Origin of the sequence: Palleronia sediminis (assembly GCF_004358695.1) — a bacterium.
In the GTDB taxonomy this organism is placed as follows: Bacteria; Pseudomonadota; Alphaproteobacteria; order Rhodobacterales; family Rhodobacteraceae; genus Palleronia; species Palleronia sediminis.
Window position 1 is genome coordinate 1 of the sequence record NZ_SNAA01000021.1, and the last position, 51,166, is coordinate 51,166.

The 51,166-nt window shown below is 69.4% G+C and carries 54 protein-coding genes and 1 tRNA gene; 23 read left to right on the forward strand and 32 right to left on the reverse strand.

Annotated features, from left to right (window positions below):
• Positions 1 to 394: 394 nt before the first annotated feature.
• Genes E2L08_RS14935 through msrP form a run of 3 tightly spaced genes read right to left on the reverse strand, consistent with a single transcriptional unit; the run spans position 395 to position 2,723 of the window.
• Positions 395 to 1,207, reverse strand: a complete 813-nt coding sequence (locus E2L08_RS14935; RefSeq protein WP_133397899.1) for a SixA phosphatase family protein — start codon at positions 1,205 to 1,207, stop codon at positions 395 to 397.
• Positions 1,208 to 1,215: 8 nt separating this feature from the next.
• Positions 1,216 to 1,824 (reverse strand): protein-methionine-sulfoxide reductase heme-binding subunit MsrQ, encoded by a 609-nt coding sequence (gene msrQ / locus E2L08_RS14940; RefSeq protein WP_133397900.1) that lies wholly within the window; start codon positions 1,822 to 1,824, stop codon positions 1,216 to 1,218.
• Positions 1,824 to 2,723: a protein-methionine-sulfoxide reductase catalytic subunit MsrP gene (gene msrP, locus E2L08_RS14945; protein WP_133397901.1), complete on the reverse strand. Its 900-nt coding sequence runs from the start codon at positions 2,721 to 2,723 to the stop codon at positions 1,824 to 1,826. The genes msrQ and msrP overlap by 1 nt, the downstream gene beginning before the upstream one ends.
• Before the next feature lie 144 nt (positions 2,724 to 2,867).
• Between msrP and plsY the strand changes: the two genes are divergently transcribed.
• Together plsY and E2L08_RS14955 are read left to right on the forward strand one after the other, a co-directional pair.
• Entirely contained in the window at positions 2,868 to 3,449 is a 582-nt protein-coding gene (gene plsY, locus E2L08_RS14950) for a glycerol-3-phosphate 1-O-acyltransferase PlsY (RefSeq protein ID WP_133397902.1), read from the forward strand.
• A 29-nt stretch (positions 3,450 to 3,478) separates the two neighbouring features.
• A complete protein-coding gene (locus tag E2L08_RS14955) occupies positions 3,479 to 3,718 on the forward strand; it encodes a hypothetical protein (RefSeq protein WP_133397903.1) in 240 nt (79 codons plus the stop codon).
• A gap of 17 nt (positions 3,719 to 3,735) precedes the next feature.
• Here the strand turns inward: E2L08_RS14955 and E2L08_RS14960 are convergent, their stop codons facing one another.
• The 5 genes from E2L08_RS14960 to E2L08_RS14980 form a co-directional block, all read right to left on the reverse strand.
• Complete coding sequence (locus E2L08_RS14960) at positions 3,736 to 3,996, reverse strand: YMGG-like glycine zipper-containing protein (RefSeq protein ID WP_133397904.1); 261 nt, start codon at positions 3,994 to 3,996, stop codon at positions 3,736 to 3,738.
• A gap of 103 nt (positions 3,997 to 4,099) precedes the next feature.
• Positions 4,100 to 5,470 (reverse strand): glutamate--cysteine ligase, encoded by a 1,371-nt coding sequence (locus E2L08_RS14965; RefSeq protein WP_133397905.1) that lies wholly within the window; start codon positions 5,468 to 5,470, stop codon positions 4,100 to 4,102.
• 53 nt (positions 5,471 to 5,523) lie between these two features.
• On the reverse strand, positions 5,524 to 6,033 hold the full coding sequence (locus E2L08_RS14970; protein ID WP_133397906.1) for a hypothetical protein: 510 nt from the start codon (positions 6,031 to 6,033) through the stop codon (positions 5,524 to 5,526).
• Positions 6,030 to 6,842 carry a GNAT family N-acetyltransferase gene (locus E2L08_RS14975; protein ID WP_168771169.1) on the reverse strand — a complete coding sequence of 271 codons (813 nt, stop codon included), beginning with the start codon at positions 6,840 to 6,842 and terminating at the stop codon, positions 6,030 to 6,032. Before E2L08_RS14975 ends, E2L08_RS14970 begins: the two co-directional genes overlap by 4 nt.
• Complete coding sequence (locus E2L08_RS14980) at positions 6,839 to 7,570, reverse strand: 16S rRNA (uracil(1498)-N(3))-methyltransferase (RefSeq protein ID WP_133397908.1); 732 nt, start codon at positions 7,568 to 7,570, stop codon at positions 6,839 to 6,841. Before E2L08_RS14980 ends, E2L08_RS14975 begins: the two co-directional genes overlap by 4 nt.
• 12 nt (positions 7,571 to 7,582) lie before the next feature.
• Here E2L08_RS14980 and ubiA point away from each other — a divergent pair, with 12 nt between their 5' ends.
• Genes ubiA through E2L08_RS14995 form a run of 3 tightly spaced genes read left to right on the forward strand, consistent with a single transcriptional unit; the run spans position 7,583 to position 10,820 of the window.
• The gene (gene ubiA / locus E2L08_RS14985; RefSeq protein ID WP_133397909.1) at positions 7,583 to 8,542 is read left to right on the forward strand and encodes a 4-hydroxybenzoate octaprenyltransferase; all 960 of its coding nucleotides are present in this window, start codon (positions 7,583 to 7,585) and stop codon (positions 8,540 to 8,542) included.
• A gap of 59 nt (positions 8,543 to 8,601) precedes the next feature.
• The gene (locus tag E2L08_RS14990) at positions 8,602 to 10,494 is read left to right on the forward strand and encodes an OmpA family protein (RefSeq protein ID WP_133397910.1); all 1,893 of its coding nucleotides are present in this window, start codon (positions 8,602 to 8,604) and stop codon (positions 10,492 to 10,494) included.
• Positions 10,491 to 10,820, forward strand: coding sequence for an MreC domain-containing protein (locus tag E2L08_RS14995; RefSeq protein WP_133397911.1), 330 nt, complete (start codon positions 10,491 to 10,493; stop codon positions 10,818 to 10,820). The genes E2L08_RS14990 and E2L08_RS14995 overlap by 4 nt, the downstream gene beginning before the upstream one ends.
• 1 nt (position 10,821) lies before the next feature.
• On the opposite strand, the gene E2L08_RS15000 is transcribed toward E2L08_RS14995, so the two are convergent.
• From E2L08_RS15000 to E2L08_RS15030, 8 genes are all read right to left on the reverse strand, one after another.
• Positions 10,822 to 11,262 carry a molybdenum cofactor biosynthesis protein MoaE gene (locus E2L08_RS15000; protein WP_133397912.1) on the reverse strand — a complete coding sequence of 147 codons (441 nt, stop codon included), beginning with the start codon at positions 11,260 to 11,262 and terminating at the stop codon, positions 10,822 to 10,824.
• A 3-nt stretch (positions 11,263 to 11,265) separates the two neighbouring features.
• Positions 11,266 to 11,517, reverse strand: coding sequence for a molybdopterin converting factor subunit 1 (gene moaD / locus E2L08_RS15005; protein WP_133397913.1), 252 nt, complete (start codon positions 11,515 to 11,517; stop codon positions 11,266 to 11,268).
• Entirely contained in the window at positions 11,514 to 12,179 is a 666-nt protein-coding gene (gene pgsA, locus E2L08_RS15010; RefSeq protein ID WP_133397914.1) for a CDP-diacylglycerol--glycerol-3-phosphate 3-phosphatidyltransferase, read from the reverse strand. The genes moaD and pgsA overlap by 4 nt, the downstream gene beginning before the upstream one ends.
• A gap of 43 nt (positions 12,180 to 12,222) precedes the next feature.
• Positions 12,223 to 14,082, reverse strand: a complete 1,860-nt coding sequence (gene uvrC, locus E2L08_RS15015; protein ID WP_133397915.1) for an excinuclease ABC subunit UvrC — start codon at positions 14,080 to 14,082, stop codon at positions 12,223 to 12,225.
• A gap of 291 nt (positions 14,083 to 14,373) precedes the next feature.
• Positions 14,374 to 15,156: an SDR family oxidoreductase gene (locus E2L08_RS15020; RefSeq protein WP_133397916.1), complete on the reverse strand. Its 783-nt coding sequence runs from the start codon at positions 15,154 to 15,156 to the stop codon at positions 14,374 to 14,376.
• Positions 15,156 to 16,121 carry a calcium/sodium antiporter gene (locus E2L08_RS15025; protein WP_133397917.1) on the reverse strand — a complete coding sequence of 322 codons (966 nt, stop codon included), beginning with the start codon at positions 16,119 to 16,121 and terminating at the stop codon, positions 15,156 to 15,158. Before E2L08_RS15025 ends, E2L08_RS15020 begins: the two co-directional genes overlap by 1 nt.
• A 1-nt stretch (position 16,122) precedes the next feature.
• The gene (locus E2L08_RS17050) at positions 16,123 to 16,287 is read right to left on the reverse strand and encodes a hypothetical protein (protein ID WP_168771170.1); all 165 of its coding nucleotides are present in this window, start codon (positions 16,285 to 16,287) and stop codon (positions 16,123 to 16,125) included.
• Positions 16,288 to 17,088 (reverse strand): S49 family peptidase, encoded by an 801-nt coding sequence (locus E2L08_RS15030; protein ID WP_133397918.1) that lies wholly within the window; start codon positions 17,086 to 17,088, stop codon positions 16,288 to 16,290.
• 137 nt (positions 17,089 to 17,225) lie between these two features.
• Here E2L08_RS15030 and E2L08_RS15035 point away from each other — a divergent pair, with 137 nt between their 5' ends.
• The gene (locus tag E2L08_RS15035; protein ID WP_133397919.1) at positions 17,226 to 18,140 is read left to right on the forward strand and encodes an AEC family transporter; all 915 of its coding nucleotides are present in this window, start codon (positions 17,226 to 17,228) and stop codon (positions 18,138 to 18,140) included.
• Here E2L08_RS15035 and E2L08_RS15040 read toward each other — a convergent pair.
• Entirely contained in the window at positions 18,130 to 18,891 is a 762-nt protein-coding gene (locus tag E2L08_RS15040) for an ABC transporter permease (RefSeq protein ID WP_133397920.1), read from the reverse strand. The genes E2L08_RS15035 and E2L08_RS15040 overlap by 11 nt on opposite strands.
• A complete protein-coding gene (locus E2L08_RS15045) occupies positions 18,888 to 19,820 on the reverse strand; it encodes an ABC transporter ATP-binding protein (protein ID WP_133397921.1) in 933 nt (310 codons plus the stop codon). Before E2L08_RS15045 ends, E2L08_RS15040 begins: the two co-directional genes overlap by 4 nt.
• A 99-nt stretch (positions 19,821 to 19,919) precedes the next feature.
• Here E2L08_RS15045 and E2L08_RS15050 point away from each other — a divergent pair, with 99 nt between their 5' ends.
• Complete coding sequence (locus E2L08_RS15050; protein WP_370450692.1) at positions 19,920 to 21,107, forward strand: TIGR03862 family flavoprotein; 1,188 nt, start codon at positions 19,920 to 19,922, stop codon at positions 21,105 to 21,107.
• Here the strand turns inward: E2L08_RS15050 and E2L08_RS15055 are convergent.
• Positions 21,104 to 21,517 carry an EVE domain-containing protein gene (locus E2L08_RS15055; protein ID WP_133397923.1) on the reverse strand — a complete coding sequence of 138 codons (414 nt, stop codon included), beginning with the start codon at positions 21,515 to 21,517 and terminating at the stop codon, positions 21,104 to 21,106. The genes E2L08_RS15050 and E2L08_RS15055 overlap by 4 nt on opposite strands.
• Positions 21,514 to 22,638, reverse strand: a complete 1,125-nt coding sequence (gene tsaD / locus E2L08_RS15060) for a tRNA (adenosine(37)-N6)-threonylcarbamoyltransferase complex transferase subunit TsaD (protein ID WP_370450693.1) — start codon at positions 22,636 to 22,638, stop codon at positions 21,514 to 21,516. Before tsaD ends, E2L08_RS15055 begins: the two co-directional genes overlap by 4 nt.
• On the opposite strand from tsaD, the gene E2L08_RS15065 reads away from it, so the two are divergent.
• From E2L08_RS15065 to E2L08_RS15080, 4 genes are all read left to right on the forward strand, one after another.
• Entirely contained in the window at positions 22,637 to 23,350 is a 714-nt protein-coding gene (locus tag E2L08_RS15065) for a uroporphyrinogen-III synthase (RefSeq protein WP_168771171.1), read from the forward strand. The two genes, tsaD and E2L08_RS15065, sit on opposite strands and share 2 nt — an antisense overlap.
• A gap of 53 nt (positions 23,351 to 23,403) precedes the next feature.
• Entirely contained in the window at positions 23,404 to 24,675 is a 1,272-nt protein-coding gene (locus E2L08_RS15070; RefSeq protein ID WP_133397926.1) for a COG4223 family protein, read from the forward strand.
• A gap of 10 nt (positions 24,676 to 24,685) precedes the next feature.
• On the forward strand, positions 24,686 to 26,332 hold the full coding sequence (locus E2L08_RS15075) for a heme biosynthesis protein HemY (RefSeq protein WP_133397927.1): 1,647 nt from the start codon (positions 24,686 to 24,688) through the stop codon (positions 26,330 to 26,332).
• A 42-nt stretch (positions 26,333 to 26,374) separates the two neighbouring features.
• A tRNA-Thr gene (locus E2L08_RS15080) sits at positions 26,375 to 26,450 on the forward strand.
• A gap of 30 nt (positions 26,451 to 26,480) precedes the next feature.
• Here E2L08_RS15080 and ubiG read toward each other — a convergent pair.
• A complete protein-coding gene (gene ubiG, locus E2L08_RS15085; protein WP_133397928.1) occupies positions 26,481 to 27,191 on the reverse strand; it encodes a bifunctional 2-polyprenyl-6-hydroxyphenol methylase/3-demethylubiquinol 3-O-methyltransferase UbiG in 711 nt (236 codons plus the stop codon).
• 117 nt (positions 27,192 to 27,308) lie between these two features.
• Here ubiG and E2L08_RS15090 point away from each other — a divergent pair, with 117 nt between their 5' ends.
• From E2L08_RS15090 to E2L08_RS15110, 5 genes are all read left to right on the forward strand, one after another.
• Positions 27,309 to 28,088: a flagellar motor protein MotB gene (locus E2L08_RS15090; protein ID WP_133397929.1), complete on the forward strand. Its 780-nt coding sequence runs from the start codon at positions 27,309 to 27,311 to the stop codon at positions 28,086 to 28,088.
• A gap of 78 nt (positions 28,089 to 28,166) precedes the next feature.
• Entirely contained in the window at positions 28,167 to 29,456 is a 1,290-nt protein-coding gene (locus E2L08_RS15095; protein ID WP_133397930.1) for a flagellar hook protein FlgE, read from the forward strand.
• Positions 29,457 to 29,468: 12 nt separating this feature from the next.
• On the forward strand, positions 29,469 to 30,878 hold the full coding sequence (locus E2L08_RS15100; RefSeq protein ID WP_133397931.1) for a FlgK family flagellar hook-associated protein: 1,410 nt from the start codon (positions 29,469 to 29,471) through the stop codon (positions 30,876 to 30,878).
• A 2-nt stretch (positions 30,879 to 30,880) separates the two neighbouring features.
• On the forward strand, positions 30,881 to 31,867 hold the full coding sequence (locus tag E2L08_RS15105; RefSeq protein ID WP_133397932.1) for a flagellin: 987 nt from the start codon (positions 30,881 to 30,883) through the stop codon (positions 31,865 to 31,867).
• Positions 31,868 to 31,905: 38 nt separating this feature from the next.
• Positions 31,906 to 32,964, forward strand: a complete 1,059-nt coding sequence (locus E2L08_RS15110) for a flagellar basal body P-ring protein FlgI (protein WP_240758264.1) — start codon at positions 31,906 to 31,908, stop codon at positions 32,962 to 32,964.
• Here E2L08_RS15110 and bchO read toward each other — a convergent pair.
• From bchO to crtA, 4 genes are read right to left on the reverse strand one after another with little or no spacing between them, the layout of a single operon-like run.
• Positions 32,951 to 33,847: an alpha/beta fold hydrolase BchO gene (gene bchO, locus E2L08_RS15115; protein ID WP_133397934.1), complete on the reverse strand. Its 897-nt coding sequence runs from the start codon at positions 33,845 to 33,847 to the stop codon at positions 32,951 to 32,953. The genes E2L08_RS15110 and bchO overlap by 14 nt on opposite strands.
• Before the next feature lie 18 nt (positions 33,848 to 33,865).
• On the reverse strand, positions 33,866 to 35,515 hold the full coding sequence (locus tag E2L08_RS15120) for a VWA domain-containing protein (RefSeq protein ID WP_133397935.1): 1,650 nt from the start codon (positions 35,513 to 35,515) through the stop codon (positions 33,866 to 33,868).
• Positions 35,512 to 36,540 (reverse strand): magnesium chelatase ATPase subunit I, encoded by a 1,029-nt coding sequence (gene bchI, locus E2L08_RS15125; RefSeq protein ID WP_133397936.1) that lies wholly within the window; start codon positions 36,538 to 36,540, stop codon positions 35,512 to 35,514. The genes E2L08_RS15120 and bchI overlap by 4 nt, the downstream gene beginning before the upstream one ends.
• The gene (crtA, locus tag E2L08_RS15130) at positions 36,537 to 37,238 is read right to left on the reverse strand and encodes a spheroidene monooxygenase (protein WP_240758262.1); all 702 of its coding nucleotides are present in this window, start codon (positions 37,236 to 37,238) and stop codon (positions 36,537 to 36,539) included. Before crtA ends, bchI begins: the two co-directional genes overlap by 4 nt.
• A 106-nt stretch (positions 37,239 to 37,344) precedes the next feature.
• Between crtA and E2L08_RS15135 the strand changes: the two genes are divergently transcribed.
• The 5 genes from E2L08_RS15135 to E2L08_RS17405 all read left to right on the forward strand — a co-directional run bounded on the left by E2L08_RS15135 (position 37,345) and on the right by E2L08_RS17405 (position 42,621).
• Positions 37,345 to 38,898 carry a phytoene desaturase gene (locus E2L08_RS15135; protein WP_133397938.1) on the forward strand — a complete coding sequence of 518 codons (1,554 nt, stop codon included), beginning with the start codon at positions 37,345 to 37,347 and terminating at the stop codon, positions 38,896 to 38,898.
• Positions 38,895 to 39,938 (forward strand): phytoene/squalene synthase family protein, encoded by a 1,044-nt coding sequence (locus E2L08_RS15140; protein ID WP_133397939.1) that lies wholly within the window; start codon positions 38,895 to 38,897, stop codon positions 39,936 to 39,938. Before E2L08_RS15135 ends, E2L08_RS15140 begins: the two co-directional genes overlap by 4 nt.
• Positions 39,939 to 39,987: 49 nt before the next feature.
• Positions 39,988 to 40,662, forward strand: coding sequence for an FAD-binding oxidoreductase (locus E2L08_RS15145; RefSeq protein WP_133397940.1), 675 nt, complete (start codon positions 39,988 to 39,990; stop codon positions 40,660 to 40,662).
• Between the two features lie 64 nt (positions 40,663 to 40,726).
• A complete protein-coding gene (zapE, locus tag E2L08_RS15150) occupies positions 40,727 to 41,797 on the forward strand; it encodes a cell division protein ZapE (protein WP_133397941.1) in 1,071 nt (356 codons plus the stop codon).
• Between the two features lie 35 nt (positions 41,798 to 41,832).
• Positions 41,833 to 42,621 (forward strand): CatB-related O-acetyltransferase, encoded by a 789-nt coding sequence (locus E2L08_RS17405; RefSeq protein WP_133397942.1) that lies wholly within the window; start codon positions 41,833 to 41,835, stop codon positions 42,619 to 42,621.
• A gap of 9 nt (positions 42,622 to 42,630) precedes the next feature.
• Here E2L08_RS17405 and E2L08_RS15160 read toward each other — a convergent pair whose 3' ends face one another.
• From E2L08_RS15160 to E2L08_RS15170, 3 genes are read right to left on the reverse strand one after another with little or no spacing between them, the layout of a single operon-like run.
• A complete protein-coding gene (locus E2L08_RS15160; protein WP_133397943.1) occupies positions 42,631 to 43,134 on the reverse strand; it encodes a c-type cytochrome in 504 nt (167 codons plus the stop codon).
• 17 nt (positions 43,135 to 43,151) lie between these two features.
• Entirely contained in the window at positions 43,152 to 44,753 is a 1,602-nt protein-coding gene (locus E2L08_RS15165) for a flavin monoamine oxidase family protein (RefSeq protein WP_133397944.1), read from the reverse strand.
• On the reverse strand, positions 44,750 to 46,174 hold the full coding sequence (locus E2L08_RS15170) for a cytochrome c (protein WP_168771172.1): 1,425 nt from the start codon (positions 46,172 to 46,174) through the stop codon (positions 44,750 to 44,752). The genes E2L08_RS15165 and E2L08_RS15170 overlap by 4 nt, the downstream gene beginning before the upstream one ends.
• Positions 46,175 to 46,436: 262 nt before the next feature.
• Between E2L08_RS15170 and E2L08_RS15175 the strand changes: the two genes are divergently transcribed.
• The gene (locus E2L08_RS15175; RefSeq protein ID WP_133397946.1) at positions 46,437 to 46,730 is read left to right on the forward strand and encodes a GNAT family N-acetyltransferase; all 294 of its coding nucleotides are present in this window, start codon (positions 46,437 to 46,439) and stop codon (positions 46,728 to 46,730) included.
• A gap of 30 nt (positions 46,731 to 46,760) precedes the next feature.
• On the opposite strand, the gene cls is transcribed toward E2L08_RS15175, so the two are convergent.
• From cls to E2L08_RS15190, 3 genes are all read right to left on the reverse strand, one after another.
• Positions 46,761 to 48,209, reverse strand: coding sequence for a cardiolipin synthase (cls, locus tag E2L08_RS15180; RefSeq protein WP_133397947.1), 1,449 nt, complete (start codon positions 48,207 to 48,209; stop codon positions 46,761 to 46,763).
• A gap of 121 nt (positions 48,210 to 48,330) precedes the next feature.
• Positions 48,331 to 49,617: a magnesium transporter gene (mgtE, locus tag E2L08_RS15185; protein WP_133397948.1), complete on the reverse strand. Its 1,287-nt coding sequence runs from the start codon at positions 49,615 to 49,617 to the stop codon at positions 48,331 to 48,333.
• 114 nt (positions 49,618 to 49,731) lie between these two features.
• Positions 49,732 to 49,950, reverse strand: coding sequence for a hypothetical protein (locus tag E2L08_RS15190; protein WP_133397949.1), 219 nt, complete (start codon positions 49,948 to 49,950; stop codon positions 49,732 to 49,734).
• Between the two features lie 108 nt (positions 49,951 to 50,058).
• Here E2L08_RS15190 and E2L08_RS15195 point away from each other — a divergent pair, with 108 nt between their 5' ends.
• Positions 50,059 to 50,892, forward strand: coding sequence for an NmrA family NAD(P)-binding protein (locus E2L08_RS15195; RefSeq protein ID WP_133397950.1), 834 nt, complete (start codon positions 50,059 to 50,061; stop codon positions 50,890 to 50,892).
• A 17-nt stretch (positions 50,893 to 50,909) separates the two neighbouring features.
• Here the strand turns inward: E2L08_RS15195 and E2L08_RS15200 are convergent, their stop codons facing one another.
• A complete protein-coding gene (locus E2L08_RS15200) occupies positions 50,910 to 51,098 on the reverse strand; it encodes a hypothetical protein (RefSeq protein ID WP_133397951.1) in 189 nt (62 codons plus the stop codon).
• Positions 51,099 to 51,166: the final 68 nt, after the last annotated feature.

Sequence of the window (51,166 nt, forward strand, 5' to 3'; positions counted from 1 at the left end):
ACCGAACAACGAGCCAGATCAACCAACCCGCCGCCAGCCCCGGAAGACCGCCCCAACCGCGCCTCAGCGCCGCCGGTGAAGCGCTATCTACGGACCACCAACCAAACCCGCAAGAGGGAAATGCAGGGATCCGGCAAATTTCTTTGGTTCGAAAGGATCGACCTTTCGACGCAGCGTCATGGCGAACTTATACATGGTTTGGCGCCCGCCCCAAAGAACTTTTCGCAAAGCCGCTCGGACAGGCGTGGATGCGCCTTGCCTTGGCGCGGGCCGGGACGTGTGAATCACCCCGATCATGGGGAATCAGGCGGCGCCGACGCGGCTCGATTCCGGCCGCTCCGCCCTCGCCCCCCCGCCCGTGATCCGCCCCGAACGTTCGGCCGGGGCGGGATCGTCAGTTCGGGCGGGGCGTCTCGCCCGCCTCGGTCTCGCGGTTCAAAAGGGGATCCGCGGCGTCGATGTCGAAATGCCCGACATCCGGCCCGGCCGTCTTGAGGCGCATGTATCCCAGCACCCGGTTGTTGCGGTCGGGGTCCAGCACAATGATCTCGCCCTCGTAGACGGCGAACTCGGTCAGCTCCTGGATGTTGGTGAAATGCGAGATGATGAGCAGCGGCCCATCGGCATCCTCGCCGTCCCACTCCGACACCAGCCGGCGCAGCTCGGTCGTGCTTTCCGCGCCTTGAAGCGACAGCAGCAGGTTGAGCTCGGGGTCCGTCTCGACGGGGGTGTTCGACCAAATGCCGGGCTTCACCGCGTCGTATCCTTCGAGCAGCGCGTCATAGGTCTGCTGGTTGCGGCACCACTGGCTGACGACGATCCGGCCAAAACGGATCTCGTTATAGGCCAGCAGCGTGCCGAGATCGCGCATGTCCTTTTCACCCTGCGGCGACAGGATCCGCTGATCGGCGCATTCGTCGGGCGCCACGTTCGGCACGTCCAGCTTATCCCAGTCGGTGGGACCGTGGCGCATGAGGTAGACCACGTCGTCGCGCAGGAACATGTCTTCGAAGTTCTGCACCGGCTCGAACCGGATGGTATTGTCGACCTGCGGCCGCGGAAGATCGCTGCCCGGCATCGGAGCCGCCATCTCGCCCTGAAACCTGGTGACCGGCTCGACCATGTCGATCGAGGGGTCGGCGCTTGCCGCCCCGGCAAGGCAGACCAGCGCGGCGGCCATCGCCAAGCGCCCATTGAAAACCGTCATGTGACCTCTCACGCTGCCGCCCGACGGCGCAGCCTTGGTAAACGTGTTGCGACCAGGGCCAGAACGAGCGCCAGATAGACGAGCGGCTCGATCTCCCAGACTTTCTGGACCATCACGTAGTGCACCGCACCCAGCACACAAATTACATAAGTGAGCGTGTGAACCCTGCGCCAGCGCACAGGTCCGAGCTTGCGCAACGCCCGATCGTTCGAGGTCGCCGCGAGAGGAAGAAGCAGGACGAAACCAGCCATGCCGATGGTGATATAGGGTCGCTTGACGATATCGGCCCAGGCCCGGCCGGGATCCTGAACGTCGAGCAACAGCCAGACCGCCAGATGACAGCAGACATAAAAGAACGCGAGCAGCCCCAGCGCCCGCCGATGCGACACGAGGCTGATCCCTGTCCACCTGCGAAGCGGCGTGACCGCCAGGACGACGACCAGCGTCTGCATGGCGAGCAGGCCCAGCGCGCGTTCGAGCGCGTTGATCGGCTCGACCCCCATCTGCCCGCTGACCGCCAGCCAGAAATACCACACGGGGATCATCGCCCCGAGGATGTAGACGGCCCAGGACGGAACCTTCCTGACCCAGACATTCACCCGCTGGGCAGCGGTCATCAGAAGTTCTGCTCCAGGTCCATCCCGTCATACAGCCCGGCGACCTCGTCGTAGCCGTTGAACATCAACGTATCGATCCGGCTCGAGAACAGGCCTCCGCCCACGCGCCGCTCGGTGTCCTGCCGCCAGCGGGGATGGCTGACATTGGGGTTCACGTTCGCATAGAACCCGTATTCCGCCGCCGCGGCCTTGTTCCAAGTCGTCCGGGGCTGGGTGTCGGTGAGGGTGATCCGCACGATCGACTTGATCGACTTGAAGCCGTATTTCCACGGCACCACCAGCCGCATCGGCGCCCCGTTCTGCTTGGGCATCGGCTCGTCATAGATGCCGGTCGCCATGATGGTCAGCGGATGCATCGCCTCGTCAATCCGCAGTCCCTCGATATAGGGCCAGTCGAGGATGGGGAATTTCTGGCCCGGCATCTCCTCGGGGCGCAGAAGGGTCTGGAACTCCACGAACCGCGCTTCGGGCTTGGGACCGGCCAGCGCGAGCAGGTCGGCCAGTTCGAACCCCTGCCAGGGGATGACCATCGACCAGGCCTCGACGCAGCGCAGGCGATAGATGCGCTCCTCGATATCCATCTGCGCGATGATGTCGTCGGCGGCGTAATCGCCGGGCGTATCGACCAGCCCGTCGATGCGGATCGACCAGGGCGCGATCGTAAGCTGATGCGCGTGATCGGCCGGATCGGTCTTGCCGGTGCCGAACTCGTAGAAATTGTTGTAGCTCGTGATCTCCTCGAACGTATTGGGTTCGAGCGTTTCGTCCGTCGCGGCGGCCGCGGCCCCGCCGATCAGCGACATTGCCCCCGCGGCGCCGATCAACTGGCGCCTGTTGAGGTAGGCCTGTTTCGGGGTGACGTCGGACAGTGTCAGGTCGTTCGTCCAGCGGCGCGCCATGCGGATCTCCCTTGATTGCAGCCTCAATGGTAGTGGCGCCGCGACTGAACGCAACGCCCCGGCGTATACATCCCCTCGCGCGGCTTTACCGCCGGGGCCGCGATGGGCATGATCGGGCGTCCTCGAACCGGGTGCCGACCGTCCATGCTGATCCTCACCGCGATCCTCGCCTATCTCCTCGGCTCCGTCCCGTTCGGGCTCGTGATCACCCGCGCGCTCGGGCTGGGCGATCTGCGGCAGATCGGGTCGGGCAATATCGGCGCCACGAACGTTTTGCGCACCGGGCACAAGGGGGCCGCGCTGGCCACGCTGGTCTGCGATGTGGGCAAGGGCGCGGCGGCGGTGCTGCTGGCACGGCTGCTGATCTCGGAGGACGCGGCCTGGGTCGCGGGTTTTGCCGCGTTCCTCGGCCATTGCTACCCGCTCTACCTCGGCTTCAAGGGCGGGAAAGGCGTCGCGACCTTCCTCGGCACAGTTCTTGCGCTGGCCTGGCCCGTCGGGCTGGCGGTCTGCGGCACGTGGCTCGTCGTGGCGGCCGTGTCGCGGATCTCGTCGCTGGCCGCGCTGGTCGCCGCGGCACTCGCGCCGCTTTACGCGTGGTATGCGGGGCTGTCGTGGTTCGCCCTGGCGCTCGTCGCGATGGCGGCGCTGATCTTCCTGCGTCACCGCGCCAATATCGAACGGCTGCTCAGCGGGCAGGAACCGCGGATCGGGAAAAAGCCCTGAGCGTCGCCGACGCTTTCGACGCCTTGCCGATGGGCACGTTCCGGGCGCGGTTCGCGGGGTCGGACTGGATCGTGTCGAAAACGACGTTCGCCGGGGGCGGATCGGGCAAGCTCGTCGCCGAAGAGCTCGGCGGGCGCGGCTATGTCAGCCTCAACCTCTACCGTCTGCCGGATGGCCGTGCATTGCTCAGACCCTGCGAGATGTCCGAGGCGTGGGTGACGGCATTCGTGCTCGGCGCGGTGCCGATAGCGAACGGGCCGGCGGGATGACCGCCGGCCCGGAGGGATCAGCAGGCGGCGGTGTACTGACGGCCCGTGGTCGGGTCCTGGTACACGCACATGCCGGGCGACGAGGCGCGGCCGATGTAGTTGCCGGCCGCGGCACCCAGCGCACCGCCGATCAGCGCGCCCGCGGCGCGGTCGTCGCTGCCCGAAACGGCGGCGCCGGTGGCGGCGCCCAGCGCGGCGCCCGTCAGCGCGCCCTGGTTGTTGCCGACGCAGCCCGCGGTGGCGAGGATCAGCGGGAGAACGAGGAGAGACTTCTTCATGGGACATTCCCTTCTTTGAGACTGTGCTGAAATTAGTCGAACGCCCGGCAACGTCCATCGTTATCGCATATCAGCCCCCGATCCGGCGGCAGACCGCCCTGATTCAGTACGAGAATTCGCCGAACACGCGCGAAGCGTCGCCGTTCCACTCGCCCTCGTAGCGGTCGAGCAGTTCGTCGGCCGGGACACGGCCCGACTCGATGCTCTCGTGCAGCGCGTTCAGGAAATGCGTCTCGTCGGGAATCATGCCCCCCGCGCCGACGCGGCCGCGTGCCTTGAGCCCCGACTCGGCGATCTCGACCGCGATCCGCGCCGCGTCGTGCAGGCGCACGCCGCCGGCCTCGCCCTGCAGCCCCGAGACCGAGGCCGCGACGCGCAGACCCTCGCGGGTTTCGGCGTCCCAGTGCCGGCAAAGATCCCAGGCCGCATCCAGCGCGGTGGAATCGTAGAGCAGCCCGACCCAGAACGCCGGCAGCGCACACAGGCGCCGCCAAGGCCCGCCATCGGCACCGCGCATCTCGATGAACTTTTTCACGCGCGCTTCGGGAAAGAGCGTGGTCAGGTGGTCCGCCCAATCCGACATCTGCGGCTTTTCCCCCGGCAAGGCCGGAAGCTCGCCCCTCAGGAAATCGCGGAACGACTGGCCGAGCGCGTCGATATAGCGCCCGTCGCGATAGACGAAATACATCGGCACATCGAGCGCATACTCCACCCACCGCTCGAACCCGAACCCGTCCTCGAAGACGAAGGGGATCATGCCGGTCCTGTCGGCATCGAGGTCGCGCCAGATCCGGCTGCGCCATGACTTGTGTCCGTTGGGCTTGCCCTCGAGCAGCGGAGAATTGGCGAAAAGAGCCGTGGCGATGGGCTGCAGGGCAACCGCGACGCGCATCTTGCGCACCATGTCGTCCTCGGACGCGAAATCGAGATTGACCTGCACGGTGCAGGTGCGCCGCATCATCTGCGTGCCCAGATCGCCCACCTTGCGCATGTAGCCGTCCATCAGCTTGTAACGGCCCTTGGGCATGAGCGGCATCTCGTCATGCGTCCATGTGGGTGCCGCCCCCAGCCCGATAAAGCCGACGCCGATCTCGTCGGCCACTGCCTTGACCTGCGCGAGGTGGTCGTTCACCTCGTCGCAGGTCGCGTGGATCGTCTCGAGCGGCGCGCCCGACAGCTCGAGCTGGCCGCCCGGTTCGAGCGAGATGTTGGCCCCATCCTTTTCCAGCCCGATCAGCTTGTCGCCCTCGGTCACGGGCGACCAGCCGAACCGGTCGCGCAGCCCTGACAGCATGGCATGGATCGAGCGGTCGCCCTCGTAGGGCAGCGGCTTCAGCGTGTCGCGGCAATAGCCGAATTTCTCGTGCTCGGTCCCGATGCGCCAGGCGTCGCGCGGCTTGCAGCCATCCTCGAGATAGCCGGCGAGCTGGGCGAAATCCTCGATGGGGCCCCCGCCCTGTTGCGGTATCGACATGGTTCGTGCCCTCGCTCTCTGTCGCGCTCAACTGGCGCGCGGACCCGATGAAGTCAACCGAGCCGCTCGGGCGCGCGCCGCCACAGTACGGCCGCCCCCGGCGAGGGGTCGCGCAGCGCCCCCAACAGCGCGGCATGGGTCAACCCCGGAAGGGCGGCCAGCGCATCGGCGACCTGGTCGGCCCCCGTCGCATCCGACGGCACCGAGATGCGCCGCCCGTCCATGTCGGCCAGCGTCCAGAGCGGCGCGGCCCCGGCCCGCCGCTCGATGGCCACGACGGCGAGCGTGTCCAGCGACACCGCCCCGCCACCCTGCGCCGACATGTAGGTGATCTGGCGCTCGGTCACGTCCACCACACCCGCGCCGCCGCCATCCGCGGGCCGCAACGCGCGGGCCGTCCCCTCCCACGCAACAGCGCTGCCGACGAGCACGAGCACCGCGCCGACCCAGGGCAGCAAGCCGCCCGCGGCGACGATCCACCACAGCCCCAAAAGCGCGGCCGCCCCGCCGACGATCGTCTCGCGCCAACGGATCAGCCCGGCCCGCAACTCGGGGCGGATCACAGCACGATCGGTTCGGCAAGGACGACCGAAGCCATGCGGCCGATCGGGCGCGGCTCGAGCGCGCGATAGGCGCGCGTCGCCGCCTCGGACGCGGCATAGAGGATCGCGCGGCGCAGGTCCGGCCGTTCGGCCAGATGCGCGCGGATGGCGCGCGCCGCGATGCCACGCCCCCGCCATTCCGGCCGGACGAAGACCCCACCGATCTGCGCGACGCCCTCCCACTCGGCATTGAACCCGGTCATTGCGACGATATCCCCGTCCAGCTCGACCAGCCGGTGCGATCCGGCCGCGACATAGCGCTTGCAATCCTGCGCGGCACGGTCCCGCGCCGCATCGCGCCCCATATCCATTGCCTCGATCAGGAAATCCGCCCGCATATCGCGCAACACCGACGGCATATCGCCGGGCGGGCGCAGGCGGATGCCCTCGGGCGGCACGTCCGGCAGCGCGATCTCGAACCCCGGCTCGTCGCCGTCATGTTCGCGCGGCGCTTCGGGCGCGAGCTGCTTCAGCACCGGGCGCATCACATCGGGCGGCCCCATGCCCCCGCCGAGCCGCGCGCCCCGGAACACCGCGCGCAGCCCCGGCGCATCGACCGTGCCCGCAACCATCAGTACGCCCGCGCCGGTCAGCCCGGCGAACCCGGTCAGCCGCCCCGCGTCTTCGGCGACCGCTGCCCGCATTGCGCGCGGCCCCGTGCCCTCGAGCCCGTGATCGCGCAGGTTGCACAGCGGGATGATCGCGTGGTCGACCCGTTCAGCCAAAAAGGCTCGGATCGCGTCCAGCTCGTCGGGGCGGGCAAGCCTCATCGCCAATCCCCCAGCGCCTGTTGCCATACGGTGATCGCCGCCACCGCGGCCGTATCGGCACGAAGGATCCGCGGACCCAGCGCAACCGGAACGGCGGCCTCCATCCCCCGCAGCCTCTTGCGCTCGGCCTCGGAGAACCCGCCCTCGGGGCCGATGACGATGGCCCAGGGGCCGGGGCCCGCTTGGCCGAGATCCTCGGCGGCGGTCGAGCGCCCGGCGGCGGTCTCGTCGCAGAACATCAATTGCCGCCCGTCCGGCCAGTCGTCGAGGATCGCCGAAAGCGGCGCCATCTCGGCCACCTCGGGGACATAGGTGCCGCCGCATTGCTCGGCCGCCTCGACGGCATGGGCCTGCAACCGGTCGCGTCGCACCCGTTCCGAGTTGGTATGATCGGTCTGCACCGGCACGATCCGCGCCGCGCCCAGCTCGGCCGCCTTTTCGACGATGAAATCGGTGCGTGCCTTCTTGATCGGCGCGAAGAACAGCCACAGGTCCGGCGGCATCCGCTGCGGCGCCACCTGCCGCAGCGCCCGCAGCGTCACCGCCTTCTTGCGGGCCTCGACGATCTCGGCCGCCCAGGCGCCGTCGCGCCCGTTGAAAACCTCGACGGGGGCGCCTGCGCCCCGTCGCATGACATTCGCGACGTAATGCGACTGCGCGGGATCGAGCGCGAGGGTTTGCCCCTCGGCAAGCGGTTGGTCTAGGTACAGGCGGATCAGGGATGGCATGAGGGTCTGCGTGTGACTGGAACGGAGGCGACGAAAGGCCAGGTGGCCGATGCCGTCAAGGGCAACTGGGTCGACGAACGGGCGCCCGCGCGGCTGCGTCCCTATTTGCGCCTGTCCCGCGCCGACCGGCCCATCGGGACATGGCTGCTGCTTTTGCCGTGCTGGTGGGGGCTCGCGCTGGCCGCGGCCGAGATCGGTGCGCTGGGGTGGCGGGGTCTCTGGATCGCCATCGGCTGTGCCATCGGGGCCGCCTTGATGCGGGGCGCGGGCTGCACCTGGAACGACATCACCGACCGCCATATCGACGGCGGCGTGACCCGCACCCGGTCGCGCCCGATCCCGTCGGGGCAGGTCACCGTGGCCCAGGCGGCCGCCTGGATGGTGGCGCAATGCCTTCTCGCGCTGGCCATCCTGCTGACCTTTCCGCTGCCCGCGATCCTGCTGGGGGTCGCGGCGCTGGTGCCGGTGGCGATCTACCCCTTTGCCAAGCGGTTCACATGGTGGCCGCAGGTCTTTCTCGGGCTCGCCTTCAACTGGGGGGCGCTGCTGGCCTACACGGCGCAAAAGGGCGCGTTCGACTGGCCGGCGCTGGCGCTGTATCTTGGCGGGATCGCATGGACGCTGTTCTACGACACGATCTATGCCTACCAGGACATCGAGGACGACGCGCTCATCGGCGTGAAATCGACCGCGCGCCTGTTCGGCGACCGCCCCCGCCCGTGGCTCAGGGCCTTCATGGTGCTGGCCTGCCTGTTCATGGCGCTGGCGGTGGTTCTCGCGCTGGGCACGGCGGATCACTTTCTCGCGCTGGCCATCGCGCTGGGCGCCCCCTGGGCGCTGGGCTGGCACATGGCGTGGCAGCTGGGAAAGCTCGATACCGGCGATTCCGCCGTATGTTTGCGGCTGTTTCGCGCCAATCGGGACGCGGGATTGCTGGCTACGCTGTTTCTTGCCGCCGCCGTGATGGCCTGATTGCAAGGCCGGGGCGCGGGCGATAGTCCTGCCGCGTTCCGTCCCGGACCGAGTGCATCATGAAACACAAGCGTTCCTGGCTCCCCGTTGCGATCACCTTTACCGTTGCCGCCAGCGCCGCGGCCGGTGCGGCGACCGTCGCCGTCACCCAGATCGAGACCCGCTCGGTCGCGGCTGTCCGCGAGGCGCTGTCGCAGGCCGAGATCGTCTGGGCCGCGGTCGAGGCCAACGGGCTGCAGCTTGCCATGACGGGCACCGCCCCCGACGAGGCCGCGCGGTTCCGCGCATTGTCGGCTGCCGGGTCGGTCGTCGACGGCACCCGGGTCATCGACGGTATGGACGTGCGGCAGCGCACCCCGATCACCGCGCCCCATTTCTCGGTCGAGGTGCTGCGCACTGGCGACAGCGTCACGCTGATCGGGCTGGTGCCGGCCTCCACCGACCGCGAGGAACTCGTCGCCACCATCGCCGAGCGTACCGATTCCGAGGTGGCCGACCTGCTCGAGGCCGCCGATTTCGAGGCGCCCGAGACCTGGGGCGCGGCGCTCGACTATGGGATCGACGCGCTCGAGGATCTCGAAAAGGCCAAGATCTCGATCTCGGCCGAGACCGTGTCGATCACCACCCTATCGACGGATGCCGGAACGATCGACCGGGTCCGGCGCGACCTCGCGCGGCGCGTCCCCGAGGGCGTGGCGCTGTCGCTCGATATCTCGGCGCCGCGCCCCGTGATCTCGCCCTTTGTCCTGCGGCTGGTGCGCAATGCCGAGACGACGCGGTTCGACGCCTGCGCGGCCGGCACCGAGGACGGGGCCGAGCGGATCCTCGAGGCCGCGCGCGAGATCGGGCTGACCGGGCCGGACCGCTGCAAGGTCGGCCTTGGCGTGCCGACGCCCGACTGGCCGCGTGTCGCGGCCGCCGGGATCGCGGCACTGGGCAAGCTCGACGGCGGGACGCTGACGCTCTCCGACCTGGAAATGCGGCTCGAGGGATCGGCCGAAACGCCGCCCGAGACCTTTTCACAGGCCGCCGCGACGCTGCGCCGGGCGCTGCCCGCCGAGGTGTCCCTGACCGCCGTGCAAGCCGATACCGAGGCGCTGGCCGATGGCCCGGTCGAGTTCGTCACCACCCGCAGCCCCGAAGGGGTCGTGCAGCTTCGCGGCCCGGCGGGCACGCAGCTTGGCGCGACCGCCATCGAGAGTTTCGCCCGCGCCCGGTTCGGCCTCAGCGAGATGGATGCCAGCATCGAGATCATCGCCGACGCCCCCGAAGGCTGGGCGCCGCGGGTGCTGGCCTCGCTCGACGCGCTGTCGGTCCTCGACAGCGGCGCGGCCGTGGTGCGGGCCGAGTCGATCCGCATCAGCGGCGTGAGCGGCCAGATGGACGCCTCGGCCGAGATCACCCGGCTGATCTCGGAACGGCTCGGCGACAAGGCGGGCTTCGAGATCGACGTGAGCTATGACGAACGCCTCGATCCGCGCCGCGGCATGCCGACGCCGCAGGAATGCGTGGCCCAGATCAACCGCGTGCTTGCCGCGCGCCAGATCACCTTCGACCCCGGATCGGCGATCATCGACGCGGCCTCGCGCGACAGCATGGATGCCATCGCCGAGATCATCCGCACCTGCCCCGACGTCCCGATGGAGGTTGCGGGCTTTACCGACAGCCAGGGCCGCGAAGAGATGAACCGCGAGCTCAGCCAGAGCCGGGCCGACGCGGTGATCGAGGCGCTTTTGAACCGCCGCGTCCTGACCGATGCGCTGGTCGCCTCGGGCTATGGCGAGGAAAACCCCATCGCCGACAACGACACCCCCGAGGGGCGCGAGGCGAACCGGCGTATCGAGTTTACTTTGCTGACCGACGAGGCCAAGACCGAGGCCGCGGACGACGATACGCCCGAGGGCGATGCGGCCGAGACCGAAACCGACGCGGACCAAGCGGACGACGAATGAACAGAACAGAATTCGTCATCGTGACGGCGATCATCCTTTTCATCGCCTTCAGCCTCGGCTGGTTCGCGAACTGGTTGGTGCACCGCCTGACCCGCGTCAGCCAGTCCGACCTCGGCGAGCTCGACAACATGGCGCAATCCATGCACGACGCCGAAGAGGCCCGCGACCAGGCGCTCGCCTATCTGCAAGAGCGCGAGGCCGAGATGATGAGCCAGCTTCACCAGACCGAAGCCGAATATCGCGCCACCATGGACGCCCTGCGCGACGTGCGGGCCGAGAACGACGAGCTGCGCGAATACATCGAGCGGATGAACGCGCAGGACTGACCTACCAGCGGCGCAGCGCGTCCTCGTCGGCCTCGCGCGCCTCGACCCATGACGCGCCCTCGGCGGTGGTCTCTTTCTTCCAGAAGGGCGCGCGGGATTTCAGGTAATCCATCAGGAACTCTGCCGCGGCGAAAGCATCGGCCCGGTGCGGCGCGGCGGTGGCGACCATCATGATCTGTTCGCCGGGCGCGAGCGCGCCGAAACGGTGGATCACCAGCACATCGCCCAGGGACCAGCGCCGCTGCGCCTCTTCGGCGATCCCGGTCAGCGCCTTTTCGGTCATGCCGGGATAATGTTCGATCTCCATGGCGCGCAGCCCGTCATCCGTATCGCGCACCAGCCCCGAGAACGTGACGATGGCGCCCATATCGGTGCGCCCCGCGGCGAAACGCCCGATCTCGGCGCCCATGTCGAACGGCGCCTCCTGAACGCGGATCTCCACGGCTCAGCCCCCGGTCATGGGCGGAAAGAACGCCACCTCGCGCGCGCCCGACAGCGGTGCGTCGAAATCGGTCAAGACCTGGTCGACGGCCACGCGCAATCCGGTCGTGTCGCCAAAGACGAAGGCATAGCGTTCCTCGCGCGCGACCAGTTGCGCGACCAGGTCGGCGACGGTGGCGGCCTCGGTCTCGACAGTTTCGCGGGGCAGGCCGAGCCGCTCGCGCAGCCAGGCGAAATACAGGATATCGAGGGTCATTTTGCCTCCTTCAGAAAGGGAAGCGCCTTACGGAAATAGTCCCACCCAGTCAGTAGCGTCAGGGCGGCGGCCAGCCATAACAGCGCAAGCCCGGCAAGCCCGGCGATGTCGCGCCCCTGCGCGAGCCAGCCCAGCCCCACCTCGTCGCTCAGGGTGCCGGCAAGGACACCCTCGACCGTGGCGGGGTCCATGCCGGCGGTCCGCTCGAGCAGATGGTAGACAAAGATATCGCGCGAGAACAGGACGGCGATGGCCACCATCTGAACCGTGGTCTTCCACTTGGCGATCCGGGTGACGGCAAGGCGCCGCGCGTCATTGCCCAGGAACTCGCGCAAGCCGCTGACGAAAACCTCGCGGAAAACGATGACCGTCGCGGGCAGCACCAGCCACGGCGACATCGACGAATAGCCGACGATGACCAGCAGCGCGATCACCACCATCGCCTTGTCGGCGATCGGGTCGAGCATCGCGCCGAACCGGCTTTCCTGCTTCCACGACCGGGCGAGGTAGCCGTCGAACCAGTCGGTGATTGCCGCCCCGAGAAACAGGATCAGCGCGAACCAATCGGCACCGGGGCGGTAGAAATACAGGAAGGCGATGGCCACGCCGGGGGCCGCGAGAAGGCGGCCGACGGTCAGGATGTTGGGCAGGGTCCATTGCATGACCCGTATCTAGCCCGCCCCGCCCCCCGTTGAAAGCGCCGCGCTAGCCGCGTTCGTGGAAATGGCCGTAAATCTTCTCGGCCAGCCCGGCGCTGATCCCGTCCACGGCCTTGAGATCGTCGAGCCCGGCCCGGCCCACGGCCTTGGCCGAGCCGAAATGCGCCAGCAGCGCCCGCTTGCGCGTGGCGCCGATACCCGCGATCTCGTCGAGCGGGGTGGCGCCGACGGCCTTGGCGCGTTTCTGGCGGTGGGCGCCGATGGCGAACCGGTGCGCCTCGTCGCGCAGGCGCTGCACGAAATAGAGCACCGGGTCATTGTGGCGCAGCGCGAACGGCCGCTGGCCGGGGCGGTGGAACTCTTCCTTGCCGGCGTCGCGATCGACGCCCTTGGCCACTCCGACGATGGCGATATCGTCGACCCCGATCTCGCCCATGATGCCGGCCACCGCCGACACCTGCCCCGCGCCGCCGTCGATCAGCAGAAGGTCGGGCCATGTGCCGCCCTCGCGGTCGGGATCTTCCTTGAGCAGGCGCTGGAACCGCCGGGTCAACATCTCGCGCATCATGCCGAAATCGTCGCCGGGGGTCAGCGTCTCGTCCTTGATGTTGAACTTGCGGTACTGGCTTTTCAGGAACCCCTCGGGGCCCGCGACGATCATGGCGCCGACGGCATTCGTGCCCATGATGTGGCTGTTGTCATAGACCTCGACCCGCGCAGGCGGCGCGTCGAGATCGAAGGCCTCGGCCAGCCCGTCCAGCAGCTTTGCCTGGGTCGCGCTTTCCGACATCTTCCGTGCGAGGCTTTCGCGCGCATTGCGCAGCGCCTCGGCGACGAGGTCCTTTTTCTCGCCGCGCTGGGGCACGAGGATCTGGACCTTGCGGCCCAGCTTTTGCCCCAGCGCCTCGGCCATCAGGTCGAGATCCTCGATCTCGTCGGACAAGAGCACTTGCCGCGGCGGCTCCTTGTTGTCGTAGAACTGCCCCAGGAAACCGCGCAGCACCTCGGACGCGTCGGCACCCGACCCCGTCCTTGGATAGTAGTCGCGGTTGCCCCAGTTCTGGTTGGCCCGGATAAAGAACACCTGCACGCAGGCCTGCCCGCCCTCCATGTGCAGCGCGATCACGTCCGCTTCGGCGACGCCCTGGGGGTTGATCCCCTGCCCCGCCTGCACATGGGTCAGGGCGCGGATGCGGTCGCGCAGCGCCGCGGCGCGCTCGAACTCCATCGCCTCGCTCGCCCGCTCCATCTCGGCGGCAAGCTCGGCCTGCACCCGGGTCGATTTCCCCTGAAGGAACAGCTCGGCATCGGCGACCGAGCGCGCGTAATCCTCCTGGCTGATCCGGCCGACGCAGGGGCCGCTGCACCGCTTGATCTGGTGCAGCAGGCAGGGCCGCGTGCGGCTTTCGAACATCGAGTCGGTACAGTTCCGCAGCAGGAACACCCGCTGCAACTGCGTCAGCGTCCGGTTCACCGCCCCGGCGCTGGCAAAGGGGCCGTAGTAATCGCCCTTTTCCGTCTTGGCGCCGCGGTGCTTCTTGATCTGCGGAAAGGCGTGGTTCCCGGTCACGAGGATGTTCGGAAAGCTCTTGTCGTCGCGCAACAGCACGTTGAACTTGGGCTTGAGCTGCTTGATGAGGTTCTGCTCTAGCAGCAGCGCCTCGGTCTCGGTGCGCGTCGTGAGGAACATCATCGACGCCGTTTCCGAAATCATCCGCGCGATGCGCGGGCTGTGACCGCTCGGCTTGGCGTAGTTCGATACGCGTTTTTTCAGGTTCCGCGCCTTGCCGACATAGAGAACCGCCTGCCGGTCATCGAGCATCCGGTAGACCCCCGGCGAATTGTCGAGGGTCTTGAGATAGGACTGGATGCAGGCATGGCCCCTGGGGGCGGGTTCTTGGCTCATCGGGCGGTCGCTCGTTCGGCGCGGTATGATTCTCGGCGGGCTGCTAGATATGGCCGGCGTGCACAAGAGTTAAGAGGCCCACATCGGCTGTGGATAACTCGGTGCATATCGCGGCGGCCAAGGGCTGTTGCCCCTTGTCCCAAAGGGTTTGGCACGGAATGCCCGTTTTTTGGGCAGGACGCCAAGGTATTGAATTAACTCGGCAAAAAGAAACCCACCCATAAGGCCATGATTTCGCGGCATCTTTCATGACACTATCATGAAGGTCCCCATGCGCGGGGATAAAGCGCGCTATTCGACCCCGAGAACGTCCGGCGTCTGCCACGCTAGATGTTGCCCGCCATCGACGCACAATAGTTGCCCGGTGACGCCCGGCGCATCCAGAAAGTAACCCAGCGCCGCGCATATCTCGTCGGGATTGGCCCCGCGCCCCAGCACGGTCGCGGCGCGTTGGGCGGCGAAATGCCCCTCGCTCTGCCGCCCGCCTTTCAGCGTCGGACCGGGCCCGATCGCGTTGACCCGGATCGCGGGCGCCAGCGCCTGCGCCGCCGTGCGGGTAAAGGCCCAAAGCCCCATCTTGGCGAGGGTATAGGTCATGAATTCGGGCGTCAGCTTGTGCACGCGCTGGTCGATCATGTTCAGCACCATGCCCCGCGCCAGCGGCTCGCCATTCTCGTCCTGCCCCGCCTCGGGGGCCTGCGCCGCGAATTGCTGCGTCAGAAAGACCGGCGCGCGCAGGTTCGATCCGATGTGGCGGTCCCAGCTTTCGGCCGTGGCGCTGGCCAGCGTGTCATGCTCGAAGATCGAGGCGTTATTGATCAGCAGGCTCAGCGGCCCGCCGACCGCTTCGGCCGCGCGCGCCACCAGCGATTGCGTCGCCTCCTGCGACAGCAGGTCGGCCTGCACCGCGGACGCGCGCCGCCCCATGCCCTGCAACGCCTCGACGACCTCGCGCGCCTCTGTGTCCGACGCGTTGTAATGGATCGCGACATCCCAGCCCCGTTCGCCGAGATAAAGCGCCATGGCACGCCCCAGCCGCGTGCCGCCACCCGTCACCAAGGCTCGGTTCTGCATCAGACGATCATCCAGACATAAGTGATATAAAGAAGACAGAACACCGCGCCGAACAGGCGCCCCAGCTTCCAGTCGCGGAACACGAAGGGCGTCAGTGCCACCGAGGCGGCCAGCATGACCCATAGATCGACGCGCAGGAACTCGCGCTCGACCGGGACGGGGCCGACCAGCAGCGCGATCCCGAAGATCGCGAGCAGGTTGAAGGTGTTGGAGCCGATGACATTGCCGATGGCGACATCGGCCTGACGCCGGAACGCGGCGGCCACGGTCGTCGCGAGCTCGGGCAGCGACGTGCCGATGGCCACCAGCGTCAGGCCGATCACCTCGTCCGACACGCCGAAGGTCTCGGCGATGGTGCGCGCGCCCGTTATCAGCATCTGTGCCCCGATGGGCAGGCTGACGATACCGGCGATCAGGAAGAACGCGATCTTGCCGCCGCCGATATTCGGATCGGCGCCCTCGACCTCGTCATCCGAGACGGGCAGCGCGGCCTTGGCGGCCCGCGCCGAACGGCGATGCGCAAGCGAGGTTCGGATCTGCCCGCCGAGGATCAGCCCGAACACCGCAAGCAGGATCAGCCCGTGCCACCACTTCATCGGTCCGACAAAGGCCAGCGCGATGAACACGACGCTCGCTACCAGCATCAGGACGAAACTGCGCCGGGTCTCGGGGTCGTCCATGCCGATGGTCGCGATCAGCGCCGGCACGCCCAGCACCAGCAGGACGTTCGCCGTGTTCGAGCCGACGACATTGCCCAGCGCGATACCCGGCGCCCCGTCGAGGATGGCCCCGATCGAGATCACCAGTTCCGGCGCCGAGGTGCCGAAGGCCACGACCGTCAGGCTGACGATCATCGCGGGCACGCCCAGCCTCAGCGACAGGTTCACCGCGCCCCGCACCAGCAGGTCGCCCGCGACGATGAGGATCACCAGCCCCACGACGGTCAGCAGAAACGCGAGTAACATCCTACCCCTTGCCGCAGGAACAGGGACCGCGGCCGATCTTCGGACGCCCGCAGGCACGGCACTTGCCGGGCTTGCCCTTCGACAACGGACCGGGGAGGCGCAAGCGCCCGAACATGGCCAGAACCGCCATGCCGACAAGGAAAAGGACGACGACCTTGACGATCATTCAAAGACCGAACCGGGCGAAGGCCGCGCGATCCTCGATACCGCCCAGCGCCGCCCCGGCCAGCGATGCGCCGAAACGCGACAGGAACGGGCGCCGCTGCTTGTAGACGGCGAACCGGGTCTTTTCGCCGAACCGCTGCTTCATCACCGGGACGAGATGCCCGATGCCGTCGATCAGCCCAAGCCCGCGGGCCGATTCGCCGATCCAGAAGGCCCCGGTGAACAGATCCTCGTCCTGCACCAGCCTGTCGCCGCGCCGTGTGCGCACCTGCGTCTTGAACGCCTCGTGCACCTGCGCCTGCAGATCCTTGAGGCGGGCGATGTCGTCCTCGTTCTCGGGCTGGAACGGATCGAGCATGCTTTTCGACTCGCCCGCGGTATAGACCCGGCGGTCGATCCCGTAGCGCGAGATGAACTTGTTGAACCCGAAGCCCGAAGAGATCACACCGATGGACCCCACGATCGAGTTCGCGTCGGCATAGATCTCGTCCGCCGCCGTGGCGAGCCAGTATCCGCCGCTCGCCGCCACGTCCTCGACAAAGGCAAAGACCGGCACGCCCTTTTCGTCCGCCAGGCGACGGATGCGCGCCGCGATCAGCGACGACTGCACCGGCGAGCCGCCGGGCGAATTGAGCAACAGCGCCACCGCGCGCGGCTTGCCGCGCCGGAACGCCTTTTCGATCAGACCCGCAAGGCTGGCGTCGCTGAGCCGGGCGGGCCCGCCGCCCGATGCGATCACACCCTGAAGCCGGATCACGGCGACAAGCGGGGTCTCTTTCAGGAACGGAATGAAGGCTCTCATATCCGCCGATGTAGGCGTCCGGCCGCGCGCCAGCAAGGCTCGGGGGAAAAGGCGCGGCCGATTGCGGCGCGACGGCCCGCTTGCGACCGGGCGATTGCCGGCCGAAAAGGGGCCTTTCCGCGACAAGGGCGCGCGCCATGCTCATCCTCGCCATCTGGCCGCTTTTCGCGTTGATCTGCCTTGGCTTTGCGCTGGCACGCACCGGACGCCCCGCACCCGAGTTCTGGCCCGCGGCCGAGCGGATCAACTATGTGCTCCTGTTCCCCGCGCTGCTGATCTCGAACCTTGCCGAGGCGCCCCTGGACGATCCCGAGATCGTGCGGCTGGGCGGGGCGGCGGTGACGATGATCTGCGTCGCGGCCGCCGCGCTCTGGGGGGCGCGGCGCCTGCGCCCGTCGCCCGCCGCCCGGTTCGGGGCGGTCATGCAGGGGGCGATCCGGTTCAACACCTATCTCGGCCTCGCCGTCACGGCGAGCCTGCTGGGCGAGCCGGGATTGCGCCGCGCGGCGCTGGTGCTGGCCGTCGCGGTGCCGCTGGTCAACGTGCTGTCGGTGCTGGCCCTGACCGCGCGGGGCAGCGCGCCGGGGGCCGGGGCGCTGATCCGGCCCATCGTCACCAACCCGTTGATCCTTGCCTGCGCCATCGGGATCGCGCTGGCCCTGACCGGGATCGGCCTGCCGCTGGGGGTGGATCGGCTGTTCGAATTGCTGGCGCAGGCCAGCCTGCCGCTCGGGCTGCTTTGCGTGGGCGCCGCGCTCAGGCCCGAGGCGCTGCGCCGGGAGGTCGCGACCCTCGCCGCCGTCTCGGGTCTGAGATTGCTGGCCATGCCGCTGGTGGCCGTCGCCTGCGCGGCGCTGTTCGGTCTGGCCCCGACCGAGGCGCTGGTCCTGCTCGTCTTTGCCGCGATCCCGACCGCGCCGACGGCCTATGTCCTGACCCGCCAGATGCACGGCGACGGAGAGTTGATGGCGGGGCTCGTCACGGCCCAGACCGTCGCCGCGGTGCTGACCATCCCGGCGATGATCTGGCTTCTGTCGGGGCTCATGCCCTGATGCGCCACCCGGTGCGAAAGATCACGCCGATGATCGCGATGCACAGCCCGGTGAATCCGAGGATGGCCAGCACGCTCCACCCGATGGCGACATCGGCCATGCCGAAGAACGACCAGCGGAACCCGGAGACAAGATAGACCACCGGGTTGAACAGCGTGATGGTCTGCCAGACGGGCGGCAGCATCGAGACCGAGTAGAACGCCCCGCCCAGAAAGATCAGCGGCGTCACCAGCAACAGCGGGACAAGCTGCAACTGCTCGAAGTTGCGCGCCCAGATGCCCACGATGAACCCCAGCAGGGAAAAGCTGAAACAGGTCAGCACGAGGAAGGTCAGCATCCAGAACGGGTGCAGGATGGTCAGGTCGACGAAAAAGAACGCCGTGACCAGGATGATGATCCCGATGGCAAGCGATTTGGTCGCCGCGGCCAGAACGTAACCGGCGGTGATCTCGAGAAACGAGGCGGGGGCCGAGAGCAGTTCGTAGATCGTGCCGATGAACTTGGGGAAATAGATCCCGAAGGCCGCGTTCGACACCGATTGCACGACCACCGACAGCATGATGAGACCGGGCACGATGAAGGCGCCGTAGCTCACGCCCTCGACCTCGTCGATGCGGCTGCCGATGGCCGCCCCGAAGACCACGAAATAGAGCGAGGTCGACAGCACCGGCGACACCACCGATTGCAGCAGCGTGCGAAAGGTCCGCGCCATCTCGAACTTGTAGATCGCCCATGTCGCGCGCAGGTTCATGCCGCATCCTTCCGAACGAGGTCGACGAAGATTTCCTCGAGCGTGCTTTCCTCGGTCCGCACGTCCGACAGCGCGATGTCCTGCGCCTCGAGATCGACCATGAGCCGGCGGATGCCGGTGCGCCCGGCCGTCTTGTCGTAGGTATACACCAATGCGTGCCCGCCTTCGGCCAGCCGCAGGCCATGCGGGGCGAGCGGCTCGGGAATGGTGTCGAGCGGCTCCGACAGCTCGATCACGAGGCGCTTCTGCCCCATCCGGTGCATCAGGGCGCGCTTGTCCTCGACCAGCTTGATCTCGCCGTCGGCAATGATGCCGATGCGGTCGGCCAGTTCCTCGGCCTCTTCGATATAGTGGGTGGTGAGGATGATCGTGACGCCGAGCGCCTTGAGCTCGCGCACGGTGTCCCACATGTCGCGGCGCAGCTCCACGTCGACGCCGGCGGTCGGCTCGTCGAGAAACAGCACGCGCGGCTCGTGGGACAGGGCCTTGGCGATCAGCACGCGCCGTTTCATGCCCCCCGACAGTTCCTTGGTCTGGGTGTCGCGCTTGTCCCAGAGCGAAAGCTGGCGCAGCACCCGCTCGACATGGTCGTCGTTCTGCGGCTTGCCGAACAGCCCGCGCGAAAAGCGCACCGTGGTGATAACCTTTTCAAAAGGTTCGAGGTTGATCTCCTGCGGGACGAGGCCCACCAGCGACCGCGCCGCGCGATAGTCGCGCAGGATGTCATGCCCGCCGATGGTGACGGTGCCCGAGCTGGGCGTGACCAGCCCGCAGATGGCCGAGATCAGCGTCGTCTTGCCGGCGCCGTTCGGGCCCAGCAGCGCGAGGATCTCGCCCTGCCGGATATCGAGCGACACGGATCGCAACGCGGTCAGACCGCCGGCGTAGGTCTTGGTCAGGTCCGACACGCGGACGATGGCATCGCTCATGTGGCCTCGCTTTCGCGGCGAACGGTAGGGCGTGGGTGCCGCGCGGGAAAGGGGCAACACGCCCCGCGATGCTTGCATGGGCGCACAGGGGCGGGGCAGATGGCGCGCATGGAACAGGCACGGGCATGGGTGATCGGCGGCGGGCCGGCCGGGTTGATGGCGGCCGAGACGCTGGCGCGTCGCGGTCATTGCGTGACCGTGGCCGAGGCGATGCCGACGCTCGGGCGCAAGTTCCTGATGGCCGGAAAATCGGGCCTGAACCTGACCAAGAACGAGCCGCCCGACCTGTTCGCCTCGCGCTACGGCGACGGGTCGGGGCCGCTTCCCGAACTGCTCGGCCGCTTTGGCCCGGCCGAGATGCGCGCCTGGGCCGAAGACCTGGGCCAGCCGCTTTTTACGGGCAGCACGGGCCGGGTCTTTCCGGTGGCGATGAAAGCCTCGCCGCTGCTCAGGGCATGGCGCGCGCGGCTCGAGGCCGACGGCGTCCGCATCGCGACCCGCTGGCGGTGGTGCGGATGGGATGGCGGCGCGCTGGCCTTCGACACGCCCGAGGGGCGGCAGGGCATCACGCCCGCCGCGACGGTCCTCGCCCTCGGCGGGGCAAGCTGGCGCAGGCTCGGCTCGGACGGGGCATGGGTGCCTTGGCTTGCAGCCCGCGGGGTCGAGATCGTGCCCTGGGCGCCCGCCAACGCGGGGCTAAAGGTCCGCTGGTCGAACCATGTCGCACCCCATTTCGGCGCGCCCATCAAGGGCGCGGCGCTCTTGGCGGGCGACACGGTCCACCGCGGCGAGTTCGTGATCTCGCGCCGCGGGCTCGAGGGGGGCGGCATCTATGCCGTCCTGCGCGCGGTGCGCGAGGGCGCGGCGCTGACGCTCGACCTTGCGCCCGACCGCACGGCGGCAGAGCTTGCCGCGCGGATCGGGTCCGCACGGGGTTCGATCGGCAACCGCCTGCGCAAGGCGGCAAAGCTGGCACCGCCCGCGCTTGCCCTGTTGATGGAGTTCGGCCGCCCCCTGCCCGCGGATCCGCACGCGCTGGCGGCCCTGACCAAGGCGGTGCCGCTCCGCCATGACGGCCCACGCCCCCTTGACGAGGCGATCAGCAGCGCGGGCGGCATCGCGTGGTCCGCGGTCGATGACGGGCTGATGCTGCGCGCCGTTCCGGGCGTGTTCGCCGCGGGCGAGATGCTGGATTGGGAGGCCCCTACAGGCGGCTACCTGCTGACCGCCTGCTTTGCGACCGGCCTGCGCGCAGGCGAGGCCGCGGCGCGCTGGATCGCGTGCTAGAGGCCGGCCATCGCGCAGATCGCGGCCCATTGCGCGGCCGTGACCGGCTGCACCGACAGGCGTGGGGATTTCACCAGTGCCATATCCGCCAGCTCCGGGTCCGCCTTGATCTCGGCCAGGGTGACGGGGCGCGGCAGGGGACGCTCGGCCGCGACGGTCATGCAGTCCCATTTGCCGCTGTCATCCGTCGGATCGGGGGCGGCGGGCGCGATGACCCGGACGATCCCGACGCAGGCCTTTTCGGATTGCGAGTGGTAGAAAAACCCCAGGTCGCCCACCGACATCTCGCGCATGACGTTGCGCGCCTGGTAGTTGCGCACCCCGTCCCACGGCTCTCCGACATCGCCGCGCGCGACCTGATCTGCCCACGACCATTCCGAGGGTTCGGATTTGAACAGCCAGTATCTCATGCCTTTGCCCCTTTCCGCCCCGACCCGATCAGGGGCGCGGCCTCGGAATCGAGCGGCCATCGCGGCCGCGCGCCCAGATCCATCCCGTCGCGATGGCCGAGATCCCATCGCTCGATCCCCGCCCATGCGATCATGGCGGCATTGTCGGTGCATAGCGCAAGCGGCGGCGCCAGCATCGGCACCGCACCCGCCACGTCCCCGAGGGCCTCGCGCAATTCCGTATTGGCGGCGACCCCGCCGGCGACGGCAAAACAGCTCGGCGAAAGATGCGCGACCTCGGCCAGTGCGCGCCGCGATTTTTCGGCGAGCGTTTCGGACACGGCGCGCTGGAACGACGCGCAGAGATCGTCGCGCGCTTGGGCGGGCAATGCGCCGTCCACCAGCGCGCCGTCCCGGGCCCGCAGCACCGCCGTCTTGAGCCCCGAGAAAGACAGATCGCATCCCGGCCTGTCGAGCAGCGGGCGCGGCAGCGCGAACCGCGCGGGATCGCCGCGGCGGGCGGCCTCTTCGACCGGGGGGCCGCCGGGCTGGCCCAGGCCCAGCAGCTTGGCCACCTTGTCGAACGCCTCTCCCGGCGCGTCGTCGATGGTGCCGCCCAGGCGGCGGAACCGGTCCGCAGCCTCGACCAGCAGGAACTGGCAATGCCCGCCCGAGGCCAGCAGCATGAGATAGGGAAACCCGACACCATCGGTCAGGCGCGGCGTCAGCGCATGGCCCGCCAGGTGGTTCACCCCGATCAGCGGGCGCAGGGTCGCGGCCGCCAGCCCCTTGGCGAACATCACGCCCGCCATGACCCCGCCGATCAGCCCCGGCCCGGCGGTGACGGCGATGGCGTCGATCCCGCCCAGCGTCACGTCCGCCCGGCTCAACGCCGCCTCGGCGCAGTGATCCAGCCGCTCGGCATGGGCGCGGGCGGCGATCTCGGGGACGACGCCGCCGAACCCCGCATGCAGATCGGCCTGGCCGAAGACGACATTGGACAGGATGGCGCCCCGCCCGTCGGACCCGCGCCGCACCACGGCGGCCGACGTGTCGTCGCAACTGCTTTCGATGCCGAGAACGGTGAGTGTCATGTCGCAGGCGTTGCCGTTGGGATGCGCGCGGCCTACCACTCGGGGCATGTCGCGTCCACGCACACCGCCGCCGCAGCGCCACCTGGTTCTGACGCGCCCCGCCGATCAATCGGCCGAGTTCGCGACGCTCGCGCGTGCGCGGGGCTGGGATGGCGCGATCCTGTTCTCGCCGGTCACGCGAATCGTGCCCCTCGACCCCGGCCCCCTGCCCGAGGGCGAGCTTGTGTTCACCTCGGCCAACGGCGTGCGCGCCGCGGCCCGGCTCGTGCCGCTGGCCGGGCGCCGGGCTTGGGCCGTAGGCGAACGGACCGCGCAGGCCGCGCGGGCGGTAGGCATGACCTGCCGGGTCGCCGGGGGCGATGCCAAATCGCTTTTTGCCCTTTTGCGGGCCGAGCCGGGGCCGTTCCTGCATCTGCACGGACGGCATGTGACCGGCGATCTGCCGGGCTGGCTGAACGATGCCGGCATCCCGGCGCAGGCCCGCGTCGTCTATGACCAGCAGGCCCTCGGGCTGAGCGATGCCGCGCGGCAGGCGCTGATGACGCGGCCCTGCGTTCTGCCGCTCATGTCGCTGCGCACGGCCCGCCTCATCGCCGAGGATCTCGGGGATCGCCCCGTCGATACGTTGTTGCTGGCGATTGCCGAGGGTGTTCTGCATAATTGGCCTTGGCCCGACCGTGCTCTAGTTGCAGGACAACCCGATATTGCCGGTCTTCTCGACCGGCTCGCCGGGATGGCAGGGACAACAAGACCGGGCTGATCCGCGGCGGCGCGTCTGGCGCAGGACCGCAGAAACGCGAAAGGGACGGAAACGTGGCGACGAGCGAAGAAACGGCGACCGACGACAACAAGACGCGCGACAGCCTCGGGGCCGAAGGCGACGCCCCCGACCGGGGTCCGACCTCCGAGACGCCCGAGGACGACCGGGCGCGCCCCGCTCCCGCCACGGTGGGCACGGGCGGGTTCGCCGCGATCCTGCTGGGCGGGTTCCTTGCCGGGGCGATCGGTTATCTCGTCGCCTATTACACCGAGTTCGGGCTGTTCGAGGTCGCCGAGGATGACAGCGCCACCGCCGCGCTCGACGAGATCTCGGGGCAGATCGGCACGCAGGCCGACCGCATCGCCGCGCTCGAGACCAGCCTCGAAGAAGCGGCCCGCGCCGCCGAGGCCGATGCCGCCCAGCGCGAGGCCGACAGCACCGCCGCCATCGAACCTGTCCCCGAGACGCCCGATTATACCGACGCCATCGCGGCCATCGAATCCGCGCTTGGCGGGGTCGGCGGCGAACTCGAGGATCTGGCCGACCGCGTGGCCGGGCTCGAGACGACCGCGACGCTCTCGACCGGCACGGACGCGCCCGCGACCGAAGGCGGCGACACCCAGGCCGCCGACGCCTTGCGGGCTCAGATCGACGAGCTTGCGGGGAGTCTTTCGACGCTGAACGCCCGGATCGACAGCCTGCCCGAGCCGGCCGATTACGACGACGAGATCGCCGAGATCGAGGATCGCATCGCCGCGCTGGACACCCGCGTAAGCGAGCAATCCGACGCCATCTCGCAGGCGCGCGCCGATGCCAAGGCCGAAACCGCGCGGATCGCCACACAGGGCGCGCTGGCCGAGATCAACGCCGCCCTCGGAACGGGCGAGCCCTATGCGAGCGCGGTCTCGTCGCTCGATGCGGCCAGCGATGTCGGGTTGCCGGACGGGCTGACCGCGCCCGCGGATGCGGGCGTCGCGACGCTGCGCGAGTTGCAGGCCGCGTTCCCCGATGCCGCGCGCGATGCGCTGCCCGCGGCGATCGGGGCCACGGCGGGCGACGGGGCCATCGACCGCTTCGGCGCGTTCCTGCGCGCCCAGACCAATGCGCGCTCCACCTCGGAGCGTGAGGGCGACGGCCCCGACGCCATCCTCAGCCGGGCCGAGGCCCGCGTGAACGACGGCGACCTTGCTGCCGCGCTTGACGAGATCGACGCCCTACCCCCCGAGGGCCAGGAGGCGATGTCGGACTGGGTCGACCGCGCGCGCACCCGCCTCGATGCGGTCTCGGCCTTCGAGTCGCTGTCGCAATCCCTGAACACAAACTGAGGACGCATTGATGCTCTGGTCCCTGCTCAAAGTCGTTCTGTTCTTCGCGCTGGTCGGCGCCCTGGCGCTGGGGGCCGAATGGCTTCTCGAGGCCGAGGGCACGCTACGCATCGCGGTCGCCGGGTTCGAGGTGACGCTCGGCCCGCTCCAGATGGCGATCGCCGCCGTCCTGCTGGTCGCGGCGGTCTGGCTGGCGCTCAAGCTGCTGGGTTTCCTGGTCGCACTGGTTCGTTTCCTCAACGGCGACGAGACGGCCGTGACGCGGTATTTCTCGCGCAATCGCGAGAAAAAGGGGCTGAACGCCCTCTCCGACGCCCTGCTCGCGCTGGCATCCGGCGAAGGGCGCGAGGCCCAGACCCGCGCCGAAAAGGCCGAACGCTATCTCGACCGGCCCGATCTCACGCGGCTGATCGTGGCGCAGGGGGCCGAACTGACCGGCGACCGCACCAAGGCCGCTGACGTCTACAAGCAACTCCTCAAGGACGACCGCACCCGCTTTGTCGGGGTGCGCGGGTTGATGAAGCAAAAGCTCGAGGACGGCGACACCGATACCGCGCTTGCCCTGGCGCAAAAGGCCTTCGCGCTCAAGCCGCGCCATGTCGAGACGCAGGACACGCTGTTGCGGCTTCAGGCGGCGCGGCAGGATTGGTCCGGCGCCCGCCAGACCCTCGGGGCCAAGCTGAAATCGGGGGCCCTGCCCCGCGACGTGCACAAGCGGCGCGATGCGGTGCTCGCGCTGGGCGAAGCCAAGGGCATCGTCGACGAAGGCGCGTCGATCCAGGCGCGCGAATCGGCCATCGAGGCGAACCGCCTGTCGCCCGACCTGGTGCCCGCCGCGGTCATGGCCGCGCGGCATTACATCGACAATCGGCAGGAACGCTATGCCACCCGCGTCATAAAAAAGGCGTGGACGGCGCAGCCCCACCCCGATCTCGCCGCGGCCTTCGCCGCCATCTCTCCCGAGGAAAGCCCGACCCAGCGGATCCGGCGTTTCAACACCCTGACCCGCATCCATCCCGATCACCCCGAAACCCGGATGCTGCTGGCCGAACTGAACATCGCCGCCGAGGATTTTCCCGCCGCGCGCCGCGCGCTGGGCGATCTGGCGACCGAGAACCCGACCTCGCGCTCCGTCACCATCATGGCGGCCATCGAACGCGGCGAGGGGGCCGACGAGGCCGTGGTCCGCGGCTGGCTGACCCGCGCGCTGAGCGTGCCGCGCGGCCCGCAATGGGTCTGCGAGAACTGCCATGGCGTCCATGGCGACTGGGCGCCGATCTGCGGAAATTGCGGCGCCTTCGACACGCTGACCTGGACCGAACCGCGCGAGGGGGTCGTCGCGATGCCCACGCAGACGGCGATGCTGCCCCTGATCGTGGGCCAGATCGACGCGCCCAAGCCCGAGGTGCCGGAAACCGACCCCGCCGAGACCGCCCCGGCAGCGGACGAGACCGCGACACCGGCGCAACCGGAGGCGACAGCCCCCACCACCGCGCCGGCGACCCCCGCGCCCGCCCCCGCGCCCGAGCAGCCCGCGCCCACCGTGCCGCCGGTCAGCGAGGACGACCGCTCCATCCCCACGACGGTCCCCGAGGCCGAGGTCATCGTTCCCCAGGAACAGCGCGACGAGGAAAACGCACGCAAAGGGGCCAACTAGGCCCTTTCGCGCCCCGGCGAAGCCTGCTATGCGCCACGCCGTGCCCCAATAGCTCAGCTGGTAGAGCAACTGTTTCGTAAATAGTAGGTCGGCGGTTCGAGTCCGTCTTGGGGCACCACTTCTCTCAAAACGCACCGCGCCGAGACCGTTATTTCAACGGCTTCTCGGCATATCCCATGTAGATGAGCCATGTGAACGGCAGCGGTCCGAAGGTCGGATCGCCGCGGCGATTCACGCCGCGCGGGCCCAGCCCGGTCCGGTTCAGCGGCCTCAACCCCGCCTTTCGCGCCGCGCGATCCAGCTCGGCCGGGGTGATGAACATTTCGGGGTCATGCGTGCCCCTGGGCAAGAGCCGCATAACGTCCTCGGCCATCGTCACCACGGCAAAGCGCGACAGGGCATTGCGGTTGATCGTGTCGAACAGGAACCGCCCGCCGGGCACCAGCACGCGCGCGACCTCGGCCATGACGCGATCGAGATCGCGGACATGTTCAAGGACGTCGACACACACCACCGCGTCGAAAGACCCGGCCTCATAGGGCAGATCCTCGCCCGCGCCGACATCGTAGGCGATCGACAGCCCCTCGGTCTCGGCATGGGCGCGGGCGGCCTCGACGGCCTTGCGCGCGGGGTCGATCCCCGTGACCTGCGCGCCCCGCCGGGCCAGCGCCTCGGCCATGAACCCGCCGGCGCAACCGAGATCCAGCACCCGCCGCCCCGTCCAGTCGACATGCCGGTCGAACCACGCCAGCCGCCCCGGCACCATGTTCCTGAGCACCCGCACCCAGCGGATATCGTCGGACCACCAGGCCGCGGCGGTGTCGTCATAGATCGTCAGGTCGTTGCGGGCCTTGCCCATGGGCGGTCTCCTCCTGAAATCGGGCGAAAACGCGAAGTTCGCCGCCAAGTTTACACGTTAGCCTCGTCGTCACCTCGGCCCGCTATCGTCCTCCACGGGGATGAAGGAGGGTAAGACATGGGTAAACCGCAAGGTGCCCCGATAATCGTCAGGCGCGTCAAAAAGATCGAGGGCGGCCACCACGGCGGCGCGTGGAAGGTCGCCTATGCCGATTTCGTGACCGCGATGATGGCGTTCTTTCTCATGATGTGGCTGCTCAGCTCGACCTCCGAGGACATGCGCAGCGGCATCGCCGACTATTTCAGCCCGACGGTCCCGGTCAGCCCCGAATCGGGCGGCGGGGACGGGGCGCTGATGGGCATCACCGCCGTCGCGCAAAAGACCGATCCCGGTGCGGGCGACGGCACGGATTCGCGCCAGCGGGCCGAGGACGGCGCCGCGACCGAGGCCGATCTGGAATCGCTGGCCCAGACGCTTTCGGGCGAGGACTCTCCGCTGCCCGACGAGCTGCGGCGCCACATCGCCACCCGGATCACCGACGAGGGGCTCATCGTCGAGCTGTCGGATTTGCCCGACCGGCCGCTCTTCGACCCCGACGAGGTGACGCCGACCCCGATCATGTCGCGCCTGCTCGACGTCATCGGCGAGGCGTTCGCGCCCTTCGTCAACGACGTGGCCATTGGCGGGCATGTGAAATCGGCGCCCGTGGTACTGCGCGATCCGCCGGATTGGCGCCTGTCGACAGGGCGGGCCGATACCGTGCGCCGCCTCCTGACCGAGGGCGAGCTTGCCGCCCACCGGGTCCGGCGCGTCGTGGGCCATGCCGACCGCAACCCCGCCCGCGAAGACCGGATGGACCCGCGCAACAACCGCATCGAGCTGACGCTGCTGCGGTGAGACGCGGCGTTCAGGGATCGTTAAGGCCGGGCTGTTAGGACGGGGTCAACGATCTTGGATCACGGGAAAGGCCAGTTCATGTCGATGTCATCGTCCCTTGCCGCGGGTGTCAGCGGGCTCAACGGCAATTCGCAGAAACTTGCGAGCATTTCGGACAATATCGCGAACTCCTCGACATTCGGCTACAAGCGCAGCGTCACCGATTTCCACGCCATGGTGCTGAACGGGGCATCGTCGCAGGGGCTCTACGCCGCCGGGGGCGTGCGCACCACGACCGAACGCCAGGTGGATGAACAGGGCCAGATCCGCGCGTCTTCGAACGCGATGGATATCGCGATCAACGGTGGCGGTTTCCTGCCCGTGGCGCGCAACACCGCCGCGATGTTGGCCGGCAGCACCGAGATCGCGCTGGCCACCACCGGATCCTTCACCGCCAATGCCGACGGGACGCTCGTCAATGCATCCGGTTTCGCGCTGATGGGCTGGCCGGCCCAGCTCGACGGCACGTTCCCCAGCTTTCCGCGCGATACGGCCGCCGGGCTCCAGCCGGTCAACATCTTTCACAACCAGTTCGCCGCCAACCCCACGACCGAGATGACGCTGGGGCTGAACCTGCCCTACAGCTCTTCGGTGCCCGGCAATCTCGGGGCGCCCGAGGACATGACGCTCGAATATTTCGGGAATCTGGGGCAGACCGAGACGCTGAAGTTCACTTTCACCCCCTCGGGGACCGAGAACGAATGGGTCGTCGATGTCGTCGACAGCGCCAACGGCGGCTCGGTCGGCAACTATACCATGACCTTTGCCGATGCGGCCGTCGGCGGCGGCAAGCTTGCCTCTGTCACGACCAATGCCGGCGGGGCCTACGACCCGGCCACGGGGACCTTCGACCTTGCCGTGGGGGGCGGCACGATCACCGTGAATATCGGCGAGATCGGGGGGGCCACCGGCATCACCCAGCTCGATACGACCTTCGCGCCCTCGACCCTGACCAAGAACGGCTCGGCAGTGGGCAATCTCAAGGGGGTCGAGATCGACACCGGCGGCACCGTCCGCGCCATCTATGACGGCGGTTTCACCCGACCGATCTATCGCGTGCCGGTCGTCGACGTGCCGAACCCGAACGGCCTGATCGCGGGTGAGGCGCAGACATTCGGCGTGTCGCGCGACAGCGGCAGCATGTTCCTGTGGGACGCGGGCACGGGCCCTGTGGGGCAGACGCTGGGCTATGCCCAGGAGGCAAGCACCACCGACGTCGCGCATGAATTGACCGAGCTCATCCAGACCCAGCGCGCCTATTCCACGAATGCCAAGGTCATCCAGACCGTGGACGAGATGTTGCAGGAAACCACCAACCTCAAGCGGTAAGGACCCAACGCCATGAGCATCGCGGCCGCCTTCGGCAACGCCCTGTCCGGCCTGACATCGTCCGGCCGCCAGGCGCAAACGGTGTCGTCGAACATCGCCAATGCCCTGACCCCCGGATACGGTGCGCGCGAAACCCGGCTGTCGCCCGGTGTTCTCGGCGGGGTCGAGATCGTCGCCATCGACCGACGCGTCGATGCAGCACTGCTCGACGAACGCCGCGGCGCCGATGCCGAGCTGGGCGGCCGCACCGCGCGGGCCGCGGGGCTGGAACGCGCCGGGCGGATCGTGGGCGCGGCCGACGACCCCGCCGCGCTTCCGGGCCTGATCGCCCGGTTCGAGGGCGCGCTGGTCGCCGCCGCCGCCGACCCGGCCTCGGATCTGCGGCTCGATTCCGTTGCCGCGCGCGCGGGCGACATCGCGGCCGGGCTCAACCGCGCGGGACAGGGAATACAGGCGGAACGGTTGCGCGCCGATTCCGAGATCGCCGCGACGCTCGACCGGCTCAGCGGGGCGCTGACCCGCGTCGACGACCTGAACGCCCGCATCGCCGTTCTCAAGGCCACGGGCGAGGATACGTCGACACTCAAGGATCTGCGCCAGCGCGAACTCGACGGCATCGCCGATATCGTCCCCATCCGCCTGTTCCAGCGCGAAAACGACCGAATCGCGGTGATGAGCACGAATGGCCAGATCCTGCTCGACGATCGCATCGCGCGGTTCGAGTTCACGCCGTCGAACGCCATGTCCCCCGGCGCCATGCCCTCTGGCCTCGTGATCGACGGCACCCCCGTCGCCACCGGCGAGGATGGAAAGCTCGGCGGCGGGCGGCTTGCCGCGCTGTTTGCCTTGCGCGACACCGATCTGCCCACCGCACAGGCCCGGCTCGACGGGTTCGCCGCCGAACTGGTCGCGCGCTATGCCGATCCCGGCCTCGACCCGACCCTGCCCCCCGGCGCGCAGGGTCTGTTCACCGCCAGCCCCGGCGGGCCGGGCCTGTCGCTGCGCATCGCGGTCAACCCCGTCATCGCGGCATCCGGCACGGGCGAGACATGGCGCCTGCGCGACGGGATCGCCGCCGCGGCCCCCGGTGCCGCGGGCGATGCACGCCTGTTGGAGGCGATGCGCGAACGGGCCGCCACGGCCCGCGTTCCGGCCGACCCGGTGCTCGGGGCCGCCCGCCAGACGCTGGGCAGCTTGGCCGATGCCACGGTCGCGACCGCCGCGCGCGACGCCTTTGCCGCGCGCGAGGCCGAAACCTATTCGGCCGCGCGCCATTCCGCCCTGCGCGAGGCCGAACTGGCCGGCGGGGTCGATACCGACGCCGAGCTCCAGACGCTCATGCTGATCGAGAAATCCTATGCCGCGAACGCCCGCGTCATCGAAGCCGCGGACGCCATGCTGCGCCGCCTCATGGAGATCTGACGATGCAATCCATCGGCGACCTCGCCCAATCCTTCCTGCTCAGACGCGGGGCCGCGCGGCTCGAAGCGGAAACCACGCGGCTCGGCCAGGCGCTGACCACCGGGCTCGCCCCCGACATCGCCGCCGCGACCGGGGGCGATACCCGCGCCATCGCGGCCCTGTCCCGCGACCTGACACTGGCCGACACCTACGACCGGGCCGCGGTCGAGATGGGGCTGCGCGCGGCAGGGGCGCAAGCGGCCCTTGGTGCGATCTCGGGGCGCCTGTCGACCCTGACCGGCCAGACCGCCACGCTGACCGGCGCGGCTTCGCCCCAGGCGTTGGATGCGCTCTCCTCCGAGGGGCGCAACGCCTTTCTGGGCGCGATCGGCGACCTGAACACCGCGGTCGCGGGCCATAGCGTCTTTGCCGGGACGCGGGTCGACGCCCCCGCCGTCATCTCGGGGGATGCGATTCTCGGCAAGTTGCGCGCGCTGACGGCCGGGATGACCACGGCCGGGGATATCGGCGCGGCCATCGACGGCTATTTCGGGCCGGGTGGCGAGTTTTCGACCGCCGACTACCGCGGCTCGCCCGCCCCCGCGCCGGCCATCGCCATCGCCCAGGGCCAGCGCGCCGCCATCGGGCTGACCGCGGACGATCCCGCCCTGCGATCCGGTCTTGCCGCGGCGGCCAAGCTCGCCTTGCTGGACGATGCGTCGCAAGCGGCCCGCGCGGCCCTTGCCATCGACGCACGGGCCGATCTCATGCCGGCCGAACGCGCGATCACCGGGTTGCGCGGCCGCCTCGGCGCGACCGAGGCGCAGATCGACGCGGCCCGCGCCTCCACCGCCGCCCGGCGCCATGCGCTCGAATCCGAGCGGAACGCCCGCATCGGCGTCGATCCCTACGAGACGGCCACGCGCCTGCAACAGGCGATGGCGCAGCTCGACACGCTGCATGCCGTCACGGCGCGCCTGTCGCGGCTCAGCCTCGTGAACCACCTGTGATCGGGCGCGTACTGATCCTCGCCCTGGCGGTCTGGGGCATGGCGGCCGCGGCCGCGCCCGTCCGCATCAAGGACCTGGTCGAGTTCGACGGCGTCCGCGGCAACGATCTGGTCGGCTATGGACTTGTCGTCGGGCTGAACGGGACCGGCGACGGGCTGCGCAACGCGCCCTTCACCGAAGAGATCATGACCAATATCCTCGAACGGCTCGGGGTGAATGTCGGCGGAGAGGAGTTTCGCCCGAAAAACGTCGCCGCCGTCCTCGTCACGGCCGAGCTTCCGCCGTTCGCCCGCGCGGGCAGCCGGATCGACGTCACCGTATCGGCCATCGGGGATGCCACCTCCCTTTTGGGCGGCACGCTGGTGATGACCCCCCTGAACGCGGCCGACGGGCAGATCTATGCCGTCTCGCAGGGTACCGTCATCGCGGGCGGCGCCGTGGCCGAGGGCGATGCCGCGCGGGTGACGCAGGGCGTGCCCACCGCCGGCGCCATTCCCGCAGGCGCGCGGGTCGAGCGCGAGATCGATTTCGACTTCACGACGCTGGCGCAGATCCGCCTGGCGCTGCGCACCCCCGATTTCACCACGGCGGGGCGGATCGAGCACGCTATCAACGCGACGCTCGAACGCGGGGTCGCGGTGATGCTCGACGCGGGCACGGTACTGGTCGATATCGCGGCGACCCATGCCGCCTCGCCCGCCCATGCCATCGGCCGGATCGAGAATATCCGGGTCGAACCCGAACGGCGCGCGCGCGTCGTCGTCGATCAGCGGTCGGGCACCATCGTCATGGGATCGGACGTGCGCATCAGCCGGGTGGCGGTCAGCCAGGGCGGGCTGACCCTGCGGGTCGAGGAAGCCCCCATCGCCATCCAGCCCAACCCCTTCGCTCCGGGCGAGACGGTCGTCGTGCCGCGCACCAATGTGGCGATCGAGGAAGAGGCCGGAACGGGTCTGGCCGAGGTGCCCGAGGGCACGTCGCTGTCGCAGGTCGTCGCGGGGCTGAACGCGCTGGGGGTCGCGCCGCGCGACATGATCGACATACTGAAAAGCATAAAGGCGGCCGGTGCCCTCCACGCCGATTTCATCGTTCAGTGACCATGGCCGCGGGATCGGACAGCATTCCAAGAATGATCCCGGCGGCCAGGTCGGGGCGTTCCTCGTGGGCGAGATGGCCCAGCGCGCCGAGGTCGCGCCAGGCTCCCATGGGCAGCCGCGCCGCCGCCTCGCGGGAGTTTTCGGGCGGCACCGATCCGTCCCGCGACCCGGTCGCAAGCAGAACGGGACAGGCGAGGGTCGGCAGACGTTCCGACAATCGGCCAACATCCCATGCCGCCATCATGGCAAGCGCCCCCGCAACGTGCCGCCGGTCCGAGACAAGCTGGCGGTATTGCCGCCGCCCCGCGGAGTCGATCCGCGATCCGGTCGAGGCCAGCAGCCCGCTGACCTGCCCCGGAAGCCCGAGCGCGCGGCTGGCGAGGAACGGCACGCCGGGGGCGCGGACGAGCGTGCGCGCCAGCACGGGGAATACCCAGCCGGCCGCCCCGCGAAAGGGCGAGAGCGCCGCGTTGAAGCCGACGACCCCGCGGATCGTCTCGGGCGCGGCCAGCGCCATCCACAGCGCGATGGCCGCGCCCGCGGAATGCCCGACGACGATATCCGGCGCGATGCCGAGCCGCTGCAACAGCAAGGCCAGATCGTCCGCCATCGCCGGAAGCGACGCGCGTTCGGGCCCCGTCGCGCGGGTGAATCCATGCCCCGGCAGGTCGACCATGACCACCCGCGCGTGGTCGGCCAGCAACGGCGCCACGCCCCGCCAGCTATGGGTCGAGGCGCCGGTGCCGTGCAGTAGCAGGACCGCCGGCCCGGTGCCCAGCACCTGCACATGCCACCGATGCGCGCCGACGGTCGCGGTGCCCGAGTACTCGGCCAGCGGCCAGTCGGGCGGCAGATCGCCGGGCGGGGGTCCGAGGGGGGTCATCGCGTCGGCCTTTCCCGGTCAGAGCGCATCGGCAACCGCCCCGGCCCCGTCGCCGGCGCGGCACAAGCTGACGCCCGGCAGGCCCAGCGCCTGGGCCAGCGCGCGCATGTCGCGCCCCTGCCGGCGGCCGGTATCGACCACCGCGCCGGCGGGCCGATGCGCGGCGATGATGCGGGCGAGCCGTTCGGCATCGCCGCCAGCCTGCGCCCGGTCCGCCGTCCCGTCCAGCGCGATATTCGCCCGCCCGTCGGTGAACAGGACCAGCGCGGGGGTCATGCCCCGCCGCCGCGACTGCTCGATCAGGTCGAGCGCGGCCTGCAACCCGGCGGCCAGTGGCGTGCCGCCGCCCGCGGGCAACCCGGCCAGCCGCGCCTTGGCGCGGGCAAGGCTGCGCGTCGGAGGCAGCGCAAGCTCGGCCATCTGGCCGCGAAAGGCGATGACGGCGACGTGGTCGCGGCTTTCATATGCTGTCGCCAAAAGCGTCTCGGCCAGCCCCTTGGCCTCGGCCAGCCGTGCCAGCGCCGTCGAGCCCGAGGCATCGACGCACAGGATCACCAACCGATCGGCGCGCGTCTCGTACCGGCGCAGGCGGATGTCGTCGGGCCTGATCGCGACGATGGCGCCCCCTTCGGGACGGGCGCGCATCCTTTGCATGGGCGCGGCCGCGCGCAGGGTGGCCAGCACGTCGACCCGGCCGCGGCCGGCGGCACCCGGCCGCGACGGCAGGGGGCGGCCGCGCGTGCCGCCCCGCCGACGCTCGCCACCGCCCGCGCCGCTCGGACGGGCGCGGCTGCGGGCCATGGCGGCCAGCGCACGGCTCAGATCCTCGGGCATGGCGGTGCGGACGCCGTCGATCACCCTGTCATCGGCCGGATCGCCGGCGCCCGCGTCATCACCGGGGGGCGGCGGCTCGGTCGGATCGGGCGGCGGCGCCTCGTCGGGCGGGGCCTCGTCCGGCAGGGGGGCCGCGCGATGCGCATAGACCAGCCGCGCCGCCTGCGCGACCTGCGCCTCGCCCGGTGCCGCGAGACCGTCCAGCGCGGCCAGCGCGCGGGCCGCCGCCATCGCCCTGAGCGGCGCGCGCAGCGATGCCACCCCGAGAGAGGCCGCGATCCGCACCAGCGCCTCGGCCAGATCGGGCGGGGTCTCGATATGGGACAGCCGTTTGCGCGCCGCCGCGACCCGCGCGGGATCGGGCGCGACGAGATCGCGATAGCTCATTGTGTCGAGCGGCAGCGCCAGCGCGATGCGGTCGATCAGGCCGGGGGGCGGGGCCTCGTCCTCGGCGGCGCCCTCGTCGAGCAGCACCACCGCGGGACCGCCGCGATCTACCGCGTGACCGATCCGGGCGGCGACCCCGCTTTCCATCCGCTCGGCCGTGGCGACGATCAGCGGCCGCGCCCCGGCAAGGACTCCCTGCCCGGTCACGACCCGCCCCGTCGTCAGGGTCGCTGCAAGGTCGAGCCCCCCGTCAAGCGTCGCATCGTCCATCTGCGCGGGCACCCGCCGCGGGTCGAGCGGGGCGAGCCAGCCGAGAACCGCGTCGCGCACGGGACCGGGCCGGGCGCGCAGCCAGATCCCCCCCATGCCCGCCGGATCGACGAGGAACAGTTCGATGGCGCGCCGCACATGCTCGGCCGGGCCCGAAGGATCGTCGTCCTGCGTCATTCGGCGGCGGCGGCGACCGGGCCAAAGACCCGCTCGATCAGGCGCGCGATCCGGGCCGCGCTGCCGGCCTCGTCCATCGGGTCGCGGCGCAGACGGTGTTGCAGCGCCATCGGCGCGACCTCGCGGATATGGGATCGGTCGACCGCCGGGGCGCCTTCGAGCGCGGCCAGCGCGCGCGCCGCCCTGAGCAGGGTCAACTCGCCCCGCAGCCCGTCGGCGCCCAGCGCGATGCACAGCTCGGCGCAGTCGCGCAGCGCGGCATCGCCCGCCTCGACCGATTTCAGCGCCTTTCGCGCCGCGACGATCCGCTTGCGCAGGGCGCGATCCTCGGGCGCCCAGTCGCGCACGAAGGCCGCGGGCGCGCGTTCGAACGCATCGCGGCGCTTGACCACCTCGACGCGGGTCTCGACATCGCCGGGCGAGGCGATATCGACCATCAGGCCGAACCGGTCCAGAAGCTGGGGGCGCAACTCGCCCTCTTCGGGGTTGCCCGAACCCACCAGCACGAACCGTGCGGGGTGGCGGATCGACAGGCCCTCGCGCTCGACCACGTTCTCGCCCGACTGGGCCACGTCGAGCAGCAGATCGACGATATGATCCTCGAGCAGGTTAACCTCGTCCACATAGAGGAACCCGCGATTGGCGCGCGCCAGCAGCCCCGGCTCGAACGCCTTTTCGCCGCGGGTCAGGGCGCGCTCGATGTCGAGCGCGCCGGTCACGCGGTCCTCGCTGGCGCCCAGCGGCAGGTCGACCACCGGCGTCGGGCGCGAGACGACGCGGGTATCGGCGATTTCGGCCCATTCGGGACAATCCCCCGGCCGGGGGGACGCGACCGGGCAGCCCGCGACCGCGCGGATCGGCGGCAAGAGCCCCGCCAGCGCCCGGACAGCGGTCGATTTGCCGGTGCCGCGATCCCCCATGGCGAGAACGCCGCCGATGGAGGGGTCAATCGCGGCGAGGACCATCGCGCGTTTCATGTCCTCCTGGCCGACGATGGCGGAGAATGGAAAGACGTGTGCGGTCATGCGGCCCTCGGCAGGTCTGAGGTTTCATCGGGCCACGCGCCGCGCATCTCGATGACGGCGAAACGGGCGTAGAGCTCTTCCGAGAACCAGTCGCCCGCCCGGACGGCGCGCACCGCGCGCATATGCGGCCCGTCGGCCCTGGCGAAATCGGCCATGGTCCTTGCATCGGGCCAGATCGAGAACGTCACCTGGTGGAGCCACGGAACCTCGCCCAGCCCGATGCGAAAGGTGACGTTCATGTCCGACAGGATGGCCTCGTGGATATCGGGCACGCGCGCCCAGAACCGCGCGAGATGCCTGGGGCGAATCGTCGCGCGGGTCAGCGCGGCGACCGGGCCTTCGATCGGGCGGTTCCCGTCCGGGGCAAAGGGGGTGCGGCCCGACCATTGCCCGCGCGCCTGTGCCGGTTCGAGAACGATGGTGCGCACCGCGTCAGCGCGCGCGGCCCAGCGCCGATAGGGTTGGGCGGCCAGCCCCGCCTCGGCGGCGGCGCGATCCTCCCAACAGGCGAGGATGGCCCATGTGCTCCAGTTCGGGCGGGGCGAGAACCCCGCGCCCGAACCGGTGCCGCAGAGTTTCCAGAAGGTGCAACCGGGCAGGCGCGCCATGTCGAGACGCGACAGCCCCATCTGCGCCACGACCCAGGGCCGCACGGCGACACGGTCGAAACGATGCAAGGTAAGGGTCACGGTCTGCATCCCGCACCTCCTGAAAGTGTAAATCCAGTCTGACAGCATTCCCTTGCGCAGAAAAGAGCAAGCGGCATGATTGTCAACCAAACTGGACACCTCTAGGGTCATGCCTATGGAACACGATCGCAACGCCCCGCCCGCCTCTCATGCCATCGTCATCGGCGCCGGCCTTGGCGGGCTCGCCGCGGCCATGCGCCTTGGCGCAAGGGGGTGGCGCGTCACCGTGCTCGACCGGCTCGACTGCGTGGGCGGGCGCGGCTCGGCCATCGAGGTCGAGGGGCACCGATTCGACCTCGGCCCGACCATCGTCACCGTCCCGCAGGTGTTCCGCGAACTCTGGGCGGCCTGCGGGCGCGATTTCGACCGCGATATCGAGCTGACATCGCTCGACCCGTTCTACGAACTGCGCTGGCCCGATGGCAGCAAGTTCGCCGCGCGCCGCGACGAGGGCGACATGCGCGCCGAGATCGCCCGCCTGTCGCCGCAGGATGCGAAAGGCTATGACCGGTTCCTGCGCGATGCCGAGGATCGCTACAGCTTCGGGTTCGAGGATCTGGGCCGACGGCCGATGCACCGCTTTGCCGATCTGCTCAAGGTTCTGCCGACCTTTGTGCGGCTGCGCGCCGACCGTTCGGTCGTGGCCCATGCCAAGCGGCGGTTCCGCGACCCGCGCCTTCAGATGGCCTTCAGCTTTCATCCGCTCTTCATCGGCGGCGATCCGTTCCGCGTGACGTCGATGTATATCCTCGTCAGCCATCTCGAACGGGCTTTCGGGGTCCACTATGCCAAGGGCGGCGTGGTCGCCATCGCGCAGGCCATGGCGCAGGTCATCCGCGACCAGGGCGGGACCGTCCGACTCGATGCCGAGGTCGACGAGATCACGACCGAGGGCAATCGCGCGACCGGCGTCCGGCTGGCCGACGGAACCCACCTTCCGGCCGCGGCGGTGGTGTCGAACGCGGATGCGGGCCACACCTATGACCGCCTACTGCGCAACCGCCCGAGACGGCGCTGGACCACGCGCAAGCTGGCGCGCAGCCGCTGGTCCATGGGGCTGTTCGTCTGGTATTTCGGCACGAAGGGCACGGCGGGCGACTGGGCGGATGTGGGTCATCACACCATCCTCAACGGTCCGCGCTATTCGGGGCTGGTGCGCGACATCTTTCGCCGCGGCAAGCTCGCGCCCGACATGAGCATCTATCTGCATCGGCCCTCGATCACCGATCCGACCGTTGCGCCCGAAGGCGGCGACACGTTCTACGCGCTCTCGCCCGTGCCGCACCTGGGCGGGGCCGATCCGGTCGACTGGGAAACCGAGGCGCCGCGCTATCGCGACGCGATGGCGGCCGAGCTCGACAAGGCGATCCCCGGCTTTCGCGACCGCATGACCGCGAGCCATATCATGACGCCGGTGGATTTCCGCGACCGCTACCTGTCGCCCAACGGCGCGGGATTCTCGCTCGAGCCGCGGATCCTGCAATCGGCGTGGTTCCGGCCCCACAACGTCAGCGAAGAGCTCGACGGGCTCTGGCTGGTGGGCGCGGGCACCCATCCCGGCGCCGGCCTGCCGGGGGTGATCTCGTCGGCCGAGGTGCTCGACAAGCTGGTTCCCGACGCGCCGCAGGCCGCCCCCCGGCCCGGTCCGCAGCGGATGGCCGCCGAATGACCGCCGTGACGCAGGACCCCGCCGCCCGCGACATGGCCGAATGCCACGCCGCCATCGCGACGGGGTCGTATTCGTTCCACGCGGCATCGCGCCTCTTGCCGCGCAAGGTGCGCGACCCGGCCATCGCGCTCTACGCCTTTTGCCGGTCCGCCGACGATGCCGTCGACCTGGGGCAGGATCGTCACGCGGCACTCGCCGCGCTGCGCGAGCGGCTGTCGCTGATCTACGAGGGGCGGCCCCGCAACCTGCCGTCGGACCGGGCCTTTGCCCGCGTGGTCGAGGCGTTCGACCTGCCCGCCACCCTGCCCGAAGCCCTGCTCGAAGGGCTGGCATGGGATGCCGAGGGGCGCCGCTATGACGATATCGGCGGGCTCTATGCCTATTCCGCGCGAGTCGCCGCCGCGGTCGGCGCGATGATGTGCGTTCTGATGCGCCGTCGCGGGCACGAGACGGTGGCGCGGGCCTGCGATCTCGGCGTGGCCATGCAACTGACCAATATCGCCCGCGATATCGGTGAGGATGCCATGGCGGGACGGCTTTACGTGCCGCGCGACTGGCTTGCCGCCGACGGCCTGTCCGAGGACGCGTTTCTCGCCCGCCCCGAGGCGCACCCGGCCCTGCGCCGCTATGCCGCCCGGCTGCTGAGCGACGCGGACCGGCTATACATGCGGTCCGAGGCCGGGATACCCGACCTGCCGCTTTCCGCGCGGCCGGGCATCTTTGCCGCGCGCCATGTCTATGCCGGGATCGGCGGCGCGCTGCGCCGGCAGGGATGCGATCCGACGGTCGGGCGCGCGCGCACGAACCGCGCGCAAAAGGCCGGTTGGCTGGGGCTGTCGCTGCTGCGCACGGGCACCGCGCTGGCCATGCCGCGCTCGGCCGTGCGCTATGCCCGCCCCCTGCCCGAGGTCGCGTTCCTCGTGCAGGCGGCGGCCACCGCCGCGCCCGAACCGGATCGCTGGGAGGATGGGCGCGCGGGCCGCATCCTCGGGATCTTTGCCACGCTGCGCGAGACGCGGGACATGCGCTCGCAAGGCTGACGGAACCCGCTCTCCGGCCGGGCCGTTCGGTCCGCAAAGGAGAACGTCCATGGCCTTTACGCTGACGCTGCAAAGCATCTCGCCCGTGACCCACGACACCTACCGGCTGGTCTTTGACCGGCCCGAGGGGTTCGAGTTCGAGCCCGGACAGGCCACCCACTGGGCGCTCGACCGCGATGGCTGGCGCGACGAGGATCGGCCCTTCACCATGACCTCGCAGCCCGAGGATACCGACCGGGTCGAGTTCGTCATCAAGTCCTACCCCTCGCATGGCGGCGTGACCGAGCAGATCCCCGACATGACGCCCGGCGACCGGATCCTCGCCGAGGAACCCGCCGGGGCGATCACCGACAAGGGCGCCGGCACCTTCATCGCGGGCGGCGCGGGCATCACACCCTTCATTCCGATCCTGCGGCGGCGTGCCCGCAAAGGCGCGCTCGACGGCTGCAAGCTGATCTTTTCCAACAAGACCGAGCGCGACATCATCCTGCGCGACGAATGGGAGGGGATGGAGGGGCTGTCCTGCGTCTTCTGCGTCACCGAGCAGCCCGACAGCGATCTCGTGACCCGCAAGATCGACGCGGCGCTGCTGAACGATGCGATCTCGGACAAGACGGCTCCGGTCTATATCTGCGGGCCGCGGCCGATGGTGAACGATATCCGCGAGGCCCTGATCTCGACCGGGGTGCCCGAGGATTCCATCGTCACCGAAAAGGGCTGGTAGCCCCCGCCATCCCGGCGCGCCGCCCGCATGGACGGCGACGCGCGGCGGCTGTATGGCGCGGGCCATGGAACGGTTCCAAGACGCCTATGCCGCCCGGATCGAGGCCGGCGCGATCGAGCCCGATCCGGCGCAGCGCGCCGTCCTGCCCGCGTTCGAGCGTCTGCGCACCGAGCTTGCCGCCCCCGCCCCCCGCCGCTGGCTCTTTGGCCGCGGCAAACCTGCGACCGTCAGGGGGCTTTACCTGTGGGGCGATGTAGGGCGCGGGAAATCCATGCTCATGGACCTGTTCTTTGCCGGGGTCGAGGTGCCGGGCGGCAAGCGGCGCGTGCATTTCCACGCCTTCATGCAAGAGGTGCATAGTGGCATCAACGCGGCCCGCAAGCGCGGTGTCGACGATGCCATCGCACCGGTCGCCGACGATATCGCGCGGGATCTGCGGCTCTTGTGTTTCGACGAAATGCAGATCGGCGACATCACCGACGCGATGATCGTCGGCCGCCTGTTCGAGCGGTTGTTCGAGGGCGGCGTGACGGTCGTCGCCACGTCGAACCGGCCGCCCGGCGATCTCTACAAGGATGGGCTGAACCGCAACCTGTTCCTGCCCTTCATCGCCCTGATCGAGGACCGGATGCAGGTGGTCGAGCTCGCCTCGCCGCGCGACTGGCGGCAGGATCGCATCGCCGGGCGGCCGGTCTGGTTCACCCCCGCCGATGCCGCGGCGCGGGCGGAAATCGACGCGCTCTGGACGGCGCTGACCGACGACGCCCAAGGCGAACATCTGAGGTTTGCCGTGTCGGGGCGCGAGGTCGTGCTGCCCCGCTATGCCGCAGGGGTCGCGCGGGTCGATTTCGACACGCTCTGCGCCCGCCCGCTGGGGCCCGCCGATTATCTCGCCCTGGCCGAGAGGGTGCGCGTGCTCATCCTCGAGGATGTGCCCCGCATGGGACCGGACCGCGCCAACGAGGCCAAGCGGTTCACCACCCTGATCGACGCGCTCTACGAGGCGCGCAGGCGGGTCATCGTCTCGGCCGCCGACACGCCCGAACGGCTGTTCACCATGGGTGCGGGCGCGTTCGAGTTCGCGCGCACCGCCTCGCGCCTGCGCGAGATGCAGGGCGCGGATTGGGGCGCATGACGGGCGCGGTGCGGCACCGGGGGACGGGATAGGTCATGGCCCGGATCTCCCTTGCGCTGACCGGCGCCGATCTCGACGCGCTGCGGTCGCGCGGCTTTCGTCTTGGCGGGCTGATGGCGGCGGCCCAGATCGACGCGGCCTCGCGGTTCGAGGGGCCGGTTTCCCTGGGGGCCACGGTCGCGCCGGGGGCGTTTCTCGATATCGGCGCGTTCTGCAACCTGTCGGGCGGCACGCTGAACAACCTCAGGGCCGGACGCTATTGCTCGGTCGCGGCCGGGGTCGTCATCGGTGCGCACGAGCATCCGACCGACTGGCTCACCACCTCGCGGCTGGCCTATTACCCGCAGGTCCATGGCTGGGATCGGCTCATGGCCCCCGACCGGCTGGCCGAGATCGCCGCGGCGAAACCCGCTTTCCCCGATGCCTGCCCGGTGACGAAGCTGGGCGCGGATGTGTGGATCGGGCAGGGCGCCTATCTCAGGGCGGGCATCACCGTCGGAACCGGCGCCGTCATCGGCGCGCGGGCCACCGTGACGCGGGACGTGCCGCCCTATGCCGTGGTCACGGGCACCCCCGGCCGCGTGGCGCGTCTGCGGTTTCCCGATGCGGTGGCCGAACGGCTCATGGCGTCGCGCTGGTGGGACTACTCGATCTACGACCTGTTCGGCGCACCGATGGACGATGCCGAGGCCGCGCTCGACGCGATCGAGGCGCGCGTGTCAGCCGGCGATCTGCGCCCCTATGCGGGGCCGGTCATCACCGCGCCCGAACTGGCCGATCCCGCGTCGCTGATCGCGCGGCTTGCACCGGCCCCGACAAGCTGACCGGGGGCGTCAGTCGCCCGCCCCCTCGCCCTTGCCGCGCAACCCCGCGACATCCTCGGCCGTCACCGTGCCCGGATAGGCGTTCCCCCAGGCGGTGCGGACATAGTTGGACACCGCCGCGATCTGTTCGTCGTCCATCTGGTCGCCAAAGCGGGGCATTCCGTGATAGCCGGTCAGCAGCACCGTGACGATGTAGTATTTCGACGTCAGCTTGGGGTTGGCGGCGAGGTGCGGATAGGTTCCCGCGCCGATGGCCCCCTGCCCCTCGCCCATATGGCAGGCGCGGCAACTCGTATCGTAAAGCGCGGCCCCGCCGGTCTGGGTGAACTGGTCGGGCTGTTGCGAGAACATCTGCAGCACCTCCTCGGCGCCCTCGACCGGCGAGGGGCCGGCCGGTGCGGTCGGCAGGTCGGGCGGCGAGTCCACCGGCGCGTCGAAGGGCCGGGCATCCTGCGCGACGGCGAACCCCGCAAGCAACAGCGCCACCGGCAGCATCGTGATCGTGGTCTTCATCGCTGCATCCTTTCGCGTCAGGCGTTCACGCGGCGGTCGAGCCGCCGGATCGTATCCAGCGCCGACAGGATCGCGCCTTCCTGCCAGGCGGGAATGTGGGAACAATGCTCGCCCGCCAGCACCACGCGCCCGTCGATCTCGCAGAGCGTTTCGTAATGCTCGGCGCGCAGCTCTTCGGTCCACTGGCCGTAACATCCGAGCGTCCACGGCACGCGATGCCACGCGCAGGAGGTGCCGCTCATGTATTCGGCATCGTATTGCGGATGGATGCGGCGGCCGTATTCGCGCGCGGCGATGATCCGTTCCTCGGGGTCGAGCGCGTTGAACGTGTAGGTCCAGTTCTTTTCGGCCGTATAGGTGTCATAGGCCGCCTGCAGCACGCCCGGCCCCTTGTCGAACAGGTCGTGGGACGGATAGGCGATCTGGACGATGGGCAGGTCGGTATAGCTGATGCCGCCGACGATCCACTCGTCCTCCTCCCAGAAACGGCGCTTGAACTCGAGCGCGACCTTGAACGCCGAGGCATAGGGCACGGCGGCGATGGCCTTTTTCTTGGCGTCGGACACGTCGATATCCATCTGCGCCAGCACCGAAAGCGGGATCGTACAGATGCACCAGTCGGCCGTCTCCTGCAGAATGTCGTCGCCCCCCTCGCGGTCGCGATAATGGACGGTCACGCCGTTCTCGCCCTGCTCGACCCGGACGACCTGCGAATTGAAACGGATCAGGTCGCGACATTCCCGCGTGAAGGCATCGCCGATCTTGCCCATGCCGCCGACAGGCTGAAACAGCGCGGGATGGTGGTTGTAGTGGTTGAAGGTGAAGAGATCGTTCCACAGGCCCGATTGCAGCAGCGGCGACATCGCGATCGGCGTCGACGGCTCGGCTTCGGGCATCAGCCCGCCGCCGGGCAGGACGTCCCAGCCGCGCACCTCGCCCAGCTCGTCGCTTTTGACATAGCGATAATCCTTGTCGAGCACGCCCCAGCCCCTGAGACCCTCGAGCAGCCTCTCCTGGTCCTCGCGCGTCACGGTCTCGTCGAGCGCGCCCTGGCGCACGGATTTCGCCAGAAGCTCGGAGGTATAGCCCCGGATATCGGTCTCGACATGGCCGATCTGCTGCGGCGTGCCGCCAAAGGCCTTGGAGTTGTGGAGATAGGCCTTTTCGTTCTTCATGATGAACGGCTCGAGCGCGACCCCCAGCTTGCGGCAGTAATCGAACACCGCGTAGTGATGGATCGGCAGGCGCCACGGGCCGGGGTTGAGATAACCGGTCTCGAAATCGCAGGTCACTTCGGCGCCGCCGAGCTCGGTAAAGCGATCGCCGCCCTTGATGGTCCAGCAGCGCCCGCCGCCCCGGTCCTGGTACTCCAGAACCTTCACGTTGTAGCCCGCCTGCCGCATCTCGTAGGCGGCCGTCAGCCCGGCCAGCCCCGCGCCCAGGATCACGACGCTTTCGCCGTTGCGCGCGCCTGCAAGCGGCGGCGGCTTGCCCGTGTAATCCGAGGTCGCGGCGAACCCCATCGAGGTCATCGCCTGATACATCGCAGCCGACCCCGCGGACGTTCCGATCATCGCGAGCAGCTGCCGGCGGGTGGGCATCGTGATGGGCATGGTCATGCTCCGCTCCTTTCGCCCCGCCCATAGCGGGACCAGACAAGCCAACCCAGCGCGGCGAGCCCGATCAGCACGAGCGCAATCGCGATCCAGGCCAGGGTGGCGGCGTATTCGATGTAGAAGGGCAGATCCTGCACCGGGTTCAGGATCGCGTTCACGTCCTCGGCGGCCAGATCGCTGGTCTCGAAGCCGCCGAACTCGGTGCGGACATAGTTGGCCAGCTCGGCGATCTGCGGGTCGGTGAGATCACCGCGCAGCGCCGGCATGGGCGGGGCGCGATAGAGCATCTCGTGCTGCACGCCGTTGGCGATGACCTGCACAAGGTTGGTCGCATCGGCCCGGCGGATCGTCGCGCTGTCCTGAAGCGGCGGGTAATAGGCCGGGGCCTGCCCCTGCCCGTCGACCCCGTGGCACGAGGCGCAGGTCTCGACATAGAGCCGCGCGGTGCCGGTCACGCCGTCATCCGCAAGCGCCCGCGTCATGTCTTCGCGGATCGAGCCGAACTCGTGCGCGTATTCGGGACGCTCGGCCGCGGGCAGGACGATGGGCCGCTCCTGGCCCGGCGTCGGCAGCGTCGGGACGGATTTCAGATAGGCGCCGATCGCCATCAGGTCGTCATCGTCGAGATGGCGGGTCGAGAAATGCACCACCTCGGCCATCGGACCGGCGGCCTGCACGACATCCATCGCCTGCCCGGTCCGCAGGTAATCGGCGATATCCGCGACCTCCCAATGGCCCAGGCCGCCATTGTCGGCCGGGGTGATGTTGGGCGCGATCCATCCCCTGATCTTCGCCCCGCCGAGATACTGGTCGTCTTGCGGGATCATCAGTCCGTTGCGGGGCGTATGGCAGGCGCCGCAATGGCCCAGCACGTCGACAAGGTAGGCACCGCGCGCAAGCTGCGGGTCCTGCGGCCATGTGCGGTCATCGAGCGCCAGCGCGTTCCAGACCCGCATCGAGAGGCGGACGTTGAACGGGAACGGCAGATCGGTCTCGGCCTCGGGGGCGCGCTCCACCGGCTCGACCGTCTGCATATAGGCCCAGAGCGCGGCAATATCTTCGTCCGGCATGTCGCGGTAATAGGCATAGGGCATGGCGGGGTAGAGCATATGATCGGGCGACCGGCCGTCGCGCAGCACCGCGCGGAAATCGGCAAGGTCGTAATCGCCGATGCCGTATTCGTCCGAAGGCGTGATGTTGGGCGCCACGATATCGCCCAGCGGCGTCTCGATGGGCTTTCCCCCGGCATAGGCCGTGCCGTCGGGGCCGATATGGCAGGACATGCAGTCGGCCGCGCGGGCGAGGTATGCGCCGCGCTCGATCTCGGTCGGGCCCTCGGCCTCGACGGTCTCGAGCCAGGCCGCTTCGGATTGGGTCTGTGCGGCGGCGGGTGCGACGGGCCCCAGTGCCAGGATCCCGACCAACAGTGATTTCCCGATACATGACCGCATGACGCACCACCCGCTTTCACGTTCCACCGTCCGACCCGACGCCTGTACCGTCCGGCCCTGTCCCAAAGAGAAGCCTCGGAAGAGTGGGGCGGTTCCACCGCCCCGCGACAATCTGTCAGGAAGGGTCAGATCGGCAGGCGGATCGCGGCGCGGCTTTCGTTCGCCGGGCACCGCCCTATCTGATCGCACTCAAGCTGGCGCAACCGACCGGCCCGACCGCATGACGGAGCTTTCCATGACGACCGATATCGCCATCACCCGCGACGTGACCGAAACCAAGGGCCGTTACACGGCGACGGTGGACGGGCACGAGGCCGAGATGACCTATTCCCGCGCCGGTCCACAGACGATCATCATCGACCATACGGCCGTGCCGGATGCCCTGCGCGGGCGCGGCGTCGGACAGGCGCTCGTGCAGCGCGGCGTCGAGGATGCCCGCGCCGAAGGGCGCAGGATCGTCCCGCTGTGCCCCTTTGCCAAGGCGCAGATCGACCGGCATCCCGAATGGCAGGATGTCCTGGCGGAGTGACGCAGGCCCGGCGCACGCCGCCCGCGCCGCTCACATGAGGGGCGAGATCAGCCGGGCGGCCGAATCGCGCAGGCGCCGCAGCGGCGGCGACGCGCGATACGCGGCGGCGTCGAACGCGAGGCACAAGTTGCGGTCCGCGTCAAAGGCGGCCTCGAGCTCGGCCGCCACCCCCGCATCGTAGATCAGCGCGTTCAGCTCGTAATTGATCGAGAACGACCGGATGTCCCAGTTGCCCGAGCCGACCGACGCGATCTCGCCGTCGACGGTCACGGTCTTGGCGTGCAGATAGCCGCCCTGGTAGAGCAGCACCTCGACCCCGGCCTCGGCGGCCTCGGCCTTGAAGGTATTGGCGGCCCAGTAGGGCAGATACTGGCCCGGCCCCTCGGCCGAGATCATCACCGACACGTCGATCCCGGCCAGCGCCGCGGCCTTGAGCGCCTCCATCACCGTCTCGTCTAAGATGAAGAACGGCGTCTGCACCCGCACACGGCGGCGCGCGCCCACAATCATCGCGAAATATTGCTGCCGCACCGCCCGCCATTGGGAATCGGGCCCCGACAGGCAAAGCTGCACCGGCAGCCCGTCTTGCGGGCCATCGGCGAGGGCGGGGAAATAGTCCGGCCCGAGGATCTGTTCGCGGGTCGCGTTCGACCAGTCGATCGCGAAAACGCCCTGAAGGGCCAGCACGGCCGCCCCTTCGAGCCGCAGATGCGTGTCGCGCCAATGGTCGAAGCGCGGCCCCGGATCGAAATGCTGGTCCCCGATGTTCAGCCCACCGGTATAGCCCACGCGCCCGTCGATCACCGCGATCTTGCGGTGGTTGCGATACGAGATCGTGTGCACCCGCCACAGCGGCGAATAGGGCCGCGCGTCGATGCCCTTGTCGCGCAGCGCGCGCCGCCGGAAGGGGCCGAACCGGCCGATGGAGCCGACAGGATCGTAGAGCAGGCGAACCTCGACCCCCGCCGCCGCGCGCTCGGCCAGGATCGCCTCGAACTCGGCACTGACGCCGTCGTTTTCCCAGATGTAGTATTGCAGGTGGATGCTCGACCGCGCCGCGCGCAGGTCGTCCATCAGCCGCGGGTATTTCCCGGACGCGTTCTGAAGGATCTCGACCCGGTTCGACAGGCTGACATAGACCTGAGCGCTGGAATAGACGAGCCGCGCCAGCCGAACCCGTGGAAAGGGCCGCGTCGCCAGATCCTCGAGGGCGCGTTCGTGCTCGGCCTCGACCCGGTCGAGCGATTGCGCCAGATGGCCGGGCAGGTCGTGCCGCGTCAGGGTCCGCGTGCGCCCGACGCCGCCCCGCATCCGGCCGAAGAGGATGTAGAGCACCGGCGCCAGCACCGGCAGCGTGATGAACAGGAACAGCCAGGCAAAGCTCGATTGCGGGCGCCGGTTCTCGGACACGATGAATACCGTGGCGGCCGCCACATAGACGGTCGCGGCAATCGACAGGAGGCTGGCAAGATCGGGCATGATACTCCGCAGGTGGCCGGGCCACCGGTGAAACGAATGGCCGCCCGCCGATACTGGACGACCTGTGCCGCGACTTCACGCCTTTCCGGGGCGGCGCGGCCAAGCGATGCAGGGGCGCCGCTCAGGCCCCCAGGATCAGGGTCGCGATCGAGAAATAGACCAGCACCCCGACCCCGTCCGAGATCGTCGTGACCAGCGGCCCGCTGGCCGTCGCCGGATCGAGGTTGAACCGGCTCAGCAGGAACGGCAGCGACATGCCGACCAGCGATCCGATCAGCACCAGCACCGTCATGGTCAGGCCGACCACCACGGCGACCTCGGCCCCGCCGCGCCAGATCCCGATGGGGGCCACCACCACCGCCATCGTCAGGCCCAGCGCCGCGGCGACGGCGAGTTCGCGCGCGATCAGGTCGCGCCAGTCCTTCATCGCGACATCGCCCGTGGCCAGCGCCCGCACCATGAGCGTCGCCGATTGCGAGACCGCATTGCCGCTGCTGTCGATGAGCAGCGGCAGGAAGAATACGAGCGACACGTAGGCAAGGATCATCTCTTCGAAATAGGCGATCCCAGCCCCGGAAAAGAGGTTGCCGAACACCAGAAGCGCCAGCCACACGACACGCTTGCGATACAGCAGCCCGATCCCCGCCTGCCTGAGGTTCTCGGCAAAGGGCAGCACGGTCGAGCTCTTGTGGAAATCCTCGGTCGTCTCGGCCACCAGCGCATCGGCGGCGTCGTCATGGGTCACGATCCCCAGCAGCAGGCCGCCCTCGTCGACAACCGGAAGCGCCGGCAGGTCATAGCGCGCGATCAGGCGCCCGGCCTCCTCGCGGCTGGCGTCGGGATGGATCGTGACGGGCGCCGCGTCCATCAGCTCGCCCAGCGGCGCGTCGTCCGAGGCGAGGATGAGATCGCGCAGCGTGACGACCCCGACGAGCCGCCCGGCGTCGAGGACGTGGAACCGGTGCATCGCGGGCTCTTCGGGGGCCTCGCGCCGCAGCGCATCGAGCGCGTCGAGCGCGGTGGCCCCGGCGCCCAGCGACGCGCAGCCGGTCGTCATGATCGACCCGGCCGTGCCCTCGGCATGGGCGGCGAGCCGGGCGATATCCTCGCGCTCGGGCGGCGCGAGATCGGCCAGCAGTCGGCCCTGCGTGTCGTCGGCGAGCAGGTTGAACAGATCGGCGCGGTCGTCGGCATCCATACCGGTCACGATCTCGGCCAGCGCGCCCCGATCCATCCGCTGGGCCAGCTCGACCTGAAGGCGTGGCGCGAGATAGGCAAAGACCGCGGCCCGCCGGTCGAGCGAAAGCCGCGCGAGACGGTCGAGGATCTCGTCGCGGCCGAGCGTGCCCAGCCGCACCGCCTCGTCCACCGCATGCGCGGGGGCGGACCCCGTTGCGATATCGTCCATGGTGATCGCCCCTTTCGCGAAACCGGCTCAAGTCCCTCTTTTGGGGCGGGGCGGCGTCCGGTCCCGCCCCGTGCGGCCCCGGCGCCAACCGGGCGTAGGCCTGACGCGCGGCTCTCAGGCCGGGCCGGTGCCCTCCCGCAACGCGGCGAGCGCCTTCTTGATCCGCTTGAGCAGGTCGGCCTCGACCTCGCCGCCCATCCCCTCGCCCGAGGCGCGCAGATAGGCCGACTTGTCGTCGCGCCATTGCTCGAGCAGGCGGATCCTCTGCGATCGGTCGAGGGACTCGTCGTGCAGGATCTCTTCGGGTGTTTCGTATGTTCCGTGATAGGCCATGGCGACCTCCTGCTTTTGCGACAGGGGTCAAGATAGGGGGCGCGGGGCCTGCGTCGATACGGGGGCGCGGGGGGCCTTCGACAGCCCGTTCTCGAAAGGAGCCGCGACATGCTGTTCGTCATGGGGGCCACGGGCCGGATGGGCGGGGCGGTGATCCGCCACGCCGAAAGGCCGGTGCGTGCCGCCTCGCGCTCGGGTCGCCCGGTGGCGGGCGCCGCGCAGACCGCGCGGTTCGATCTCGACGATGCCGGGGGCTTTTCGGCGGCCCTGTCCGGGTGCGACGCGCTATTCGTCATGCGCCCGCCGCCCGCGACGACGCGCGCCCCGTTCGACCGCCTGATGGCGGCGGCGCGCGCGGCGGGGGTCGGCCATGTAATCTGCGCGTCGGTCTACGGGGCGGATCGGTCGCGCGTCCTGCCGCATCGCCATATGGAGGCCGCGGTCCGCGATAGCGGCCTTGCCCACAGCTTTCTCCGGCCGGCCGATTTCATGCAGAACCTCGCCGATATCCACGGCCCCGCGATCCGCGACACGGACGAGATCGCGGTGCCCACGGGCGCGGGGCGGTCGGCCTTTGTCGACGTGGACGATATCGGGGCAGCGGCGGCGGCGATCCTGCGCGATCCCGGCGCGCATGACGGGCGTGGCTACGCACTGACGGGTCCCGCCGCGCTGAGTTTCGGCGATGTCGCGGCCATCCTCTCCGACGTGCTCGGGCGGCCCATCCGCCACCGCCGCGTGTCGCTGCCGGGCTTTGTCGCGGGCCAGGTTCGATCCGGGCGCGCGATGCCGATGGCGCTGGTCATGGGGGCGCTCTACACCGTTCAGCGGATGGGCCGCGCCGCGCCGGTGCTGCCCGACCTCGCGCGCCTCCTGGGGCGCCCGCCCACCGATCTGGCCAGCTATGCCCGGCGTGAAAGGTCGGCCTTCCTGCGCGGGTGATCCGCGGCGCGGCGCCGTCAGGCGGGGGCGAGGCCCCGGACCCCCCAAAGCAGCGCGGCAAAGCGGTCGGGGCCGCTGCTGGGCGTCTCGTCGTCGCGCAGGATCGGCGCCGCGGTGTTGTCGGATTTGCGGGGCGGCGAGCCGGTGATCGCGCCCGGAAGTTCGACACTTCCGGGGGTGATTTTCGGCTGCTGCGCATCGGCCAAGACGAAGAATCAATGAGTTAGGCTGAGCGCAAGGTGCAATCCGCGCGGATTTTGTCGTCACACGTCAT

Bases quoted from the DNA above. Each gene is read 5' to 3' on its own strand.
- E2L08_RS15110 (WP_240758264.1), top strand. From the start codon at position 31,906: ATGGCGGCCGCGGCCGCGCCCGTCCGCATCAAGGACCTGGTCGAGTTC.
- E2L08_RS15100 (WP_133397931.1), top strand. From the start codon at position 29,469: ATGAGCATCGCGGCCGCCTTCGGCAACGCCCTGTCCGGCCTGACATCG.
- uvrC (WP_133397915.1), bottom strand. From the start codon at position 14,082: ATGAGCCAAGAACCCGCCCCCAGGGGCCATGCCTGCATCCAGTCCTAT.
- ubiG (WP_133397928.1), bottom strand. From the start codon at position 27,191: ATGGGCAAGGCCCGCAACGACCTGACGATCTATGACGACACCGCCGCG.
- E2L08_RS15160 (WP_133397943.1), bottom strand. From the start codon at position 43,134: ATGAAGACCACGATCACGATGCTGCCGGTGGCGCTGTTGCTTGCGGGG.
- msrP (WP_133397901.1), bottom strand. From the start codon at position 2,723: ATGGCGCGCCGCTGGACGAACGACCTGACACTGTCCGACGTCACCCCG.
- moaD (WP_133397913.1), bottom strand. From the start codon at position 11,517: ATGACCCTCGATATCCTGTATTTCGCCTGGCTGCGCGAGCGGCTCGGC.
- tsaD (WP_370450693.1), bottom strand. From the start codon at position 22,638: ATGCCCCGAGTGGTAGGCCGCGCGCATCCCAACGGCAACGCCTGCGAC.
- pgsA (WP_133397914.1), bottom strand. From the start codon at position 12,179: ATGCAATGGACCCTGCCCAACATCCTGACCGTCGGCCGCCTTCTCGCG.
- zapE (WP_133397941.1), top strand. From the start codon at position 40,727: ATGGAACGGTTCCAAGACGCCTATGCCGCCCGGATCGAGGCCGGCGCG.
- E2L08_RS15165 (WP_133397944.1), bottom strand. From the start codon at position 44,753: ATGACCATGCCCATCACGATGCCCACCCGCCGGCAGCTGCTCGCGATG.
- E2L08_RS15135 (WP_133397938.1), top strand. From the start codon at position 37,345: ATGGAACACGATCGCAACGCCCCGCCCGCCTCTCATGCCATCGTCATC.
- E2L08_RS15195 (WP_133397950.1), top strand. From the start codon at position 50,059: ATGCTGTTCGTCATGGGGGCCACGGGCCGGATGGGCGGGGCGGTGATC.
- E2L08_RS15040 (WP_133397920.1), bottom strand. From the start codon at position 18,891: ATGAACCTGCGCGCGACATGGGCGATCTACAAGTTCGAGATGGCGCGG.
- E2L08_RS15055 (WP_133397923.1), bottom strand. From the start codon at position 21,517: ATGAGATACTGGCTGTTCAAATCCGAACCCTCGGAATGGTCGTGGGCA.
- E2L08_RS15050 (WP_370450692.1), top strand. From the start codon at position 19,920: ATGGCGCGCATGGAACAGGCACGGGCATGGGTGATCGGCGGCGGGCCG.
- E2L08_RS15075 (WP_133397927.1), top strand. From the start codon at position 24,686: ATGCTCTGGTCCCTGCTCAAAGTCGTTCTGTTCTTCGCGCTGGTCGGC.
- E2L08_RS15140 (WP_133397939.1), top strand. From the start codon at position 38,895: ATGACCGCCGTGACGCAGGACCCCGCCGCCCGCGACATGGCCGAATGC.
- E2L08_RS17050 (WP_168771170.1), bottom strand. From the start codon at position 16,287: ATGATCGTCAAGGTCGTCGTCCTTTTCCTTGTCGGCATGGCGGTTCTG.
- E2L08_RS15175 (WP_133397946.1), top strand. From the start codon at position 46,437: ATGACGACCGATATCGCCATCACCCGCGACGTGACCGAAACCAAGGGC.
- plsY (WP_133397902.1), top strand. From the start codon at position 2,868: ATGCTGATCCTCACCGCGATCCTCGCCTATCTCCTCGGCTCCGTCCCG.
- E2L08_RS14990 (WP_133397910.1), top strand. From the start codon at position 8,602: ATGAAACACAAGCGTTCCTGGCTCCCCGTTGCGATCACCTTTACCGTT.
- E2L08_RS14965 (WP_133397905.1), bottom strand. From the start codon at position 5,470: ATGTCGATACCGCAACAGGGCGGGGGCCCCATCGAGGATTTCGCCCAG.
- E2L08_RS15045 (WP_133397921.1), bottom strand. From the start codon at position 19,820: ATGAGCGATGCCATCGTCCGCGTGTCGGACCTGACCAAGACCTACGCC.
- E2L08_RS14955 (WP_133397903.1), top strand. From the start codon at position 3,479: ATGGGCACGTTCCGGGCGCGGTTCGCGGGGTCGGACTGGATCGTGTCG.
- E2L08_RS15020 (WP_133397916.1), bottom strand. From the start codon at position 15,156: ATGCAGAACCGAGCCTTGGTGACGGGTGGCGGCACGCGGCTGGGGCGT.
- cls (WP_133397947.1), bottom strand. From the start codon at position 48,209: ATGCCCGATCTTGCCAGCCTCCTGTCGATTGCCGCGACCGTCTATGTG.
- crtA (WP_240758262.1), bottom strand. From the start codon at position 37,238: ATGCAGACCGTGACCCTTACCTTGCATCGTTTCGACCGTGTCGCCGTG.
- E2L08_RS14935 (WP_133397899.1), bottom strand. From the start codon at position 1,207: ATGACGGTTTTCAATGGGCGCTTGGCGATGGCCGCCGCGCTGGTCTGC.
- E2L08_RS15120 (WP_133397935.1), bottom strand. From the start codon at position 35,515: ATGACGCAGGACGACGATCCTTCGGGCCCGGCCGAGCATGTGCGGCGC.
- bchI (WP_133397936.1), bottom strand. From the start codon at position 36,540: ATGACCGCACACGTCTTTCCATTCTCCGCCATCGTCGGCCAGGAGGAC.
- bchO (WP_133397934.1), bottom strand. From the start codon at position 33,847: ATGACCCCCCTCGGACCCCCGCCCGGCGATCTGCCGCCCGACTGGCCG.
- E2L08_RS15025 (WP_133397917.1), bottom strand. From the start codon at position 16,121: ATGTTACTCGCGTTTCTGCTGACCGTCGTGGGGCTGGTGATCCTCATC.
- E2L08_RS15030 (WP_133397918.1), bottom strand. From the start codon at position 17,088: ATGAGAGCCTTCATTCCGTTCCTGAAAGAGACCCCGCTTGTCGCCGTG.
- E2L08_RS14980 (WP_133397908.1), bottom strand. From the start codon at position 7,570: ATGCCATCCCTGATCCGCCTGTACCTAGACCAACCGCTTGCCGAGGGG.
- E2L08_RS17405 (WP_133397942.1), top strand. From the start codon at position 41,833: ATGGCCCGGATCTCCCTTGCGCTGACCGGCGCCGATCTCGACGCGCTG.
- msrQ (WP_133397900.1), bottom strand. From the start codon at position 1,824: ATGACCGCTGCCCAGCGGGTGAATGTCTGGGTCAGGAAGGTTCCGTCC.
- E2L08_RS15095 (WP_133397930.1), top strand. From the start codon at position 28,167: ATGTCGATGTCATCGTCCCTTGCCGCGGGTGTCAGCGGGCTCAACGGC.
- E2L08_RS15090 (WP_133397929.1), top strand. From the start codon at position 27,309: ATGGGTAAACCGCAAGGTGCCCCGATAATCGTCAGGCGCGTCAAAAAG.
- E2L08_RS15145 (WP_133397940.1), top strand. From the start codon at position 39,988: ATGGCCTTTACGCTGACGCTGCAAAGCATCTCGCCCGTGACCCACGAC.
- E2L08_RS15105 (WP_133397932.1), top strand. From the start codon at position 30,881: ATGCAATCCATCGGCGACCTCGCCCAATCCTTCCTGCTCAGACGCGGG.
- E2L08_RS15190 (WP_133397949.1), bottom strand. From the start codon at position 49,950: ATGGCCTATCACGGAACATACGAAACACCCGAAGAGATCCTGCACGAC.
- E2L08_RS14960 (WP_133397904.1), bottom strand. From the start codon at position 3,996: ATGAAGAAGTCTCTCCTCGTTCTCCCGCTGATCCTCGCCACCGCGGGC.
- E2L08_RS15065 (WP_168771171.1), top strand. From the start codon at position 22,637: ATGTCGCGTCCACGCACACCGCCGCCGCAGCGCCACCTGGTTCTGACG.
- mgtE (WP_133397948.1), bottom strand. From the start codon at position 49,617: ATGGACGATATCGCAACGGGGTCCGCCCCCGCGCATGCGGTGGACGAG.
- E2L08_RS15035 (WP_133397919.1), top strand. From the start codon at position 17,226: ATGCTCATCCTCGCCATCTGGCCGCTTTTCGCGTTGATCTGCCTTGGC.
- E2L08_RS14975 (WP_168771169.1), bottom strand. From the start codon at position 6,842: ATGAGGCTTGCCCGCCCCGACGAGCTGGACGCGATCCGAGCCTTTTTG.
- E2L08_RS14995 (WP_133397911.1), top strand. From the start codon at position 10,491: ATGAACAGAACAGAATTCGTCATCGTGACGGCGATCATCCTTTTCATC.